Below are 57,671 nucleotides of genomic sequence, written 5' to 3' on the forward strand. Positions count from 1 at the left end.
CTGCTGCTCGACTGGCTGCCCCGGAACCCGGGTTTCGATGCCAAGATCGTCGGCACGGACATCTCGCACAAGATGGTCGAGCGGGCCGGCGCGGGTAAGTACTCGCAGCTGGAGATCAACCGCGGTCTGCGGGTTCCCTACCTGGTCAAGTATTTCGACCAGGTAGGCCGGGACTGGGTACTGAAGAAGGAGGTTCGCGATCTGGCGACCTTCAAGTGGGGAAACCTGGCCCAGCCACCGGTCGGCCATCCGCAGTGCGACATCATCTTCCTGCGGAACGTGCTGATCTACTTCGACCCGCCCACCAAGAAGCGCGTCATCGAGAACTGCCGGTCGGTGCTGCGTCCGGGCGGTTACCTGGTGCTGGGGGGCGCCGAGACCGCTCCGTCGCTGGGTCCCAACTGGAAGCGGGTGGACGTGGACCGAGCGGTCGTGTTCCAGCACCTGGGAAATGGAGCATCATGATCGATCCCGCTGAACTGGCCGCATCCCAGGCTGATCTGGAGATGCTGCTCGTCGAGATGATCGCCTCGGTCCTCGGTGAGCAGGCGGAGCCGACGGCGGAGCCGCTGCCGGCGGCCGTCGGCCTGGCGGTGTCCCGCCTGGTGATCCAGGACCCGCAGGACGGCTCGTTCCTGGGGGTCGACGTGCGCGCCGAGGGCAACCTCATCACGACGCTCGCGGCGACCCTGCTGGGGGTGGCTGAGCCGGCGCCGGACGACATGCTCGACGTGATCGCCGAACTCGGCAACATCGCTGCGGGTAACGTGAAGTCGCTGCTGTGTCACAACGGTCAGCTGTCGCTGCCCGCCCCGCAGCTCGCCTTCGAGCACGAGGGCGACTCACCGGACGCGATCCGGGCCGGCGCGAGCCTGCTCGGCAACGTGATGGAACTCGTGGTGATGCCGTTGCACTCGGCCGATGCGAAGACCCGGTGGCCGTCCGGGTCGGCGCAGCACTCGGCGGAGGTCGGCGTCTGAGCGGCTCTGACGCACGAAACTGGCCGGCACCCTCGGGGCGCCGGCCAGTTCTCGTCATTTCTGGGGGCGTTTGTGCGCGTCGGCGATGCGCTGCAACTGCTCGTCGCTGATCGCCGGGCGACTGCTGGGCGCCGGGTCGATGCGCAGGGCAGCCAGGTGCAGGTCGAGGTGACGCTGCCAGGCATCCGGAGCGCTCTGCCCGGTCACCGCGACGATGCCGCGCAGGGCCCACATCAGGGCCCGGACGTCACCGAACGCGACGCCGGGGCTGATCCGGCCGTGCTCGAAGGCCTGAGCGTGCAGATCGGCGATCAGCGCGTTGAGCTGTTGCTGGTGGGTCTCGTTGCCCGGACTGAAAAGCTTGGCCGAGTAACCGTGATGCCGGGCCAGCGAACGGCCGAAGGCCCGTAGGAAGGTCTCCAGCCCGTTGCCGTGCTCGTCTTCCAGACCGGCCCGGGCGGTGCTGATCAGCTCGTCCAGGATGATCCGGACCAGCTCGTCGACCAGAGCCTGCTTGTTCGGGTAGTGCCGGTACAGCGTGCCGACGCCGACGCCGGCCCGGGAGGCGATCTGCTCCATGCTGGCTTCGACACCGGACTCGGAGATCACGTCCCGGGCCGCGGCCAGCACGGCCTCCGAGTTGCGCGCCGCGTCTCTGCGCATCGGGCGCTCGGTGGCCCCCACTGGAGCGTCAATCCCGTTCATCAACCACGAGCGTACCGCCCGCGACCAGCGCGAGTTCGGGGGTTTCGGTGGTGATCGGGGTCCCCCCAACCCTTCGGGCACGGGAGGTGCCCCCAGAGGTGCGCGCGGTGGTCACGGCCCGCACCTTCGGCCGCAGATCGGGGATCAGCAGCCCGGCCAGCGTGGCCAGTACGAGAGCACCGCTCAGCAGGGCGAAGCCGACCGTGTAGCCGGATTCCTCCGGGAACCCGCCGGTCCCGGTGTGGGCGGTGACCACACTGGCCATCACGGCCGAGCCGATGGCGCCACCGATGGTGCGGATGTTGGCGTTCATGCCGCTCGCCACCCCGGTCTGCTCCTGCGGCACGCCCTGCACGATCAGCCCTGACATCGCCGAGAAGACCCAGCCCATACCGAATCCGAAGAGGGCACAGCCGATCAGGATCTGGCTGATGTGGTCGTGGGCGAAGGCGAACATCATCATCGAGAGGGTGGTGATCGCGCACCCGGCCACGGTGAACCACTTACCGCCATAGCGGGCCGAGAGCTTGCCGGACAGGATGCCGGTGGGCAGCTGGACGAGGCACTGGGGCGCCAGCAGCAGGCCGGAGAGGGTGATGCCGACGCCGAAGCCGTACCCGGCCCCGACCGGCGTCTGCAGCAGCTGCGGCAGGAAGCCGAACACCGCGTACATCGCCACGCCCAGCAGCAGGGCCACCAGGTTCGCCGTCCAGACCGGGCGCCGGCGCATCATCCGCATGTCGATCAGCGGTGTGGTGGCGCGAGTCTCGGCCAGGACCCAGAGGCCGGCGAGCACTGCCGCACCGGCGGTCAGACCGAGCACCGCCGGTGACACCCAGCCCCAGGACGAGGCCTGGCTGAGTGCCAGCAGCAGGCAGACCAGCCAGCCGGACAGCAACAGCGCCGGGCGCCAGGAGATCCGGCCGGGCGATCGCACCGGGGACGCCGGGATCAGGAAGTGGGCGGCCACCGCGGCGCCCGCGGTCATGATCATCGGGATCCAGAACAGCCACCGGTAGCTCAGCGCGTCGACGATCGGGCCGGCGAGAACCAGGCCGATGCCGCTGCCGACCGCGGTCAGGGAGGCCAGGCTGCCGACCGCGCCGGTGACCCGGTGGGCGGGGTACTCGTCGCGGATGATGCCGAAGGCCAGGGGCAGGGCACCGCCTCCCAGGCCCTGGACCACCCGGGCGATGATCATCACGGCCAGGTTCGGGGCCAGGGCCGCGAGCAGCGAGCCGATCGCCAGCGCCATCAGCGTGGCGACGAAAACCCTTTCCTTGCCGACCAGGTCGCCCAGGCGTCCCATGATCGGCGTGGCCACCGAGGCGGACAGCAGGTAGGCGGTCAGGACCCAGGTGACGCCGGCCTGGGTGGTGCCGAGGTCGTGCTGGATGGTCGCCATCACCGGGATGACGAGCGACTGGAGCAGGGTGAAGGTTCCTACTCCGAGGGTCAGGACGGCGAAGGTGATGCCCGGGGGCGTGCGTCGGTGGTGTTCGCCCGGGATTCCGTTCTCGGGGAGGGTGGCCCGCATCATGCTCCTTGTCGTTCGAAACGGAACTGTGATTCCGCTCCAGGTCACCGTACCTGAGAGCGGAATATCGATTCCGGTTCGTGCGCACCCTCGTCCTCAATCGTGATCTACATCACAGCGCGAGGTGGGCATCTATTGCCAACCGGACATGGCGGCGGAACACTCGGCGGGAGGACGAAGCGGGCTGAAGGCGATCAAGAGGGCAGATGGTGAACAAGAAGATCGTGGTCATGACGGCCTCCGCCGCGCTGGTGGCCGCTTCGGCGGTGACCGGCTCGGTGGCGTGGGCCAGGGATTCCGGGAACGGCACGACGAACGCCGCACCTGCTGCGAGCACGGCACCGGTGGTGGCCGCGGCGTCGACGGCTGCCACCCAGGTGGCGTTCGACCCGAAGCCGATCACCTGGGGCAAGTGCGCGAGCGCCAACCTGAAATCGCTCGGTGCCCAGTGCGGCTACCTGACGGTTCCGCTCGACTACGACAAGCCCCGGGGCAAGAAGATCAAGATCGCCGTCTCGCGGGTCAAGCACACCGTGAAGAAGGCCAAGTACCAGGGCGCGATGCTGGTCAACCCGGGTGGCCCGGGCGGTTCCGGCCTGACGCTCTCGTCGCTGGGGCAGTACGTGCCGGACAACGTCGGTGACGCCTACGACTGGATCGGGTTCGACCCGCGGGGCGTCGGCTCCAGCAAGCCCGCGCTCAGCTGTGACGGTAGCTACTTCTCGTACGACCGGCCGCAGTACGTGCCGAAGACGGCCAAGGCCGAACAGGTTTGGCTGAAGCGCTCGAAGGCTTACGCGAAGGCCTGTGCCAAGGCCGGCGGTGCGCTGCTGGACAACCTGAAGACCACGGACAACGTCAAGGACATGGACGTCCTGCGGAAGGCGCTGGGCCAGAAGAAGATCAACTTCTACGGCTTCTCGTACGGCAGCTACCTCGGTCAGGTCTACGCCACGCAGTACCCGACCCGGGTGCGGCGCATGGTGCTCGACGGGGTGGTCGACCCGCGCAAGGTCTGGTATCAGGCGAACCTGGACCAGGACACCGCCTTCGACGCGGCCATGGACGTCTTCTTCACCTGGGTGGCGAAGAACAACGCCACCTACAAGCTGGGTTCGACCGGTGCGGCCGTGAAGAAGCAGTACTACAAGCAGCTGGCCGCCCTGGACAAGAAGGCCGCGGGGGGCAAGATCGGTGGGGACGAGTGGACAGACGTCTTCCTCGGCGCCGGTTACTTCACGCTCAGCTGGGAGGACACGGCGGATGCCTTCGCCGGCTGGGTGCACGACGGTGACGCCAAGACGCTGAAATCGCTCTACGACGACGCGAACCCGCAGGGCAAGGGCCAGGACAACGGCTTCGCGATGTACCTGGCCACCCAGTGCTCCGACGTGAAATGGCCGACGAGCTGGGCGAAGTGGAAGAAGGACGCCAAGACCACGAACGCGCGGGCGCCGTTCATGACCTGGTCCAACGTCTGGTTCAACGCCCCGTGCATCTACTGGGACAGCGAGGTGGGCAAGACACCGGTCGTCGACGGTTCCCAGGCCCCCGCGACGCTGCTGATCTCCGAGACCCTCGATGCGGCAACGCCGTACGAGGGGGCCCTCGAGGTGCGCAGCCGCTTCCCCCGGTCGGCCCTGATCGAGGGGGTCGGTGGTACCACCCACGCCGGCTCGCTGAACGGTGTCGCCTGCACGGACGACGCGGTCGCCGCGTATCTGAAGAACGGCACGCTGCCCACGCGGGTGAAGGGCCGGACGTCGGACAAGAAGTGCGACCCGGTGCCGCAGCCGGTGGTGGGCAAGAACACCTGATCCGCAGCATCCGCAGCATCCGCAGCACGGCCCCGTCGTGATCGGGCCGGCGTTCCCCGGGGGAAATGCCGGCCCGATCACGACAACGACGCCAGAGGCTCTAGTGCTGCTGGTGCTCCTGCTGCTGCTCCAGGCCGTCCTCGCCGGACTCGTCCACCTCGTCGTCCTCGTCCTCGTCGTCCTCCTCGTCGAACTCCACGAGCTCGACCAGGTAGGGCGGCAGGTGCCGCTCGGCGTTGAACGGGGTGAACCAGTGCACGAAGCCCATCGGCGCGGACTCCTCGCCGACCTGGAGATCCTCGTCGTCGACATCGTCGGGGGTCTGCGGGTCGAAGAGGATCTCGTGGTCGGAGTCCTCGAACAGGTTGGCCTCGATCGCCCCGCGCCAGCCCTCGTCGAGCTCCACATCGGCCTGGTCGAGCTCGACCTCGGCGGCGTCGAGGATCAGGCGCAGGGCCAGCTCGTGAGCCACGCAGGCCAGCGGTTCCCAGCCGGCCGTCAGCCGCCGCGTCACGTCGGCCGTGGCGATGATCAGCCGCTGGGCGAACAGGGCGTCGTAGCGGTCGGCGTAGCGCTCCGGCAGGCCGCCCAGCACGAAGAACACGTCGTCCGGGGCCTCGGCCACGGTCTCCGTGGTGCCGTCGCGGGTCAGCGTGTCCAGATCAATGAACAGCTGGTCCACCACGGCCACCGAGGCCTGGAACAGGGCCCCGGCCACGAAGCGCGCCTGGGTCCGGGCCTCCTCCCGGGCGTCCTCGTCCTCGGCCTCGAGGTCCAGGGCGGTCAGCTGGTCGAGCTCCACGCTGGTGAGCAGCTCGGCGCTGGTGAGCAGCTGCTCCTGGGCCGCCTCGGTGTTCCGGACGGTCTCGATGCCGGTCAGGCTCAGCCCGTCCGGCCCGGTGACGATCACCACGACCTCGTCGTCGAGGTCGTCGAGATCCTCGGCGTCGTCGTGGGTGCCCGTCTCCAGCTGCCGGCGCAGGGCCTCGACGGCCTCGACATCGTCGAAGCCACCCAGCACCTGCAGGTCGGTGGCGTCGTCGAGGCCCTCGGTCAGGTCTTCGGACTCACCGGTGACGCTGACCGAGAACGGTCCCCAGCCCGGGTTGGCCGGGTCGTTGATCAGCGCCGCGACACTGTCACCGACCAGGCTGAGCGCCTCGGCCGCGGCCAGGCCGGGCGCCGCGACGGTCAGGCTGATGTCGACTTCGCCGGTGCTGCCGTTGGTCAGGTAGCCCTCGTTGGTGCACTCCGCGACGGCCAGGGTGACCGCTTCCTCCAGCCGCCGCAGCATGCCGTCACGCTCAAGCGCCGTAGATCCCTCCGCGGCGCTCACCAGGATGGTCAGCTCGTCGTCGTCGTCTTCCATGTCGGCAGTCTGCCCGACCCGGGAGGTTCCCGTCAGCGGGGGCGGGCCGGGCAACTGCCGGGCGACTGTCCGGACAGGCTCACGCGCTGCGCGCCTCGAGCTCCTGGTGCGGGTGCAGGCGGCGGTAGACGCCGTTGAAGTAGAGCAACGGGTGCAGACCCGGCGTGGCGTGCAGCGATCGCACCCGGCCCACGGTCAGGTAGTGGTCACCCGTGACGAACTCGGTCTCCAGCTCGCAGTCGATGGACGCCAGCACGCCCTCCAGCCGCGGGCTGCCGGTCACTCCGGGCTCCCAGTTCACACCGCGCCACTTGTCCGACCCGCTGCGGGCGAACTGGTTGCAGAGCGCCTCCTGGCCGGCCTCCAGGATGTTGACGCAGAAGGCACCCGACTCCCGGATCCGCGGATAGCTCGACGATGTGAGCGAGGGGGAGAAGGCGATGAGCGGCGGGTCGAGGGAGAGACTGAAGAACGACTGGCAGGTCATGCCCACCGGCTCGCCGTCGTTGATCGCGGTGACCACCACGATGCCGGAGGCGAAGCCCCCGACGACCTTGCGGAACTGGGCGCCGTCGAAGTCGAGGGTGTTGTCAGCCACGGGTGACCTCCCGGTTGCTCTCGATCCGCCCGTTGATCGCGGGTACCAGGCTGGCGGCGTTGGCCGACCCCCACTCGGCGGCGATCTGGTCGAGGTCGGCGATCTTCGTCATCACCAGGTAGAGGCCCCGGGAGGGCACGGTGGCCCCCAGTTCGACGAGCAGGGGACGCAGGTTGACCTCGGTGGCCATCGAGTGGTCGGCGGAGGCGCCGGTCATCACCGGGACGGCCACGACGCCGGCCAGGCCGTTGCTGGGGTAACGGTCGAGGAAAGCCTTGAGCAGGCCGGTGTAGGTGGCCTTGTAGGTGGGGGAGGCCACGACCAGCACGTCGCTGGCCGCGACCGCGTCGTTCAGCGCGGCGAGCGTCGGTTCGGGCCACTCGAACAGCCGGGACGAGTAGTCGGCCAGATCGATCACCTGACGCTCGGCGCTCTCGCCGGGCAGCAGTTTCTCGATCGCGTCGGCGACGGACTCCGCCACGCGCAGAGTTCGGGAGGCGGGCTTGGGGTTGCCCACGACCACGGCGATCTTCACCGTTCCACATCCTTCACAGCAGCCGGGCGCCGCGCTGGAGGCGCAGCGCTGACGAGATGGTCAGCCCCTGCAGTTCGCAAGCCCGACGGCGCTGTACGGGCAGCCAGAAATGCCTGCGATGCAGGAACATTCACCTGTCGCCTTGTTGTGGGGCGACGGCGGCTGCAACGTCTTACGCTGCTTCCATCGATACTAAGGACTACCTCACTGTTGTCAAGATTCTCGACCGAAACAGTGAGCTTCCCCTCCGGGTCTTCCGTGATCATGCAAGTGTCCCCAGAGTTCTAGAACTGTGCTTGCTGGAGTTCTGGAACGCCGGGGACACTTGCCTGATCACGAAGGGTTCACGTCATTTGACGGAGCCGGCGGTCAGACCTCCCACCAGGTGTTTCTCGATCATGGCGAAGAGGATCACGACCGGGACCACGGCGATCAAGGACGCGGCGAACAGTTCGTCCCAGTGCTGCTGGTAGCCGGTGACGTAGGAGTTGATGCCCACCGTCAGCGGCTTCTTGGCGTCGTCCTGCATCAGGGTCAGGGCCACGACGTACTCGTTCCAGGCCGCGATGAAGGTGAAGATCACGGTGGTGACCAGGCCGGGCAGGGTGAGCGGCAGCATCACGTGCCAGAGCGTGCGCACCCGCCCGCAGCCGTCCAGGTGGGCGGCCTCCTCGACGTCCTTCGGGATCGAGGAGAAGAACCCCTGCAGGATCCAGATGGCGAAGGCCAGGTTGAACGCCGCGTTCGTGATGATGATCGAGGCGTAGGTGTTGACCATGGTGAGGTCGAAGAACTCCCGGTAGAGCCCCACCACCAGCGAGGTCGGCGAGAACATCTGGGTGATCAGCACCACCAGCAGGAAGGCCGTACGGCCGGGGAACCGGAACCGGGCGGTGAAGTAGGCCGCCGGGACCGCCGCCAGCAGCACGATCACGGTGGACGAGACCGCCACGACGACCGACGTCTTCAGCCAGTTCAGGAACCGGGTGTCGGACAGCACCGTGCCGAAGGTGTTCCACTGCCACTCGCGCGGGAGGAACGACGGGGGCGAGGCCAGGACGTCGCCGCTGGGGCGCAGCGCGTCGAGCAGCATCACCGCGTACGGCGACACGAACACCACGGTGATGACCAGACCGATCAGCGAAAGGTAATAGGGCCGCAGTCTTTTCTGGAGAGTCACGCCTGGGTCACCTCCCTCCAGCGGATGATCCGCAGGTAGATCATCACGACCACCAGAATGAGCAGGACGTTGATCACGCCCATCGCGGCAGACATGCCGACGCTGCGCTCGGCCGCCTTGAACGCCAGCTTGTAGCTGTAGGTGATGGACGTGTCGTGGGTGAAGCCGGGATTGCGGTCGTTCAGCGTGTAGACCAGCGGGAACGAGTTGAACACGTAGATCAGGTTCAGCACGCTGGCCACGAGCATGGCCGGCCGCAGCAGCGGCAAGGTGATGTACCGGTAGACCTTCCACGCGGAGGCGCCGTCCATGCGGGCCGCCTCGAGGAGGTCGTGGGGGATGGCGTTCAGCCCGGCCAGCAGCACGTACGCGGTGAAGGGCAGTGAGACGAACACGCCCACGCCGATCATCGACGGCATGACCCAGGAGTCGTTACCGAGGAAGTCGATCGGCTCACCGGTGATGTGCAGGGTGACGAGCAGCTGGTTCAGGATGCCGTGCTCGTAGTCCAGGATCAGCGTGAACAGCCGCGCGGTGATCACCAGCGAGGCGGCCCACGGAATGATGATGGCCCAGCGCATCACCGTGCGCCCGCGGAAGTCCTTGCTCATGAACTGGGCCAGGCCCAGGCCGATCAGGATGGTCAGCGCCACCACCACGACCACCCAGACCAGGGTGTTCCAGAGCACGAGTCCCAGGTCGTCGTGCTGGAAGATGTCGATGTAGTTGTCGAAACCGGCCGATCCACGGCGCAGGCCGGTGATCGAGTAGTCCGAGAGTGAGGCCTGCACCAGGGCGATCGCGGGATAGACCACGACACCGGCGATCAGGACGATCGGGGCGATCAGCCAGGGGATGGCCGAGAGTCCGCTGGCGTAGCCGGATTCGTGCCGCCGACGGCGGAATCGGGGAGAACGCGCGACGGGCGCGGCCGATGGTGCGGCCGCGCCCGCCGAGGCGTCGAGCTGGTCGGTCAACTCAGTTCCCGGACTCGGCCTGCTTCTGCAGGTCGTCGAGGACGGCCTGCGGGTCGCCGTCCTTGCCCACGGCGGCGCCGATCTTCTGCTGCACAGCCAGTTTCACCGTGTCCCACTTCGGGTCGTCGGTGGGCGTGAGCTGCACGCCGGTGAGCGTGTCGAGGTAGACCTTCAGGTCCTTGTTCGAGCTGAACTTCTCCACCCCGGACTGGGTGACGGGCAGGAAGCCCTCGTTCTCGATGAACGTGTTCACCTGGTCGGCCTGGTAGTACAGGTCGTAGAAGGCCTTGACGGCTTCGGCGTTGCCGTCCTTCTTGAACGCCATCAGGTAGTCGGTGACGCCGTACGACTTGGGCTCGTCGCCGTTGTTGGTCGGCATCGGGGCCACGCCGTAGTCGACCTTGTCGTTCTCGTCGAGCGTCGCGGCCAGCGGCGAGAAGCCCACCACCATGCCGGCCTTGCCGGCGGCGAAGTCGGCGAAAGCACCGTCGGTGCGGTTGGTCTTACCCGGGTTGTTCTGGGTGACGCCGTCGTCGGCGAGCTTCTTCAGGAACGACAGGGTCTCGACGTTCTCGGCCGAGTTGATCGTCCACTTGCCGTCGGTCTTCCAGTTGCCGCCGTTGTTGAACATCCAGATCGAGAACTCGGCCTGGGCCTCTTCCGGGCCCAGCGGCTCGGCGTAACCGGCCACCCCGTCGCCCAGGTCGGAGATCTTCTGGGCGTCGGCGGCGAACTCGTCCCAGGTGGTCGGGGCGGCCGTGATGCCGGCGTCCTTGAACAGGTCCTTGTTGTAGAACAGGGCCCGCGCGGAGGACAGGTCGGGCATGCCGTAGAGCTTGCCCTCGTAGGTGCCGCTGGTGACGAAGTTCGGCAGCAGGTCGGACTTCACCTCGGGCGACAGCACGTCATCGGCGCTGTAGAGCAGGTCGTCCTGCGCGTAACTGGCGTAGGCGTTGAGGTTCAGGATGTCCGGCGGGTTGCCGTTCTGAATCATCGTGCTGCTCTGCTGGTCGATGTCGTCCCAGCTGACCACCTGGACGTCCAGCTTGATGCCGGTCTTCTCCTGGTAGGTCTTCGCGAACGCGTCCCAGAAGCCCTGGGTCTTGTCCGAGTACTCCGCCGCGACCAGCTTGATCGAGTCGACCTTGCCCCCGCCGTCACTCTCGCTGTCACCGCCACCGGTGCCACCGCCGCACGCGGAGAGGGTGAGGGCCAGGCCGGTGATACCGACCGCGAAGGCCTGGGTTCGTCTGTTCATCGCAGAAACTCCTGTTGCCTGATGGTGACGGGGGAGGTGTGGCGGACGCGCCGCCGATGAACTGCTGCGAAGGGGTTTATAAAGACGCCTTACGATTTGGCCGTAACACTTGCGCAGGATGCGGACCGCGTCAAGGGGTGCTTGCGCGGTTCTGCCCCCTTGCGCACCCGGGATTTCACTGGGTAACAACGGGCAAACCGGTAGGAAACTCGGGCGAAACTCGCTGTCTGGCGGCGAGAGGCCCGGTGGTCAGGCAAAACGACAGGGGACGAGGAAGAGCGGTGCTCTTCCTCGTCCCCTGTCGGATGACGGGCGTCCTGACGGAACCGTCGCCTAACGGTTTGCCAACAGGTTTGTTACCGGTGCTCGCGCCAGGCCCGCTCGAACGGCAGACGCCAGGCGTGGGGGGCGATCAGCTGGTGGATCGCGTTCGGACCCCAGGTGCCCGGCGCGTACGGCTTGACCGGCGGCGGGTCTTCCAGCAGCGGGATGGACCGCTCCCAGAGCGACTCGATGCCTTCGGCCGTGGTGAACAGCGTGTGATCGCCGCGCATGGCGTCGAGGATCAGCCGCTCGTAGGCCTCCAGCACGTCGCCGGCCCGCTCGGTCTCCTGGGTGGAGAACTGCATGGACAGCTTGTCGAGCTTCATGCCCGGGCCGGGCCGCTTGCCGTAGAACGACAGCGACACCTTGGAGGCGTCGGCGAGGTCGAACGTCAGGTGGTCCGGACCGGCCGCGCCGACCCCGGAGCCGGCCGGGAACATCGACTTCGGCGCCTCCTTGAAGGCGATCGAGATGATCCGGGCGCCTTCGGCCAGCCGCTTGCCGGTGCGCAGGTAGAACGGCACGCCGGCCCAGCGCCAGTTGTCGATGCCGGCGCGCAGCGCGATGAAGGTCTCGGTGTCGGAGTCGCGGGCGACGCCGTCCTCACCGCGGTAGCCGCTGTACTGACCCCGCACCACGTCGCGCGGGTCGATCGGCAGCATCGAGCGGAAGACCTTGTTCTTCTCCTCGCTGATGGCCCGGGGCTCCAGGGCCGTCGGCGGCTCCATCGCGACGAACGCCATCACCTGGAGCAGGTGGGTGACCACCATGTCCTTGTAGGCGCCGGTGCTCTCGTAGAAGTTCGCCCGGCCGCCCAGACCCAGGGTCTCCGGAATGTCGATCTGCACGTGATCGATGAAGTTCCGGTTCCAGATCGGCTCGAAAAGACCGTTGGCGAAACGGAACGCGAGAATGTTCTGGGCCGCTTCCTTACCGAGGAAGTGGTCGATCCGGAAGATCTGGCTCTCCCGGAAGGTCTCGTGCACCTGGTCGTTGAGGATGATGGCCGACGTCAGGTCGGTGCCGAACGGCTTCTCCATCACCACCCGGGACTTCTCCACCAGCTTCGCATCGCGGAGCATGGTGATGACGGCCAGGGCGGCCTTCGGCGGCACGCTCAGGTAGTGCAGACGCCGCGTGTCCGGCCCGAGCTGGGCCTCGGCGTCGGCCACGGCCTGGGCCAGAGCCTCGGGTCCGGCGGACTGGGGTACGTAGCAGAGGTTCTTCGCAAAGGTGTCCCACTGCTCCTCGGTGAGCTTGTGGGTACCGAACTCCTGCATGGCGGCGTGGGCGAACGTGCGGAACGCATCGTCGCTCATGTCCTCGAGGGACGTGCCGACCACCTGGATGTCCGGTGCCAGTGCGGAAGCGGCAAGGTGCGCCATGCCGGGCAGCAACTTGCGGCGGGCGAGGTCACCGGTGGCCCCGAACAGCACGATCACGTGAGGGGCGAGGATCTCCTGCCCACCTCGCGACGGCCGTGACCCGGGGGCCGGGTAGGAAATCGTCTGGGGTGCTAGATCGGACACAGGTTTGATGATTGCACCACCTTCCGTCCGGCGCGAAGGAGCCCGTGTCCTCTTGCCTGCGGGCCTTCCTCTCTGTGGACGTCGATGTGGACGTTGGGTGACCTCATTCACACGTCCCCCTCAGCCTCGGTGGGGATCCTGCCGATACCCGCCCTGAGATGACGATGGGTGACGCGAACGGTGCCCGGATGTCTGGGGAAGAAGCCCCGGCATCCGACGATCGCGCACATCCGGAAGCCTCTGGAGCCGCCTCTGCGGTCGTGCCGCAGCAGTTCACCCCTTCAGCCCCTGGGCAGGGCGGTCAAGCTCGCCAGACGGCGCAGGGAGAGCAGCAGCGCCTGGCCGACCTGCACGCCCTCGACGTCATGGACACCCCTCCCGAACAGGGGTTCGACGACCTGGTGCAGCTGGCGGCGACCCTCACCCGCTGCCCGATCGCCCTGGTCTCCCTGATCGATGCCCAGCGTCAGTGGTTCAAGGCCAAGGTCGGTACCGACCTGTGCTCGACCGCCCGTGGCGTCGCTTTCTGTGAGCATGTGGTGCGGGACCGGGCCGAGCTGGAGGTGTCCGACCTACGGCGTGACTCCCGCTTCGCACACAACCCGTTCGTGATCGGGCCGCCCGTGGCGGTGTTCTACGCGGGGTACCCGGTCACCGCGGCCAGCGGTGCGGTGCTCGGCACGATCTGCGTCATCGACGTGGTCGAACGCACGCTCGCGCCGGAGCAGCGCGAGGGGATGCGGGCGCTGGCCCGGCAGGTCGCGACCCAGCTGGAGCTGCGCCGGCGCACCATCGAGCAGGCGCGGGAGATCGAACTGCGCACGACCGCGCAGCGCCAGCTGGCCCGTTCCCGCAGCGAGTACCGGCTGCTGGCGGAGAACTCCGGTGACGTGGTGGCCCGCTGCACGCTGAACGGGCGGATCACCTACATCAGCCCGTCCGTGAGCCGATCGGTGGGTGTCGACCTGGAGCTGGGCGCCATGCTGCTCACCCGGGTGCACGCGGACGACCGGCCGCCGATGCGGGCGGCGATGGAGGCGGTCGGGAACGGGGCCTCGGAACTGGTCACCGTGCGCCTGGTCGCGCGGGACAAGAGCTGGCACTGGATGGAGTGCACGCTCGCGCCGCTGTATGACCCCGAGCGGGAAAGGCTCGAGATTCATTGCGCGGCGCGAGAAATCACCGATCGAGTGAACGCTGCGGCCCGGATCGCCCGGTCGGAGGAACAGTTCCGCAGCATCTTCGACGGTTCCCCGATGGGCATCACGCTCACGGACACGCAGGGGCGCCTGCTCTCGGCGAACCCGGCCATGTCCCGGCTGCTGGGCGTGCCGCAGGAGGAGCTGATCGGGCGCCTGCGCTCGGAGTTCGTGCATCCGGCCGACAGCAACGCGCATCCGGAGGCGATGCGCCGGCTGAGGAGCAACCCGGGCTCCAGCCTGGAGGTGCTGGTGCGGTTCCGGCGCTACGACGGTGTGCTCGCCTGGGCCTCGGCCTGGCTCAGCTGGATCGACGACGGTGAGCCCGAACCACACCTGCTGGCCCACGTCTTCGACATCACCGACCGGCACCAGGCCGAGACGGAGCTGGCCGACAGCGAGGCCAACCTGGCCGCGATCGCCCGGGTGACACGCCGCATCCTCGCCGGTGACGACGCCCGCACCGCGATCGTCACGGCGCTCGTGGAGATCGCCGGGGCGTCCATCGCCACGGTCTTCGAGCGCGGCGGCCCGGACGAGTTCGTGGTCACCGGGTGTTCGGACTTCACCCTGGTCGGGTCCACGTACCCGGCCTGGAGCGTGCCGGCCACCGCGGCGGTCTGGCGTGAGCAGAAGCCGATGTTCATCGAGCGGGCCGAGGGGAACCCTCTGGTGAGTCAGCGGATGGTTCGGCTGATCAACGCGAAGTCGATTCTCTACCAGCCGATCCGGAAGGGTGGCGAGATGACGGCGCTGCTCGCGATCACCTGGGACTCGGAGCTCGACGAGGTCGGCGACCGGCGGCTGAAGGCGGTCGCGCAGCTCGCCGACGAGGCCGCGCTGGCACTGGAGCACGACGACCTGCTGCGCCGGTACGAGGACCTGGCCGGCACCGACCAGCTGACCGGGCTGCCGAACCGGCGGTCGTGGGACGAGCGGTTGTCGGTACTGCTCGCGCTGGCCCAGCGCACCGGCGACCCGTTCGTCATCGCGGTGGCCGACGTAGACCGGTTCAAGGCCTACAACGACACCTACGGTCACCTGGAGGGTGACGCGTTGCTGCGCGAGGTGGCGGACGCGGCGAGAGGGCAGTTGCGCACCGAGGACACCGTGGCCCGGTGGGGCGGTGAGGAGTTCGCGATCGCCCTGTCCAACTGCGACGAGGCGCTGGCCGGTGAGGTGCTCGACCGGGTGCGCCGGTCGGTGCCCCGGGGCCAGTCCATCTCCATCGGATACTGCTGGTGGAAGGCCGGGGAGACCGCGGAGTCGCTGATGGCCCGGGCCGATTCGGCCCTGTACGAAGCCAAACGGACCGGTCGTGACCGGGTGATCCGGGCGGTCAGCGAAGGCTGACCGCGACCCGTTCCAAGGCGTCCATCGATCCCTGCATGCCCTCTTCCATGCCCGAACCGATGTGGGCGTCGCGGTGGGCGGCCTGGGTATGCTCGATGAGCATCACCAGGCCGGTGCGACCGTCCTGCTCGGAGAAGGTGATCGTGTTCACCGAGTAGGCGTCGGGCATGCCCTCGAAGGTCTCGGTGCAGATGATCTTCTCGAGCTCCACGATCTCGCGGAACTCACCGTGGAACCCGACCTCGAACCCGCCGTCGGCGACCATCACCTGGCGCCAGGTGCCGCCCACCCGCAGGTCCGACTCGACCAGGGTGACCGTGCCCTTCTCGCCGGCCCACCAGCGCCGGATCAGTTCGGGCTCGGTCCACGCCCGCCACAGCAGATCTCGGGGGGCGTTGAAGTCCCGGGTGATGAGGATGGTCGTGTCCCCGGTCAGCGTGACCACGGCCGTACCCGTGCTGGTCTCCGACGTCATCGGACCATCCTTCCCGCTCACCGGGGCTCGCCGCGTCCCCCGTTCTGGCGGTTCGGGCCTCCTCGGGAAGGCCCTCAGGCCGCCGGGAGCTGCCGGCCGCCGGCCTGCTCGACGAGCGGGGAGATCTTGATGCCGCTGTCGGTGAGCTGGTTGCCCCGCACGTCGGTGATGCGGACCTGACCGCCGCAGCCCTCACCGTCGGCGGAGAGGAAGTAGTTGTACATCTGCCGGTCGAGGGTGACCCAGCCGTTCGGCCCCTTGAGTTCGACCGTGCGGATCGGGTTGCGGTGGTTGCGCACCTGGATGCCGCACCACCACTGGGTGGAGCCCTCCTTGTACACGTACTTCACCGGCCCGGAGAGGCTGGGGCTGACCATCTTCCAGCTGATGTCGATGCGGCCGGTGACCGGGGCGGCCAGCTTGGCGAAGGCCTCGGCGGAGAGGTCGATGTGCCCCGGCTGGCACTCCGGGCAGCGGTCGACGATCTTGACCCGGATCGTGTTGCCCTTCGGCCCGGTCACGTCGACGTAGGCGCCACAGGTCTGCGAGCCGTCGTACTGGGTCTGGTTCATCGCGGCCACCATCAGATCGCCGGTGGGGTCGTACGAGCAGTTGCCCGCGCCGGTCGCGCCGTAGAAGGTGGCGATGCCGTCGTAGGTCTTGCCGAACTGCACCTGGTCACCCGAGGAGTTCGCGGCGACCTTGGTCGACGTGGTGCCCGAACTCCGGTGGGAGGACGACGTGGATTTCGAGGTCCCGTTCCCGGAGCTCCCGGCGGCGGACTTCGGGGCGGCCTTCTTGATCTCGGCCTCGGCCGTCGGTGTCACCACCGCCGTCTTCTTCTTCGGCTTCGGTTTCGGCGTGGGGGAGGCGGAGGGCGTGGCCGTCGGGTCGGAACCGGTGTCCGGCGCGTCGTCCGGAGCCTGCGCGTTCTGCTGCGCGATCGCGACGTCCGGGCGCGACAGCACCAGCTGGGCATCGGCCTGGCCGGAGCCGGACTGCGCGTAGAACACGCCTCCGGTCACCGCCACGACGGCGAACGCCACCAGGGCGGCGGCGGCACGGGCATCGATCCTCTGTCGCGACACGTTGAGTGATCTTGGGGGGAGTGGCGTCAGGTAGACCTTCGGCCGAGGTTAAGAAATGCGCAGATCCCGTCCAGCTACTTCTCAGGATTCGCGGGTTACGTTGTCCGGTATGGAAGAGAACCGGGCCCGGCGCGTGGTCGACGCACTGCGGGAACGAGGTATCGACGCGCGGATGGAGAAGGCCGGCGTCTATCAGTTCGGTCTCTGGGTGAAGCTGTCCGGCGGCCGCGAGGCGATCTGGGACACCGACGGATCGGCCGGTCTGGAGGCCCAGGTGATGGCCAACGGCGTGCTGGTCGGGTTCGTGCCGTCGATCCCCGGCTCGGACGACTTCACCGAGGCGGAGGTGGTCGACGCGATCGCGCGCACCGACTACGACAGGCCGATCGCCACGCAGCGCCGCACGGCGCCCGCCCCGGCGGCCCCTCTGCCGGTCCAGGGTGGCGCCTTCCGGCGGTTCCTCGACGGCTTCCGCTACCGGGATTAATCGAGTGGACGATGCCGGTGCGTCGTCCACTCGTATTACATTCAGCTAGTGAGAACGGTGGGGTGGGAAAGGTCAGGCGCTCCGGCGCCGCGCCGGGATCCGGATGTCCGCGATCCGCTGCTCGCCCCACGCCACGTCCTCGCAGACCCAGTCCTCGAGCCGGTCGGCCAGGTAGTAGGCGACCTCGCCCAGGGTCTCCTCCGGATCGGCCTGCGGCCCGAACCAGAAGGCCGCCTGCCAGGTCTTGCCCAGTGCCGTCACCTGGGCCCAGATCTCCTGCGCCGGACCGCGTCCCACATCGATCGCCTGCAGTTCACCCGGTCGGAGCAATGCCTCGACGGTGGGGGCGACGACTCGCTCCCGGACATCGTCCAGATCACTGGGGTCGAAACGGTCGTCGATCCCGGCACCACGCAGGCTCGGCATGCGCACAGGCTGACACTCCGGGGCGGTACCGACAACCGGCTCGGCCTGATTCAACAGGATCGAAACAGGGGATATCCCTCTTGTCCGAATCTTTGTAGGCCATCAGGGTGAATACGGTGAGGACGACGTCCATCGCTCAGACGTCGCAACAACCTCCGGCCCCGGTGTCCTCGAGTCGGCAGTGGTCCCGCACCCTGGCCGTCACCGTCGCCCTCACCCTGCTCGGTGCCGTGATCTTCGGGCCGTTATGGCGCGTATACCCCGGGGTGGCCGCCGGAAGCATCCTCTTCACGGCGATGTTCAGCTGTGCCGGGGCCATTCTCTGGAGCGAGCCCGGTCACCGTCGCACCGCCGTCCTGCTCCTTCTCGGCGGGCAGTTCTGGGCGCTCGGCTGGAGCGAGGAGTGGGCCGTCAGCCCGCTCCCCTTCGTCTCCGGCATCAGCAGCTATGTCGCCCTCTCCCTCGCGGTCTGGGCGATGTTCCGCTACCCCGACCCGGCGCTGATGAACCGGCTGGAGCGGGTCTTCGTCCGGGTGCTCGGCACCGTCGCGGTCGGCGGCATCCTCGCGGAAGACCTCACCATGCGGCCGGAGTGGAAGGGCTACGACCCCGGCACCTTCTGGATCACCGTGTACGCCGATCGGGTCACCCACAACGGCATCGCCGAGGTCGTCCGCACCCTCCAGGTGGTGCTGATCGCGGGTTTCCTGCTGCTCTGGATCATCCGCATCCGCCGCATGCGCGGGCTCGACCGGGAACTGCTCGCCCCGATGGCCCTGGCCGCCCCCGCCGCCGGCCTGGCCGCCGGGGCCGTGCCGGTGGCGAAACTGTTCGGCCTGAGCGGCGACCGGATGGACACGATCTACGCGTTCCAGCCGGCCGTGCTCGCCGTGGTGCCGCTGGCCTTCCTGATCAGCGTGGTGCGGCGCCGTCTGGCCGACAATGCCGTGCTCACCCTGATCCAGCAGGTGCAGCGCCGCCCCACGCCCGAGGCGGTGCAGACCGCCCTGCGCGCGGCCCTGCGAGACCACACGCTGCGGGTGCGGTACTGGGCGCCCGACCTGAACACCCACGTCGACATCACCGGCACACCCTCCGGCCTGCCCTCCGACGATCAGCAGGACCGGCTGGTGCTGCCGGTCACCGCGCCCGGCGGGAGCCCGCTGGCCGTGATCGACGCCGACCCGGTGCTGCGCCGTCACCCGCACGTGGTCTCGAACGCGCTGGCCGCCAGCGGCCTGGCCCTGGAGAACGCACAGCTGCAGGCCGCGGTGCTGGGGCGGCTCAGTCAGGTGCGTCAGGTGCGCATGCAGGCGGTGCAGGCCGGGGTGGCCGAACGCCGCCGGGTCGAGCGCGACCTGCACGATGGGGCCCAGCAGCGGCTGCTGGCCCTGCGGCTGGTGCTGGCGGCCTCGGACTCGCCCGGGATGAGCGAGGTCTCGCGCGAGCGCCTGCGCGCCATGAGTGCCGAGATCGCCCTCGCCCTCAACGAGCTGCGCGACCTGGCCCGGGGCATCCACCCGGCCGTGCTCAGCCAGGCCGGGCTCTCCGCGGCGATCGAGGCGGTGGCCCAGCAACAACCGCTGATCGTCGACTCGGACCTGCCCCGGGGGCGTTTCCCGGCCGCCACCGAGGAGACCGCCTACTACCTGATCTGTGCGGCGCTCAAGGGTGCCGCCCAGGCCGGCCAGGCCGGGCCCACCCCGGCGGCCTCCCGGGTCTGCATCCGCGGGCACCAGACCGAGGGCGTGCTCACCATCGAGGTGGAGGACGACGCCCGGCGCCCGGCCCAGATGCGGCTCGACGCCGAGCTGCCCGGGATGCTCGACCGGGTGCGGGCACTGGGCGGTGACATCATGTTCTCCACGCTCGCCCGCGGCGGCTCACTGATGGTCGCGGCCATTCCCTGCGCCTGACCCGCTCCGGACCGGCTCCCGACCTGTTCCTGGCCCGATTCTGACCCGGCCCTCGATCAGCTCCGGGTCCAGCACAGTCACCACCCTCCGGCGCGACGTATCTCACTCGTCACGCACAGGCTTCACCCCCGTGGGATCCGTCCTGGATGGGGTCATTGCGTGCGCCAGCAGATACTCTCTGGTGTTGTTCGGTAACGCGCGTGTACGAATCAGGCAGATCAGTCAGATTAGGCCAGCCCGGGCAGTTCGCCGGTCGCGGTCGCGGCAACTGAGGGATCGATTGTCAGCCAACGCCATGACCGCCAGGTCGACGGCGCCGGCTCCGCCCGGAGGCGGGGGCGGTTCGCCGGCCGCGCGGTTGCGCCCGGTGCCGTGGCTGGGTGCACTGCTGGCCGGCGTCATGGTCTCCACGGCGGCCTCGATCGCGGTCGCCCCGCTCTGGGAGGCCCTGCCCCAGCTGGCCGCCCCCACCGTCGCTTTCTCCGGCGCCCTGGTGGCCGTCGGCGTCATCCTCTCCCGGGAGCCCGGCCAGGCGATGGCCGGCCGCGCCCTCGTGCTCGCGGGCTGCGTCTGGCCGCTGAGCTGGATCGAGGAGGTCAGCCGGGGGCCGTTGCACCTGCTCTCGTTCCTGGCCGCCCCGCTCACGCTGGTGCTCGCGGCCTGGGCCATCACCGGATACCCCGACCAGACCACGGTCGGCCGGGGTGAACGCCGCTTCCTGATCGGGCTGACCGGCTGGGTGCTGGTCGGCCGCATCGTCGTGGTGCTCAGCTCCGACCTGGGTGTCGACCGGGATTCGGGCGCCGCCTGGTGGCCGATGCTGCACACCGATCCCGGTCTGCACCGCTCGCTGACCCTGATCTCGTCGATCGGTGAGGTGTTGCTGTCCAGCGGGTTCCTGGTGCTCTGGGTGCGCCGCAGCCGCCGTATCCGGGGGCTGGACCGCAAGCTGCTGCTGCCGGTCGCCGGGGCCGCCGCGATCGCCGGCACGGCCAGCATGGCGGCCTCGATCGCGCAGGTTCTGGGGCTGCGCGGCCACACTCTCGACAACGTGCTGGTGATACAGACGTCTCTGCTGCTCACCGTTCCCGTCGCCTTCGTCATCGCCACCGTGCGCCGCCGCCTGGCCAGCGTGGTGATCGCCGACCTGCTGCCGCGCCTGCGGGTCGAACGCACCCCGGAACGGCTGGAAGAGGCCTTCCGCAACGTGCTCGCCGATCCCGGCCTGGAGATCCACTACTGGGCCGCGGAGATCGGGGCCTACGTCGACCGGCACGGCGCCACCTCGGCCGAGCGGGGCGGCGAGACCGGCGATCACGGCCTGCTGCTGCCGATCACCTCGACCAACGGCGCGCGACTGGCCATGATCCGCGCCGACCAGGCCCTCTGGCGGTACCCCGACCTGGTCGAGGCGGTCGTCTCGGCCGCCGGCCTGGCCATCGAGAACGCCCGCCTGCAGGTCGAGGCCCGCGCCCAGCTGGAGCTGGTGCGAGCCTCCCACGCCCGCATCGTCGCCGCCCAGCTGGCCGAGCGGCAGGCGCTGGAGAAAGACCTGGAAGACGGCGCCCTGGCCCGGGTCCAGGGGCTGCTGGCGCAGATCGAGCAACCGCAGCACCCGGAGCTCGAGACCGCCGTCGGTTATGCCGCCGAGCAGCTGAAACTGACCCTGGGCGAGCTGCGGGAGATCGCGGCCGGGCTGCACCCCTCGGTGCTGGATCAGGTCGGTCTCGCCGAAGCGGTGCGCCGCATCGGCGCCGCGCAGCCGCTCACCGTCGAGGTCGACCTGCCCGAGCGTGATCTGCCGATGGCGGCCCAGGTGGCGGGATACTTCGTCGCGGCCGAGGCGATCACGAACGCGGTACGGCACGCGTCGGCGTCGCGGATCGACGTCCGGGGCGCGGACACCGGCAGCGCGCTGCGGCTCACGATCGAGGACGACGGGCGCGGCGGGGCCGATCTGGCCGCGGGCACCGGCCTGAGCGGGCTCGGTGAACGGGTACGGGCCGCCGGGGGAACCTTGCTGCTGGACAGCCCACCGGGGGCCGGCACGACGCTGACGGCGGAGATCCCCTACCGATGAGAGAGCTGAGGGGTGGGTACGTGGTGAACGGCCAGAGACGTCAGGCATTCCGGACGAGGGGGCAGACGTGCGGGTAGCGATTGCGGACGATTCCAGTCTGTTCCGGGGTGGGCTGAAGCTGCTGCTGGGGCAGGTCGGGGTGGAGGTGTGTCTGGAGGCCTCCAACGCCGACGACCTGGTCGACGGCCTGGCGCAGGCCCGGCCGCAGGTGGCCATCCTCGACATCCGGATGCCACCGACCTACACCCGCGAAGGGCTGCACGCCGCCGCCCGGATCCGCGAGACGAATCCCGGTGTGGGAGTGCTTATCCTCTCCACCTACGCGGAGACTACTTACGCGGCGGAACTTTTCGCCAACGGCAGTGCGGGCCGCGGGTACATGCTCAAAGACCGGGTGGACGACGTGGGCACCCTGCGCGACGCCCTGGTGCGGATCGCGGCCGGAGAGTCGCTGGTCGACGCCACCCTCGTCGACAGCCTGATCGGGCACTCCCGGCGGCAGGACGCCCTGGCCGCCCTGACCGTGCGCGAACGCCAGGTGCTGCGCCAGATGGCCGAGGGCCGTTCCAACGCCGGTGTCGCCGCGGTGCTCAACCTCAGCCACAAGACCGTGGAGAACTACGCCGCGAGCATCTTCGGCAAGCTGGACATCCCGGCCGGGTCCGACGACAACCGCCGTGTCCTGGCCGTCCTGTCCTGGTTGCGAGCAGGCACCAACGGTTCCTAAGGAGCGCTGACCAGGCGGTGCAGGGCCAGCCGGGCCATCGGCAGGTAGGGCAGCACCAGCGGCGCCGGGCCACGCAGGGCCAGCCAGGTGCGGCTGCCCCGCGGCCCGGGCTCCACGCCGTGCTGCAGCACCACCGAGAAAGGTCCCCGGCGCACCACCCAGGTCCAGGTGCGGGCGTCCTCGTCGACGTCCTCGATCCAGAAATTCAGCCACAGCCCCAGGGGACCGAACACCCGGCCACCCGTGCCGGGCCGCAGCCGCCCGAACTCGTACTCGACCCGGCGCAGCTGGGGCGACCACGACGTCCACCGTTCCGGCTCCAGATATCGCAACCAGGCCACCTCGACCTCGACCGGACCATCGGCCCGCACCCTCGTCGTGATCATGTCGATCCTCCCCGTACCCCGCCCCAGCTCTGCCACCCCCAGCCTCGCAGGGCACACTGAAACCCGCGCGTGCGCGCGGGAGCAGCAGGAGGAAGCCAGCAGTGACGACCGTGGACACCACAACCACCGCGAATCCGGCAGAAGGTCCGGCCGACGACGTCGCCCGGGCGTTGCGCCAGGCCGGGATCTCCGAGGTGGACAACTCCTCCCGACGGCTGGCCGAGTACTCCACCGACGCGTCCAACTACCGCGTGGTCCCCCAGGTGGTGGTATTCCCCCGGGACGCCGACGAGGTCGAGGCGGCCGTCCGGGTCGCCCGCGGCCACGGCGTGCCCCTCACCGCGCGCGGCGCCGGCACCTCCATCGCCGGCAACGCCATCGGCACCGGCATCGTGCTCGACTACTCCCGGCACATGAACCGCATCATCAGCCTCGACCCCGAGGCCGAGACCGCCGTGGTCGAACCCGGCGTCATCCTCGACTCGCTCCAGGCCGCCGCCCGCCCCCACGGCCTGCGCTTCGGGCCCGACCCCTCCACCCACGCCCGCTGCACGATGGGCGGGATGATCGGCAACAACGCCTGCGGCTCCAGGGCTCTGGCCTACGGGCGCACCGCCGACAACGTCGTGTCGATGGACGTCATCACCTCCGCCGGCATCAAGTTCACCGCCGCCCGCTACGGGCGCGACGGCCTGCCCGGCCAGACGTCGGGCAACTCGGCCGGCGCTCTGCTCGCCCAGCTGTCGAAACTCGTCGACACCAACCGTGCCCTGATCCGCACCGAGTTCGGCCGCTTCGGCCGCCAGGTCTCCGGCTACTCGATGGAGCACCTGCTCAGCGAGAACGGCGTCGACCTGGCCCGCATGCTCTCCGGCACCGAGGGCACGCTCGCCATCATGACCTCGGCGAACGTGCGCCTGGTGCGCGCCCCCAAGGCCACGGCGCTCGCCGTGCTGGGCTACCCCGACATGGCCGCGGCCGCCGACGTGGTGCCCGCACTGCTGTCGCACCCCCTGGTGGCGCTGGAGGGTCTGGATTCGAGAATTGTGGACGTCTTGCGCGCCCGTCGCGGAGAGGCGGCGGTTCCCGAGTTGCCCGCCGGTGCGGGCTGGCTGTTCGCCGAGGTGTTCGGTGAGACCCAGGCCGAGGCCGAGGCGGCCGCGGCGGCCCTGTGCCGGGACGGGGATGCTCTGGGGACGCGGGTGGTCACCGGTTCCACGGCTGCGGCTCTGTGGCGGATCCGGGAGGACGGCGCGGGCCTGGCCGGGCGTTCGCCCGCCGGCGCGCCCGCCTGGCCCGGCTGGGAGGACGCCGCCGTGCCGCCGGAGAAGCTCGGCACCTACCTGCGCGAGTTCTTCTCGCTGCTCGACCACCACGGCCTGGACACACTGGCGTACGGGCACTTCGGCGACGGCTGCGTGCACGCCCGCATTGACTTCCCGTTCGAGACCGAGCCCTCCCGCATGCGTGAGTTCATGCTCGAAGCGGCCGATCTGGTCGCCCGGCACGGCGGTTCGATGTCCGGCGAGCACGGCGACGGCCGGGCCCGGGGTGAGCTGCTCTCGAAGATGTACTCGCCCGAGGCCATCGCCCTGCAGGCCGCGGTGAAGGATCTGTTCGACCCGGCCGACCTGTTCAACCCGGGCATCATCGTGCGCCCCGCACCCCTGGACGCCGACCTGCGGGTGCCGGCCGCCCACCGGCTCCGCACCAACCTGGCCTTCAGCTACCCGCACGACAAGGGCGATTTCAGTACCGCCGTGCACCGCTGCGTGGGCGTCGGCAAGTGCCGGGCCGACACCACCGGCTCGGGCGGCGTGATGTGCCCGTCGTACCTCGCCACCCAGGACGAGAAGGACTCGACCCGCGGCCGCGCCCGGGTACTGCAGGAAATGGCCAACGGCACCCTGGTCTCCGGCGGCTGGAAGTCGCAGGAGGTGCACGACGCGCTCGACCTGTGCCTGTCGTGCAAGGGCTGCTCGGCCGACTGCCCGGCCGGTGTCGACATGGCCACGTACAAGGCCGAGGCGCTGCACCAGAAGTACAAGGGCAAGCTGCGCCCGGCGAATCACTATCTGCTGGGCTGGCTTCCGCGCTGGGCCGACCTTGCCTCGCACGCGCCGCGGGTGGTCAACGCCCTGACCGGGCTGGCCCCGGTGGCCGCGATCACGAAGCGTGTCGGGGGCATCGACCACCGCCGCGAACTGCCCCGTTTCGCCCCGAAGACGTTCCGCCAGTGGTTCTCCCGGCACAAGGCGCCGGCGGGGAAGCGGCAGCGGGTCGTGCTCTGGGCCGACACCTTCACCGACCACTTCTCCCCGGCGGTCGGGCAGGCCGCGGTGGCGGTGCTCGAAGACGCCGGCCTGCGGGTCGAACTGCCGGTCGGCAACGCCTGCTGCGGTCTGACCTGGATCTCCACCGGTCAGCTCGACGGGGCGAAGAAGCAGATGCGCAACACCCTCGACGTGCTCGAGGAGGCTCTCGACGAGGGCCTCACCATTGTCGGCCTGGAGCCCTCGTGCACGGCCGCGCTGCGTTCCGACATCCTCGAGCTGCTGCCCGAAGATCCCCGGGCCCCTCGCCTCGCCGCCTCGCTGAAGACTCTGGCTGAACTGCTGACCTCGCTGCCCGACTGGAAAGCGCCCACGCTGGAAGGTGTTTCCGCTGTCGCACAGCCGCACTGTCACCAGCACGCGGTGATGGGCTGGCAGGCCGACGCCGATCTGCTGGCCGGCGCCGGGGCCCGCGTCACGTCGGTGGGCGGATGCTGCGGTCTGGCCGGGAACTTCGGCGTCGAGAAGGGGCACTACGAGGTCTCGGTGGCGGTGGCCGAGAACGCGCTGCTGCCCGCCGTCCGCGAGGCCGCTGACGACACCGTGGTGCTGGCCGACGGGTTCTCGTGCCGTACCCAGTTGGAGCAGCTGGCCGACAAGCAGGGGCTGCACCTGGCCGAGCTGCTGGCGGCCCACCTGCCCGGCCGGTCGCTGGGCAGTGCGGCCCCGAGCGTGACCCCGACTGTGCCCCCGACTGTCGCCCCCACGCCCGCTCCGGCCCAGACCGCAGCCACGGAGGCCACTCCGGTGGAGAAGCCCGTCGAGTGATCAGAATTGTGTGCATTCGTTGCGGTCAGAGCGCAACGAATGCACACAATGCGCGCGGGGCCGGTGTCGCCTGGGCCACATGGGCGTACCTGCGATTGCGTGCTCCTCCGGGCTTGTGTCACCCTCGAAGGGTTCCGGAGGGGAGTAGTCCGCGAACTCACGGTCGACATACTGAGAGCTTGCTCTCCGGTCGTGAGACCTGCCTGGCGCAGGTGGACGAGACCTTCGGTCCCGAAAGATGAACGCATTCGTGCGTCCGTTTTCGGGATCGAAGCTTCCCCGAAAGCCTCAGATCCCGTCTGCGACGCGGATAAGGCTTGGGGAAATCATCGTGTGGCACTTCGTGTTGCTCATCGCCTGTGCGGTGGCGATCTATCTCTCGTGTGAGTGGTTCGTCAACGCCGTCGAATGGCTCGGCCAGCGACTCAACGTCGGAAAGATGGCTGTCGGCAGCATTCTCGCCGCATTCGGAACCGCTCTGCCGGAATCTGTCGTCACCCTGGTGGCCGTCACGACGGGGGCCACGCAAGACGCCAAGGACATCGGCGTCGGTGCCGCGATGGGTGGCCCGCTCGCCCTGGCCACCGTCGCGTACGGTGTCACCGGCGCAATGTTGCTGTACCGCAAGCGGATTCTGGCGCGTGAGCTGGTCCCGGCCGGAGGGTCCGGAGCCTCCGAGAACCTGGCCGGCCCCGCCGCGCTCGGCGCCCCCGAAGACACCGCCCGCCTGGCCCGTGACCAGAAGTGGTTCCTCGCCGTCTTCGTGTTCAAGGTGACGCTCGGCCTGGTCGCCTTCGCCTTCAAACCCGTTCTGGGACTGCTGTTCTTCGCCGTCTACCTGCTCTACTTCGCCAAGGAGATGAGCCGTCAGGGCGACGACGGCGGCGAGGACGGCGAACTGGAGCCGCTCAAACTCCAGCCGAACGCCGCGTCCCCGGCCACCTGGGCGGTTCTCGCGCAGACCGCGGCCACGCTGGTGGTCATCTTCATCGCCTCACAGCTCTTCGTGCACCAGCTCGACGCGATCGGCCCGATGATCGGTCTCTCCGGCACGGTCACGGCCCTGCTGCTCTCACCGATCGCCACCGAGCTGCCCGAGATCATGAACGCCATCATCTGGGTGCGTCAGGGCAAGGTACGGCTGGCACTGGCCAACATCTCCGGCGCCATGATGATCCAGGCGACCGTGCCCAGCGGTCTCGGCCTGCTCTTCACCGACTGGCATTTCGACGGTGCCCTGACCTGGTCCGGCATCGTCACCATGGTCGCCATCGTCTACCTGCTGGCGACCATGGCCGCACACCGCCTCACCCCCGCGCGCCTGGCCGTCGCCGGACTGTTCTACCTGGTCTTCGCGATCGGCTTGGTCCCGATCCTCAGCTAGACCCCCCTTTCCTCCGTGATCATGCAAAATCTCCCCAGCGTTCTAGAACTCTTCGGCCCACAGTTCTAGAACTTCGGGGAGTGGGGGCACCTCCCGGCCGAAGGCTGGGGTATTTGCATGATCACGGAGGTTTTTTGGGGGGCCCGCAAAAGTGAGGACGCCCACCAGGGGCTGGTGGGCGTCCTCACTTCTGTCTGTCTCAGGACGTGGGGGTTCGCAGGAAGGTCAGGCGGCCCGCCACATCCTCGCGGCCCGTGGCGCGGGCCTCGACGACCGCGCGGTCGAGCACCGGCGGCGGGATCAGGGGTCCGAGAGGGCCCTGCATGGTGTGGATCAGGGCGTCCCAGTCGTGTTCCAGGGCCTGGGTGAGGGCCAGGATGGCGGCGATGTTCGGGTCTCCCGGTCGGCGCTGTGTCTCTTGCTCCAGCAGCGCGTGCCCCTGCGGGGCGTCGCCGGTCAGGCTCAGCACCGCACCGTGCAGCGCCAGGTCGATCGGCACCCCCTCGGGCAGGCTGTGCATCACCTGGCGGGCGCGCTCGGCCTGATTGCGCCAGAGCATGTCGACGATCATCGTCTCCGGGCTCTGACCCGGCGCGGGTCCGGGCTGGCCGTCGGAACTGACCGAGCGGTTCCGGCTCAGGTCGCGCACGGTCAGGAAGTTGTTGACGGCGAAGAAGAGCAGGAAGATCACCAGGAAGATCTGGCCGCTCAGCAACTGGTAGACCGCGAGGGCGGCTAGCACGGAGACGACGATCGAGACCATGGCCGCGCGGCGCAGCCGGGTGATCGGGTCGCCGGGCAGGAATTCCCGCATCGCCTGGCCGCCGTCGAGGGGCAGGATCGGCAGCAGGTTCAGCACGCTCCAGCCGAGCGACGTGAAGATGCCGAAACGCAGGGCGTACCAGCCCCACTCGCTGGTGACCTCGGTCCACACGGTGGCCTCGAGGAACATCAGGGTGATGCCGATGGCCAGGCCCACCGCCGGGCCGGCCAGGGAGATCGCGATCGAGCGGGCCCGGGAGATTTCGTGGGGCGGCGTGAAGCTCGTGACCCCGCCGAAGCCGGCCAGCGCGATCTCCGGCTTGGCACCGGTGGTGCGCGCGACCAGGGCGTGGCCCAGCTCGTGGGCCAGCACCATCACCGGCGTGATCAGGATCCAGACAGCCAGGCCCACCATCGAGCCGGGCGTGGACATGTAGCCCAGGACAGCCATGATGATGATGAACGACCAGTCCAGATGCACCGGGAAACCCAGGATCCGGCCTTTGAACAGGGCTCGGCCGCCTTCGACCGGGCCGCTGGTCGGACCGCTCAGGCTCATGCGCCGGCCTCTTCACGAGGTGCGGCCGGGTCGGTGCAGTCTGTGCGCGTCACCCCTCCATCGTCTCCCGAGCCCCCGGTCGAGCGCGACCCGGCCCAGGGGATTCCCAGACAACAAACAGTATTCAGTAGGCGTAGAAGCCCCGGCCGGTCTTACGACCCAGCAGACCGGCCTCGACCATGCGGTTGAGCAGGGGCGGCGGGGCGAAGAGAGGTTCCTTGAACTCGTCGTAGAGCGACCGGGCGATCGCGGCGGTGGTGTCCAGGCCGATCAGGTCGGCCAGCCGCAGCGGACCCTGCGGGTGGGCGGCGCCTCGCACCAGGCCCTCGTCGATGTCCTCGGCCGTGGCGAAGCCCGACTCCAGCATCCGGATCGCCGAGAGGATGAAAGGCACCAGCAGGGCGTTGACCACGAAGCCGGCCCGGTCCGGGCTCCGGATGGCGTGCTTGCCCAGCACCTCCTGGGCGAAGCTCTCGGCGCGGCGCGTGGTCGCGTCGGAGGTCAGCAGGCTGGGCACGATCTCGACCAGGGAGAGCACCGGCACCGGGTTGAAGAAGTGGATGCCCAGCACGTTCGCCGCCCGGCCGGTGGCCGTGGCGATCTTCATGATCGGGATGGAAGACGTGTTGCTCGCCAGGATCGCGTCGGTCGCCTTCACGATCTGGTCGAGCTGGGCGAACAGCTCGAGCTTGGTCTGCTCGTGCTCGACCACGGCCTCGATGACGAGTTCCCGGTCGGCCAGGGCCGCGAGATCGTCCTCGATACTGATGTTCTCGAGCACCTGAGCAGCCGACTCGATCTTGCCCTTGCTCTGCGCCCGCTCCAGCGAGCTACTGATGCGGGCCCGCCCGGCCTCGACCCGTTCCCGGCCCGACTCGACCACGACGACGTCCAGCCCGGCCCGCGCACAGACCTCGGCGATCCCCGCACCCATCAGCCCGCACCCGACCACACCGACCCGCATCCCGGCCTCCGCCCTGAGTCGCCCGACGTTGCTCAACCTTGCTCAACGTTGTCAGAACGACCCTAGGTGCCCAAGCGCCTGGACGGGAGAACAAACCCCCTTTGTTCGTGATCATGCAAATCCCGCGGCCTTCGGCCGGGAGGTGCCCCCACTCCCCAGCCTTCTAGAACTCTGTCGCGGACAGTTCTAGAACTCCGGGGAGGTTTTGCATGATCACGGAGGAATGGGGTGGGGTCAGGCGGCGAAGAGGATGCCGTGGAAGAGGCGGTCGTGGATGGCTCGCAGATGTGCAGCCTCGGCTGCCGGGAAGGGGCCGCCGGTCAGGTCGCAGGTGTCGCACGACATCATCGTGCCGACCTCGGAGGAGTCGGTGGACAGAGGAATTGCCCCGTCGAGAGGACCTGTCGCGGCGGTTCGCACAACGTCATTGTTCATGGCGAGCTCCCGAATTTCCCGGTGCTGTTTACACGTACTTCACAGTAAACGGGCAATATGGTCAGTGGAAGTTGATCAACATGTGTCTGACATCTCGCGCTGCACCTATGGGCAAAAACCCTGACACGTGCTAGTGCCATTTATGGCGTTTGCGCAGGTCATCCGTTCAATCGTTCGCGCAGGCCCGTCGCCCGGGCGGCCGGGCGCAGAATGGCCGTGCGCAGCGCCTCTTCGGACCCCATGACCCGAACGTGCTGACGGGCCCGGGTCACTGCGGTGTACAACGTCTCGCGCGTGCACAGCGACGACCCGGCGGCCGGCATCAGCACGCTGACCCGGTCGAACTGGCTGCCCTGGCTGCGGTGAACGGTCATGGCGTAGAGCGGGCGCACGGCCCCGAGCCGGGCCAGGGGTACGGGGATCGGGTCACCGCCCCGGCCGAAAACGGCGAGCAGCGTGTTGTCGGGCGTCGCGACCACCACGCCGGTATCGCCGTTGTAGAGCCCACTCTCGTAGTCGTTCGTGGTGATGAGCAGCGGTTCCCCGGCGTAACGGCCGTCGCTGCGGGGCACCACCGGATGGTCTTCGAAGATCCACCCGGCGGCCAGGTCGCTCCACAGCTGCACGCCGCGCGGCCCGCGGCGGTGGGTGCAGAGCAGGCGGTGCTGTTCCAGCCCGGCCAGGGCGGCGACCCGGTCTCCGGACATGGCCGCGGCCATCACCTGGGCGGCGCCGGCCCGGACCTCGGCGCGTACCGGTTCCAGTTGCTCGGGCCCGGCCCGTTCGTCGTCGGCCAGTTCGATGAACTCGACGGCGCCGGAAGAGGAACGCAGCACCTCGACGGCCCGGTCGGCCTCACCGTCGCGAATGGCCGCGGCCAGGGCGGCGATATCGCCCCCGGCCGCGAACCGGCGGGTGGCGAGCAGGGTGCTCACCCCGTTGCGGAACCGGGCCGTGGGGGTGTCCGGGCTGGGCTCGACGCCGGGCACGGTGCTGCCGGGCAGCACCCGCTGCAGGGCGGCGGTGAAGTCGGCGGTGCGGTGGCCCAGGCTGGAGCGGTCGACCAGGTCGCCGAGCACGGCCCCGGCCTCGACCGAGGCCAGCTGGTCGGGGTCGCCGATCAGGATCAGCCGGGTGGCCGGGCGCAGAGCCTCCAGCAGCCGGGCCATCAGGGTGAGCGAGACCATCGAGCTCTCGTCCACGATGACCACCTCGAAGGGCAGCCGGTTGTTGCGGTCGTGGCGGAACCGGCTGCGCGCGTCGGGGCGCCAGCCGAGCAGCCGGTGCAGCGTGGTGGCGGTGAGATCCGAACCCAGCCGGGCCTGATCGGCGGTGGGCAGGTCGGTCGCGGACGAGCGCACCGCCTCGTGCAGCCGGGCCGCGGCCTTGCCGGTGGGGGCGGCCAGGGCGATGCGGTACTCCGGGTGCTGTTCGCGCAGCAGGGCCAGCAGGCGCGAGACCGTGGTGGTCTTGCCGGTGCCCGGACCGCCCGCGAGCACGCCCACCCGGGCCAGGGCGCACACGGCGGCGGCGAGTTGCTGGTCGGCGTACTGCTGCTCGCTGAAGAGCCGTTGCAGGCCCTTCGCGAGGACGCCCTCGTCGAGGTCGGTGGGCCGGTCGGCCGCGCGTAACAGCAGTTCGGCGGCCACGGCCTGTTCCTGCTCCCAGTACCGGGACAGCCACAGCCGGGTCCCGGTCATCCGCACCGGTCCGGTGGTGAGAGGGCTGGCCGCACACTGGGTCACCCAGGCGCTCACGTCCGGCCAGGGCAACGCGGCGACGGGTTCGGCCGGGTCTTCGCCCTCTTCCTCGTCGTCGGGGCTGATGGTCTGCGCGGCCGTGGCCAGATCGAGCACCACCGAGCCGTGGCGCACCGAGCGCACAGTGAGAGCGACCGCCAGCAGCACGCTTTCGTCGCCCTCGCCGCCGAGCGCCCCGAGTCGCCGGGCCACGTGCACGTCGGCGGCGGTCAGGATGCCGGCCCGGTTGAACTCGCCGAGCAGGCCGGTGGCGGAGGAGGCGATGCGGTGCGGGTCGCCGGGTTCGTCGAGTTCCTGCCGATGCTGGACCGTCATGCCAGGCCTGCCAGGAGGTCGGAGGTCGCCGTGATCAGCGAGGTCGGCGGGTTCCAGGTGAAGACGCCCGGGGCGGTGCCGTCCGCACACCGCACGCCGGGGCCGGACATGCCGCGCAGGAACAGGTATCGCACGCCGCCCAGATGCGTGTCCGGGTCGTAGCCGGGCTGGCGCCAGCGCAGGTACCGGTGCAGGGCCACGCCGTAGAGCAGGGCCTGCAACGGGTAGTGCGCTGCGACCATCGCCTCGGTCATCGCTTCCGGCCGGTAGTCCCACGCGCTGACCGGCGCGTCGGGCGTCCCCAGGCGGTTGGTCTTGTAGTCGACCACCACGTACCTCGGGTCGGAAAGACCGGGAACCCTTAGTACGGCGTCGATACTGCCGTTGAGGTACCCGCGCAGCGGGACCGACTCGAGCTCGGCCAGCGCGTCGGCGTAGGTGTGCAGCAGATCGGGCGCCGGGCAGTGCCGGCGCCACAGCGGCACCAGGTCGGACAGCAGCACCTCGCGCGTCACCGGGTCGTCGCCCCCGGCCAGGGGAAGCTCGAAGTTCATCTCCGAGAGCCGGTCGCGGGCCGAGATGTCGCGCAGGGTGAGTTCGTTCAGGCCCAGCGGGGTGGAGACGGCCGGGATCAGCGCCCGCACCAGGGTCTCCACATCGACGGCGGGCCCGGAGCGTGCCACCCGGGCGGCCACGGTGACCCGCAGTTCCTCCTCGTTTCCGGCCTCGGCCGCCAGTTCGAGCACCTCGTGCACCAGGGTGCCGAAGCGAGGGCCGGCCGGGAGGTCGTTCCAGGCCGACGGGATGTCCTGCAGTTCGAGGTCGCCGGTGCCCGCGACCGGAGCCGGTGCGTCCGGCGAGTCCGGCGAATTGTCGTCGTCCTTGAGCTGCACCTCCGGCTCGCTCAGGGGCGCGACGGACAGGTCGTGCGCGGCCGCCGTGAGAGCGCTGTAACTGGTGCGGCGCCAGTCCAGGTCGAGTTCCCGGTCGAGAACGGCCACGCTCAGTGCCGCGGGTTGTGCCGGCGGTGACTGCCAGGATGATGAAGGACGCGGTCGCACCAGTTCCACGGCCAGCCCACCGTCGCTGCCGGTGGCCAGCCGTTCGAACGCGGCCAGGGCCGCGGCGTCGGAGGGCACCGGGATCCGGCGCGGCGCGGGGCGTTCCGGATCGGGGTTGAGCAGAATGCGCTGCAGCGGAGCCAGCGTGGTGTTGAACGTGGGAGCCCACCAGATCACCAGGTGGGACTGGGAACGGGTGAGAGCCACATAGGTGAGCCGCAACTCGTCGTCGGCGTCTTCCTGCAGGCTGGCCGCCAGGTGACCGGCCCAGGCCTGCGAACCCGGGCCGCCCACGTCCCGCAGTCGCCGGTCGCCGTCGTGGAAGGTGACCGTGGAGATGTCCCGTTCCTTCGGCGCCCACTGGTTCCAGGCGAACGGCACCATCACGACCGGGAATTCCAGGCCCTTGCTGGTGTGCACGGTCATCACCTGCACGGCGGCCGCGTCGGACTCCAGGCGGCGGCTGCGTTCGGGAGTCCCCTCGCTGGTGGTCGCCTCGTCCTGGCGGTGCCGCAGCCAGACGAGTAATCCGGTCAGGCCCAGCTGGCCGGTGTCCGAGGCCTCCTGGAGGGTCTGCGTCACGTGCCGCAGATCGGTCAGAAGTCTTTCCCCGCCGGGCGTCCCGAGAATCCGTGGCTGCAGGCGGGTGCTCCGGGCCACGGTCTCGAACAGGGCGCCCACGCCGAACTCGGTCAGGGCCCGGCCCCACTCGCGCAGGTTCAGCGCGAGCTCCTCGTCGATCTGTTCGCCGCGCTCGTCCAGGTCGCGGGCGGTGGCCCCGAAGAAACAGCCCAGAGCCAGCCGGCGGACGCGGGTGGTGCGGTGGGGCTGCTCCATCGCCTCCAGCAGTAGTCGCCACTGGGCCGCGGCCGGGGTACTGAACACGCTGGTGCGGCCGGTCACCACCACCGGCACACCGGCTTCGGCCAGGGCCGTGTTCACCATCTGGGCCTGGTTGTTCGTGCGCACCAGCACGGCGATGTCACCGGGGCGCAGTTCCCGCGCGGGGGAGGAGTCGCGCGGCTGCACCCGTCCGGCGCCGTCCAGCAGGCGCACCACCTCGGCCACCAGGTCGCGCTGCACCGCCAGCCGGGCCTGCGGCGACCGGGCCAGTCCGCCGTCGGTCTGCGGCAGGTCGTCCCGGGAGAGAATCCGCAGCCGCACCGCCGCGTCACCACCGTCGACGTGCACCAGGCGGCCCGTGTGGAAGGCCTCCACCGGTGTCACCCGGATGCGTTCGTCGCCCAGGGCGGCGCCGCGGAACACGGCGTCCAGCCCGCGCAGCAGGCCGGCGTCACTGCGGTAACTCGTGGGCAGGGTGCGCACGGTCTCGGCGGTCTCGAAGGCGTTCAGGTAGGCGTGCACGTCAGCGCCGCGGAACCCGTAGATGGCCTGCTTCGGGTCGCCGATCAGGATCAGGGTGGAGTGCCCGTGGAACGGCCGGCGGATGATGTCCCACTGCACCGGGTCGGTGTCCTGGAACTCGTCCACCAGAACGAACCGGTAGCGGGAGCGCAGTCTTTCGCAGGCAGCCGGCCCGACCTGGGGATCGCTCAGGGTGGCGGAGAGCCGGGTGAGGATGTCGTCGAAGCCGAAGACGCCCAGGCGCCGCTTGCGCCGCTCCACCTCACCGCGCACCGCCCCGGCGATGCGGGCCCGCAGCCCGGGGATGCCGCCGATCGAGGGATCCGGCACCAGCTGCGCCATCTCGGCGACCGCGTCGAGCGCCAGCTGGTGGAACTCGGCAAGGCCCAGGTCGGGTGCGGGTGCCCCGGGGGAACCCCACTTGCGCAGGTACAGGTCGTCGGCCACCTCACGCACCAGGTCGGCCACGTCTTCCATCAGCACGGTCTGCGGGTCGTGGTCGCCGCTGGTGCCCAGGGTGGTGAGCACCTGCTGGCAGAAGCCGTGGATCGTGGTGACGGTGGCCGCGTCGAAACTGGCCAGGGCCCGGTCGAGTCGCTCCAGCCGGCGTCGGCGCCGGGGTTCGTCGGTGTCGGCCAGGTGCACGAGCACGTGGTCGCCGGGATCGATCATCGCCGGGTCGGCCAGGGCCAGGCCGTCGCGGGCGCTGACCAGCCGTTCCCGCACCCGCTCGCGTAGCTCACGGGTGGACTCCCGGCTGAAGCTGACCACGAGCAGGTCGCTCATGTTCTCGGCCAGGCCCTCGGCGAGGTAGCGGGTCACCAGGGCGGCGATGGTGAACGTCTTGCCGGTGCCCGCGCTGGCCTCGAGCATGGTGGTGGTGTCGCGCGGCAGTTCACCGTTCAGGTCGAACGGGATCTGCCGTCGCAGGGTCTGCTGGCCCAGCGTCATCTGCCCTCCAGGCGTTCGGCTGCCAGCAATCGGTCCCACAGGCGCCGGCTGAGCCGCCCGAACCGGTCGGTCTCGTCCGTCACCCAGCCCTCGCCCTGTTCGTCGGGTGCCGGTGGCTGAGCGAGAAGAGCTTCCAGACGGGCCTTCTCGCCCAGAATCAGAGCGTGCTCGGCGTCGGACTGCTCGCCGGGGAAGGTGTCGTCCACCCACGACTTCTCCGCCTCGATCCGGGCGGCCGCCACCCGGGAGCCGCGGAAGCGCCGGGCGGCGTAGGCTGCGCCGGTCTTCAGCGGCATCGGCAGGGGAGAGCACAGGCCGGACCGGTACAGGCCGACGATCTCGGTCAGGGCACCGGTGGCCAGGTGGGGGTCGAGCGGGTCGAAGACACTGCGGGCGGCCCCACCCCGGCCGCGCCCGACGGCGACCGCCGACCAGCCGCCGCCCGGGTCGGTCGCGGTGAGCGCGAGCAGATCGATCCAGGCGGTCAGCCGGTGCCGCGGGCCCAGTCGCGAGAACGTCATACCGAGCGCGATCTTCCCCCGTACCCCGCCGACCGTGCCGGTGACCCGGGATCCGTCGGGCAGCGTCACGTCGACGTCGCGGGAGTCGGCCGCGGCGGTGCGCTCGAGGGTGCTCGCCGTGAGCACCTGCTCCACCTGGCGCCCGACCTGAGCCAGCAGCGTGCGGCCCAGTTCGCCGGGTGGGAGCAGCCCGCGCCGCAGCTCGACGGTGATGCAGTCGGCCGGGGAGAGGCCGGAGAGTCGTTGCCGCAGAAGTCTTTCGCCAACCGCCCACTTCTGCAGGCTGTCCAGCTCGACGGGCAGGCTGTCGTCCGGCTCGTCCTCGGCCAGGGCCGCGCCGACCTGCAGTCGTTGCCGCAGAAATCCGCGGGCCGGGTGCTGCAGCAGGCGGTGCAGGTCGGCCAGCTCGATGTCGGAGGTCCGGACCGGAGCCGGAAGAAGGCCTTCCAGGAAGGGCTTCTCGGGACTCTTCTCGCGGGTCAGGGCCCGGGCGCCGTCCAGGGCCGGCTGGTCGAAGCTGAACGGGCCGGGCCGGCCGAGCGCGCCCGGGGTGAAGTTGCGGGGGTCGAACGGCTGCAGCGGGTGCATGACCGTGATGCGGTCGCGCACTCTCTCGTCGTCGATCCAGGCGGTGCGGTCCACGGCGTCGAGCAGTTCGCCGAGCGGCACGGCCGGGGGGATCGGCACTCCGGTGCGGTCGTCCGCCCCGGAGTAGGTGATGACCAGCTTCTCCTGGGCGGCGCAGACGGCGTCGAGGAAGAGCTGCCGGTCTTCGCTGCGGGGATCACGCTCACCGACCCACGGGTCGCGGGCGAGCACGTCGTCGCCGTCCGGGTCGGCGCGGCGCGGGAAGCTGCCGTCGTCCATGCCGAGCAGGCAGATCACCCGGTGCGGGACCGAGCGCATCGGCACCAGCGTGCACACGGTCAGCGTGCCGGTGCGGAACGACGACCGGGTCGGCCGGCCCGCGAGCAGATCGGCGAGCACCGTGCGCAGGTCGGCCAGGCTGCACGGGGCCGGGCTGTTCGCCGCGGCCTCGGCCGTGTCCCACAGCTCCGAGCGCAGCTGGTTGACCTCCCAGGCGGTGTTGCGGTCGGTGCCGGCCAGCCCCAGCACGGCGGCCTCCAACCCGGTCAGCCACCGCGCCACCGGATGCCGGCCCGACATCAGTTCCTGGGCCGTGGCCAGCCGGTCGACCAGCTCGGCCAGCCGCCCGGCCAGGTCGATGTCGGCACTGTCCACGTCGTCCATACCGACCACACCGCCGAGATGCTCGGTGTCACCCTCCACCGCGACGCCGAGCAGCAGCCGGTCCAGCCCGGCTCGCCACGTGCCCTGGCCGATCGACGAGAGGTGCCAGGCCTGCCGGTGCCCCTCGTCCAGACCCCAGCGAATCCCGGCCCCCACCAGCCAGTCCCGCAGGCGGGCGAGATCGTCGTCATCGAAACCGAACCGCCTGCGCACGGCCTCGCGGCCGGCCAGGTCGAGCACCTGCGGGGCGGTGATGCGGGCCGTGCCCAGTTCGAGCAGCAGGCCGAGCACGTCGAACAGGCCGTTGGTCTGGCGCGGCGACCGGTCGGCGACGCGTACCCGCAGGCGCTGGGCGGGGTGACCCGGCGCGCTGCCGGGCTGGTCGCCGATCGCGAAGGCAGAGGCCACGAGCGGCGCGAAAGCCTCTACGTCGGGGCACATCACGAGAATGTCCCGCGGTTCCAGGGTGGGGTCGTCGGCGAGCAGACCGACGATCGTCTCGCGCAGCACCTCGACCTGGCGCACCCGGCCGTAACAGGCGTGCACCTGCACGCTGGTGTCGGAGGGATGCAGAACCGGGCGTTCGGCCACGTCTTTCGTCTCGCCCCGGAACAGGTCCCGCTGGAGGTTGCCGAGCAGCGTGGCCGGCCGGTCCGCGGAGGGGTGCTCGAGCTCGCGGGCCTGGGGGGCGTAGCGCCGCAGGGTCTGCTGCAGTTCCAGGAGATCCCGGCTCATGGACGCCAGCAGCGGGTTTCGCACCCGGCTGCGGCTGTCGTCGTCGGCCCGCCGGACGGCCGGGGCGGTGCTCGCCGTCGCCTCCCAGAGCGGGGGCGAGGGGTGGTTCAGCCACAGATGCACCTCGCGGTGCTCAGCCAGCGCGGCGAGCACCTGCACCCGGGCCGGGGAGAGGCGGCTGGCGCCGAAGATCGAGATCCGCCCGGGCAGAGAGCTGAGCGCCGGGTTCTCCCGCAGCTTCGTGCAGGCCTCCTCCAGCAGTTCCGCGGGTGCCGGCCGGCCGATGAGATCCCGCAGGTGCCGCCAGAGTTCCGCCTGCCAGATCAGGTCGTCGTGCAGCCGGCGGCCGTCGCCGAACTCGTCGCGGCCCTGGGCCCAGGCGCTGATCATGGCCGGGCGGGCCTGGCCGTACTCGTCGAACAGCCGGGCCAGGCGGGTCGCGACGGCCAGACGGCGGCCGGTGTCGGCGCCGCCCCGCAGATACCGGGCCAGGGCGGCGCACCAGGGCTCACCCAGAGAGACATCAATGACTTCGACCAGTGACCATCGGGCCCGGTCGGGAGTCCAGGCCCGCACCGACGCCGAGATCTCCGGGGAGGCGTCCTGCACGGCCTGTTCGACGACATCAGCCGGTGACGGGAACTCGACGTTCGCGCACACCCCATCGGGTGCAGTTTGAGTTCCTGGTGCAGGGGCGGCGCCCGTACCCAGGACGTGGGCCAGGCGCTGCGTCAGCCACCGTTCCACGCCCTTGGCGGGAACCGCGATCATCTCCACCGCGAAGGAGTCGGGCAGGGGCTCGGCCAGTACCCCGGCCAGCGCGTGCGCCAGGTCGGTGCCGTGCGCGCTGCGGTGCACCGTCAGCACGGTTCAGGGGTGCCCGTCAGCCGTGTCTTCATGGGGATCAGTTCTATCCCACGCGGGGGGTGACCCGTCGCTGAGGGCACGCCACCCGTGGTGATCACCAAGCCGTTCTCCGTGATCTTCCGTGATCATGCAAACTTTCCCCGGGGAAAGTTTGCATGATCACGAAGGAGAAGAGGGGACGAGGCGAGCACCTCAGGCGTTCGAGGTCACCGGCTCCTCGATCCGGTCGGCCTCCTCCTGGGCCTCGGCCTCGGCGATCGCGGCCGCGACATCGGCGTCGATCTCCGCGTCCGTGACCTCGGTGCCGTCCAGGATGTCGGCGTCGGCGTCGATCTTCGCCACCTCGGCCTGGAGCTTGCTGGTGCCGTCGGCGAAGGCCTTCTGCACGTCGGTCGCGGAGCCCGCGGCCAGGGCCGTGACGGCGGCGATCAGGGTGTCCAGCTGGGCCTTCATCGCGGCATCCCGCTTGGCCGAGGCCGTGGCGAACGCCTTGAGGTCGGCCTGGGTCTTCCGCGCCAGGGTGGGGTAGCGGACCATCAGGCCGAACGTGACCTTCTCACCGCTCTTGTAGGGCTTGCCCCAGATCTTGGCGTCTGTGGACGTGAGCTTGACCTGGTCGGTCCACTTCATGTCTTCCTCGTCCTCCAGTCTCTTCTTCAGCACCGCCCGGGCCCGCTTGACCTGTGCCACCGACGCGTTGATCTCGAAATGCATCGCGTCGATCCGGCCGATGTAGTCATGACCCCAGCGGAAGATCTTGTGTCCGCGGCCGTCGGTGATCGACGAGAGGATCTTGTGGACCTTGGCGATCTCGCTCGTGGTGAAGGTGCCTCGCACGCCCAGGGGATGCTGGGTGGCGTTGAGGTCCCAGGCGGTGGCGCTTGCGTGGTTGCTGATGACGGACGTAGACCCGCGCACATTCCGCGGTGCCCACGACCAGTCGTCCAGCACCTTGCCCTTGATCGTCTCGACTTCCTTGTCAAAACGCTCGATCAGGTATTTCGCCAGGAAGGCGACATCGGAATTGGCCGCAGCGAACCGGCCCCCGGCTGCGGAGAACCAGGTCAGCCGGTTGCTCGACAGGACGGTCCATCCGTTCTGCGAATGTTCTGCCATATCGCCCGGAGTCTAGGGCCGCATAGAGTTGGTTGCATCTGAGCGAGGGAGCTTTAACGATGACGTTGCATTCGGACAGTAGTTCTGCTGCGCAATTGTGGCGCCCGGACGCGGATACGGCCCGTCACACTCAGATCGCCGATTTCACGCGGTGGCTGGCCACCCACCGTCAGGTGCAACTCGACGAGCTGGATTACAGCGCGTTACATCGCTGGTCCGTCGAGCATCTCGAGGATTTCTGGTCGGCGGCCGCCGAATATCTCGGCGTGCGCTTCGGTGTTCAGCCCGAACAGGTTCTCGGCGATGCCACGATGCCCGGGGCGCAATGGTTTCCCGGGGCGACGCTGAACTACGCCGAGCACGCCCTCACGCCCGGGCCCGGGCGCCAGGACGGCGACACCGCCCTGATCTTCGTGCGGGAGGACGGGGTGGAGCACACCCTGACGCACGCCCGGCTCCGGGATCTCGTCGGCCGGGCTCGGGTCGGTCTGGTCGCAGCCGGTGTCGGCAAGGGCGACCGGGTGGTGGCCCTGGTGCCGAACGGTATCGGCGCGCTGGTGCTTTTCCTGGCCTCGGCCTCGCTCGGGGCGATCTGGTCGAGCTGCTCGCCGGACTTCGGCGCCCGGGCCGTCACCGACCGGTTCGCCCAGATCGAGCCCACGGTGATGCTGGCCGTCGACGGGTACGTATACAACGGCAAGGGTTACAGCATCCGCGACACCGTCACCACGCTGCGCGAGAGCATGCCATCGCTGAACCTCACGGTGATTCTTCCCTATCTCGACCTGGGGACCGAGCCGGTGCGCGCGGCCGGTGAGGTGACCTGGGACGAGTTCACCTCGCAACCGGGGGAGCTCGCGTTCGAGCCGGTGCCGTTCGACCATCCGCTGTGGGTGCTGTACTCGTCCGGCACCACCGGCCTGCCCAAGGGCATCGTGCAGGGACACGGCGGAATTCTGCTGGAACAGCTGAAAAGCCTTCGACTGCAGCATGATCTGCGACCGGGTGAGGTGTTCTTCTGGTTCACCACCACCGGCTGGATGATGTGGAACTTCCTCGTCGGCGGGCTGCTGGCGGGTTGCACGATCCTGCTCTACGACGGCAGCCCGGCCTATCCCGGCCCGTTCCGGCTGTGGGAGCTGGCGTCGCGGCACCGGGTGAAGCTCTTCGGGGTCTCGGCTCCCTTCATCCAGGGCGCGGCCCGATCGGGCATCGTGCCGCGTGAGCGGTACGACCTCAGTGCCATGGAGTCCATCGGATCGACCGGATCACCGCTCTCGCCGGAGAGTTTCCGCTGGATCGGCTCGGCCGTCGGCCCGCGGGTGCGGATCTGCTCGGTCTCCGGTGGCACGGACGTCTGCACGGCCTTCCTCACCAGCGCCCCCACCGTGCCGATCTGGCTGGGCGAGCTGTCCTGCGCCTCTCTGGGGGCCGACGTGCACGCGTTCGACGAGAAGGGCGAAGACGTCGTGGACGAGGTCGGGGAGTTGGTCATCACCCGGCCGATGCCCTCGATGCCGGTGTCGTTCTGGAACGATCCGGACGGGACCCGGCTACGGGAAGCTTATTTCGAGAACTTTCCCGGCCTCTGGCGGCACGGGGACTGGGTGCGGGCCACCACCCGCGGCTCGTTCGTCATCCACGGGCGCAGCGACTCCACGCTGAACCGTGGGGGCGTGCGGATGGGCACGGCCGAGTTCTACGCCGTGGTGGAGGCGTTCGACGAGGTCAGTGACTCGCTCGTCATCGACAGCACACAGGGCGAACTGCTCTGCTTCCTGGTGATGGCCGACGGCGCCGCCATCGACGACGTGGAAGAACCGCTGCGCAAGGCCCTGCGGGCACAACTGTCGCCGCGGCACGTTCCGGACCGCTTCATCCGCATCCCGGTCGTGCCCCGCACCCTGAACGGTAAGAAGTGCGAGGTACCGGTCAAGAAGATCCTCGCCGGCGTGCCGGTGGACCGCGCCGTCAGCCGCGACGCCCTGGCCGACCCGGATTCCCTGCGCCCGTTCCTGCTACTTCGTCCCGGAAGCTGACCGTCTTTGATCTCCCACTGAACAAAGAATTACCCGCTGCTGTGAATATGTGACACGAAGTGTTGTCAGTCAACGTCCAGCTTGTTACCTTTTGACCGACATCGGCGTCAGTGGCGACCCGGTGCGCGGGCCGGAGGTGCGACCGTGACTGTCGGGTTGTGGCTGATCGGGGCCAGAGGGTCCATCGGAACCACCGTGACCGCGGGCCTGGCCCTGCTGGCGGCCGGTGCGGGTGATCCTGCTACCACCGGAATGGTCAGCGAGCTGGACGAATTCGCTGGCCTCGGGCTGGTTTCGCCGGATGACCTGGTGATCGGCGGGCATGACCTGGCCGGGGTCTCGATGAAGGGTCGCGCCGAGGAGCTCGTGCAGGCCGGGGTGCTGCCCGCCCACGCCCTGCCCCTGGCCCGTCCCGCACTCGAGGCAGTGGACGCCCGGGTGCGCCCGGGGGTGCGGGGCGGTGGGCGCGATGTGATCGGTCAGATCCAGCGCGACCTCAGCTCGTTCAGTGACCAGCACGGCCTGGAAACCGTCGTGGTGGTCAACATTGCGACCACCGAGGCGCTTTCGCCCGTGCTCCCGGTACACGAAGATCTGGGGGTATTGGACCGGGCTCTCGACGACGGGGAGAGCCCGTTGCCCGCCAGCGCCCTGTACGCCTACGCCACCCTCGACATGGGTCTGGCGTTCATCGATTTCACCCCGTCGATGGGTGCCGCGATCCCGGCCCTGCACGAGCTGGCGGTGCAGCGGGGTACGGTCTATGCCGGGCGGGACGGCAAGACCGGCGAGACCCTGGTGAAAACCGCTCTGGCCTCGATGTTCGGTAGCCGGAACCTGACCGTGACCTCGTGGGCGGGGCTGAACCTGCTGGGTGGGGGTGACGGCCGGGCGCTGGCCGATCCGGACCGGGCCGCGGCAAAGCTCGCCTCGAAGGCCCGCTCGGTGCGCCAGGCCTTCGGTCCGGACGTCGCCGCACCCGTGCACATCGACTACGTCGAGGACCTGGGCGAATGGAAAACCGCTTGGAACCACGTGCGTTTCACGGGCTTCCTGGGCACTCCGATGACCATGCAGATCACCTGGCAGGGCTGTGACTCCGCCCTGGCCGCCCCGCTGGTGATCGACCTGGCCCGCTTCACGGCGCGGGCCCGCCTCGCCGGTCAGGTCGGTGCGCTCGACGCCCTCGCATTCTTCTTCAAGGATCCGCTCGGTTCGGACGAACACCGGCTCGACCATCAGTTCCGCCGATTGGTTTCGTGGGCCGGTGGTTTCAGGGACGAGACATGAACGCCTACGCCGATCTGGTGCGGCTACCGGCGGTGCTGAGCGCGCCCGGTGACGCGTTGCTCGGGGCCGCGGCCGGTGGCGACACCGGTGTCCGGGGCACAGTGGCCGCGGCGGTGTCGTCGGCCCTGGCCTACATGGCGGGCATGGCGCTGAACGACTACGCGGATCGGCACGTGGACGCCGCGGAACGACCCGATCGTCCCATCCCCTCCGGTCGCATCTCGCCGGAGAGGGCTCTGGCGCTGGGAGCAGGTCTCCTGGTGGCTGATCTCGTGGTCGCCGGGTGGGGGTCGGGACGACGTGGCGTCGCATTGTCGCTCGCCACCACCGGCGCGGTGCTGGGCTACGACTTCGCGGCCAAGGACACCGTGGCCGGGCCCGGGGTGATGGCCGCCTGCCGGTTCCTGGACGTGCAGCGCGGCAGCCGGAGTTTTCGTGCTGCGCTGCTGCCGGCGGGCCTGGTGGCGGCCCACACCTACATGATCACGGGGGTAAGCCGTCATGAGGTCGACGGCGGGAACCGGAGGGTGGCTCTGAGCTCCGTGGTGGCCACCGCGGCCATCACTGTCGCAGCGCTCGGGCCGGCCCTGAAAGCAGCCGTCCCGACATCAGCTGTGCCGAGACCGGCTGCCCAGGAGTCCTCCGGTGTGAGGGCAGCCGTTCCGACGACGGTCACCGATAGCGAGTCCCGCATCGTCGCGATGGCCGCGGCTGCCCTCTACGTCCTCCCCTCGATCCGAGCCTCCCTCGCAGCGGCCCGCGACCCCTCGTCCTCCCGTCTGCAGCGCGTGGTGAAGACCGGTGTGCTCGGGATGCTGCCTCTGCAAGGAACTCTCACCGCGACACAAGGGCGACCGGCCACCGGTGCCGGGATGATCGTCCTCTGGTACGCCGCTCGAAACCTCGCCGCCCGCCGGCGGGTGACCTGAGATGCCCAGGGAGGAAACACCATGAGCGGCCTGCGCTTCGCCTACGTCACCAACGGCCTCGGGGATCATCGGCTGGACGATGCCCTGCGGATGCTCGCCGACCACGGGTACGCGGGGGTGGGGCTGACGCTGGATCATCACCACCTGGACCCGCTCGGTCCCGACCTTCCCCGCAAGGTCTCGGTGATCGCTGACCGGTTGCGGGATCTCGGGCTGGCCGTGGTGGTCGAGACCGGCGGCCGGTTCGTGCTGGACCCGCGGCGCAAGCACGAGCCCACCCTGCTGAGTGACGACGGGCGCGAGCGGCGCGTGGAGTTTCTGCGCATCGCCGTGCGGGTGGCCGCCGACCTGGGTGCCGAGGCGGTGTCGCTCTGGAGCGGCGCCCGCCGGCCCCCGGTCGGTCAGGGAATCGCCTGGCGGCGTCTGTTGCAGGGCTGCGAGTCCGTGCTTCACACGGCCGAACCACTCGGTGTGAAACTGGCTTTCGAGCCGGAGCCGGGCATGTTCATCTCGTCGGTGAGCGATTGGCAGGCCCTGCACGACGAACTGAATCATCACCTGTTCGGCCTCACTCTCGACATCGGGCACTGCCTGGTCACCGAGAGGCATTCGATTCCGCAGGTGATCGCGTCGGTCCGCGACGACCTGACCTACGTGCAGATCGACGACATGCGCACCGGCGTGCACGAGCACCTGAACTTCGGCGCGGGCGACGTTGATTTTCCGCCCGTGCTGCAGGCTCTCGCGGATTTCGACGGTCTGGTGGCAGTCGAGTTGTCGCGACATTCGCACCGGGCCCACGAGACGGTGCCCGGGTCCATCGACTTCCTCCGGGCCCAGGAGCACGCATGACGACCACGAGCAGTGCCGAGATCTGGGTGCGCAGCGCGCTGGTCCAGGTGCGGGCCGACCCGACCACGATCCGGCGCTGGTTCCCGATGGCCGCCCGCAAGGTCGGGGCCGACCACGAATCGGTCCGTATCCGCCTGCTCCGGGCCCTTCCCGACCGCAGCGAGATACCCGCCCTCTACCGGTACGGCGACGTGCACGAGCGCTGCGCGATCATCCTGTCCGCCGCCCAGCTGGGGGTGGACGACGTGCTGCTGGAACTGGCCCGGGACGCCTTCCGCAGCAACGATCCCCGGCTGGTCACCGCGTCGGCGAGCCCGGCCGTGGTCGAGCGGCTGAGCGACGAGGAGGCCGACCAGGTGCTGATGAAGTGTGTCTTCATGGAGATACCACTCGACCGGGTACCGGCCCTCACCCGGCGGGCCACGGCCCGGACCTCGCAGATGCTGGCCGCTTTCGTGTTGGAGCGGGTCTGTGCCGGGCGATCGGTCACGCCGCAGTTGTGGCCGTTGATCGACCGGTTCCCGCCCTCCGACGAGCTGGCCCGGATCGAGCAGCAGCTCACGGCCGACGACCCGGAACGCCGCCGGGCCGCCTCCGCGGCCCTGGACCGGAGAGGAACCCCGTTGTGAAGATTTTCGAGCCCCACATCCACATGTCCTCGCGTACCACCGACGACTACGAGGCGATGGCGGCGGCCGGGGTGACGGCCCTGGTCGAACCGTCGTTCTGGACGGGGCAGCCCCGCTCGGGTGTGGGGTCGTTCGTCGACTACTTCAACGCCCTGATCGGCTGGGAGCGCTACCGTGCGGCCCAGTTCGGCATCGCCCATCACTGCACGATCGCCCTGAACCCGAAAGAGGCCAACGAACCGTCGTTCCGGGCCGAGGTGATGGAGATCCTGCCGCGGTACCTGGCCAAGGACGGCGTGGTCGGTGTGGGGGAGACCGGCTACGACTCGATCACCCCGGCCGAGGACGAACTGCTGGCCCAGCACCTCGCTCTGGCCGTGGAGTTCGACCTGCCCGTGCTCGTGCACACCCCGCACCGCGACAAGCTGGCCGGGACCCGCCGCACCCTCGACGTGGTGAAGGAGTCGGGGATCGCGCCGGAACGGGTACTCGTCGACCACAACAACGAACTGACGGCTCAGGTGGTGCTGGATGCCGGGGTCTGGGCCGGGTTCTCGATCTACCCCCTGACCAAGATGGACGAGCGCCGGATGGTGCTGCTGGCCCAGGAACTCGGCACGCAGCGGATCATCGTGAACTCGGCCGCGGACTGGGGCCGCAGCGATCCGCTGAAGGTCGCGAAGACCGCGCAGGCCCTGCTGGCCGCCGGATTCGCGCAGGCCGAGGTGGAACGTCTGGTCTGGGACAACCCGGTGACGTTCTATGCCCAGAGCGACCGGCTGGAACTCGTGGTGAAGCCGGACGACACCTTGTCACAGGGCAATTCGATCCAGCGGGGGGAACGAGCCTGATGCGGTTCCGGCATCGTGACGGCAGCGTGATCCATCTGTCCTACTGCACCAACATGCATCCGGCGCAGGACCTCGAAGGAATTCTGGCCCAGCTGCACACCTACGCCGGGCCGGTGCGCCGCCGCCTGGGAGAGCCGGTGCTCGGGGTCGGCCTGTGGTTGCCGGCCCCTGCCGCCCAGCACCTGGTCACCGATGCCCGGGCCCTGCACCGGCTGCGGGAGGCGCTCACGGCCGAAGGACTGGAGGTTGTCACCCTGAACGGCTTCCCGCACCGGTCGTTCCAGGCCAAGGTGGTGAAAGGTGCGGTCTACCGCCCGGACTGGCTGGAACAGCAACGGCTCGACTACACGCTCGACCTGGCGCGGGTCCTGCACCAGATCCTCCCCGAAGACGCGCGGGAGGGCAGCATCTCCACGCTTCCCTTCGGCTGGCGCACCCGGTTCCCCGACGGCACGGCGCCCGCTGACGCCGCGATGCGCGCGGTCGCGGCCGAACTCCGTTCCCTGGCCGGTGAGTACGGACGCCCGGTGCGGCTGGCCGTCGAGCCGGAACCGGGATGCGTGGTCGAGACGATGGACGAGGGGGTCGCGGCGGTCGAGCGGCTCGAGGTTCCGGAGTGGATCGGGTTGTGCGCGGACGCCTGCCACATCGCCACCCAGTTCGAGAGCCTCGGGACGGAAGGGAACATCTACAAGGCCCAGGTGTCCAACGCGCTACGGGTCACCGGCGACGACCGTTCCTGGCTGGCCGAGTTCACCGAGCCCCGGTTCATGCATCAGATCCGTCAGGAGGACGGATTCGGCCAGGACGATCTGGACGAGCACACCCTGACGTCGTTCGACCCGGAACAGGAATGGCGGGTGCATTTCCACCTTCCTCTGAACCACGCCGAACACACCACGCAGCCCGAGCTGAAGCAGGTGCTGAAGAACCTGGTCGGCGGGGAGACATCACGCACCACCCATCTGGACGTCGAGACCTACACGTGGGACGTACTGCCGGGTGACGCGCGTCCTTCCAGCACCGCCGAACTGATGGACGGCATCGCCGGTGAACTCGACTGGACGCGTCAGCAGCTCGTGGAACTGGGACTGGAGCCGATCCGGTGAACCCTGTGCTGGTGGTGAACATCGTCGGTCTCACACCGAGGCTGCTACGGCACATGCCCCGGGTGGCATCGACGGGATTCAGGGCGAACCTCGGTACCGTGCTGCCGGCCCTCACGTGCAGTGCCCAGGCCACCTATCTGACCGGCAAGCTGCCCAGCGAGCACGGGATCGTCGGTAACGGCTGGTATTTCCGTGACCAGGGTGAGGTGTATCTGTGGCGCCAGCACAACCGGCTGATCGAGGCCGAGAAGGTCTGGGAGACAGCGCGGATTCATCGGCCGGGTCTGACGGCGGCGAACGTGTGCTGGTGGTACGCGATGGGTGCGACCACCGACTGGACCGTCACCCCGAGGCCGATCTACTACGCCGACGGGAAGAAGGACGCCGACTGCTACACGCGTCCGGCACAGCTGCACGACGAGCTCACGGGTGAGCTCGGCCCCTTCCCTCTGTTCACCTACTGGGGCCCGACCGCGTCCATCATCAGCTCGACCTGGATCGCCCACGCAACCCGCCGGCTGATGGCGACCCAGCGACCCGGACTCACGCTGTGCTACCTGCCGCATCTGGACTACGACCTGCAGCGGTTCGGCCCCGACGGCCCTGAGGCGATCCGGGCGGCGCAGGAGATCGACGCCGTGGCGGGCGATCTGATCGACTTCGCGCGGGAGAGCGGATACACGGTGGTGGTGCTCTCGGAGTACGGCATCACCGCGGTCGACCGGCCCGTCGACATCAACCGCCTGCTGCGGCGTGAGGGTCTGCTGGAGGTGTATACGCAGGCGGGGATGGAATATCTGGATCCGTGGGTGTCGCGGGCGTTCGCCGTCGCCGATCACCAGCTGGCCCATGTGTACGTGCAGAACGAGAAGGACGTGCCCCGGGTGCGGGAGCTGCTCGAGGCTCTGCCGGGGGTGGGAGAGGTGCTGGGTGAAGACGGCAAGAAGGAGCACGGCCTGGACCATCCGCGCAGCGGTGAGCTGATTGCCGTGGCGCAGAACGACTCCTGGTTCACCTACTACTACTGGCTGGACGACGCGCGGGCTCCCGACTTCGCCCGGGGCGTCGAGATCCATCGCAAACCCGGTTACGACCCGGCCGAGCTGTTCATGGACCCGCACGATCGCCTGGTGAAGGCCCGGGCCGCGCTGACGCTGGCCCGCAAGTTCGCCGGCCTGCGGTACGCGATGAAGGTGGTGCCGCTGGATCCGGCACCGGTGCGGGGCAGCCACGGTCGTTCACCGTCCGACCCGGACGACGGGCCGGTGCTGCTGTGCTCCGACCCGTCCGTCTCCTCGACATTCTTCGAGGCCACGGCCGTGCGTGACCTGATGCTCGAGGTCCTGCTCCGGCCTGCTCGTTGAACTGCGTTCACCTGGAGGTCGAAATCGCCTAACCCGCACTTGAAAGGCTGGGTACGCCCGGCCCTCAACGGATCGGGCGACGAAGACTGAGGAGTGACGTGGGTAAGAGGCGCACCGGGGTACGTACAGCAGCCGTCCTGACCGCAACGGCCCTGGCGGGAGCCGCGCTGGCCACCGCGCAGACAGCCACCGCGCAGACGACCACCGCGCAGACGGCTGGGCACGACAGCCGCGTGTTCAACCGCACCGACACCTTCCCGGTGTACGAGAACCGGCCGGCCGGTGACGCGGCGGCGGACGAGACGGTCGCCGAGATCTCGACCGTCACCCAGGACGGCAAGACGATGATCTACACCGATGCGGTGGGCAAGCGCATCGGTTTCCTCGACATCTCGAACCCGGACCAGGTCAAGGGTCTGGGCACGCTGTCGCTGAAGGAACTGGGCGACGACGAGGACGAGCCCACGTCGGTCACCGTGGTCGGCGACTATGTGCTGGTCGTGGTCAACACCAGCAAGAGCTTCACCGAGCCGTCCGGCCGGGTCGACGTGATCCGGGTCAAGGACCGCAAGCGGGTGCGCAGCATCGACCTCGGTGGCCAGCCCGACTCGATCACCGTGGACAAGACCAGGACGCACGTCGCGATCGCCATCGAGAACGAGCGTGACGAGGAGGCCACCCCGGCGAACGGTGAGGAGGGCGACCTTCCGCAGCTCCCGGCCGGCTTCGTGCAGATCCTCGACCTGACGAAGGCCAAGGACCCCTCGACCTGGACCGCGCACCGGGTCTCGCTGGTCAACCCGGACGGCTCGGCCCTCCCGGCGATGGTGGACGCGGGGATCGACACGCCGATCGACCCGGAGCCCGAGTACGTCTCCTTCAGTGACAGCGGCGTTCTCGCGCTCACGTTGCAGGAGAACAACGGCATCGTGCTGATCGACGCCCAGAAGCACGCGGTGACCAAGGTGTTCAGCGCGGGCAGGGCCACGGTCACCGGGATCGACACGAAGGACGACGGGGTGATCGACCAGACCGGCTCCATCGTGGACACACCGCGGGAGCCGGACGCCGTCGCCTGGCTGGACGACCGCTACCTGGGCACCGCGAACGAGGGTGACTGGAAGGGCGGTACCCGCGGCTGGACCGTCTTCGACACCAGGACCGGCACCGTGCGCTGGGACTCGGGCAACGAGCTGGAGAAGCTGGCCGTCTCCGCCGGGCTGCACGCCGAGTCGCGCGCCGGTAAGAAGGGCGTGGAACCGGAGGGCCTGGCCACCGCGACCTTCAACGGCACGACGTACGCCTTCGTCGGTTCCGAGCGCAGCAACTTCGTCGCGGTCTACGACGTGGACAACGCCGCCAAGCCGAGGTTCGTGCAGCTCCTGCCTACCACGAACGGGCCGGAGGGCATCCTGCCGATCCCGTCGCGGGGTCTGCTGGCGGTCTCCAGCGAGGTCGACGACGCCGGCGCCGGTGTGCGTTCCAGCGTCACGCTCTACCGGATCGGTACGCAGAAGAAGGCCTTCCCGCAGATCGAGTCCGAGAACCAGAAGGGCTCGCCGATCGGCTGGGGCACGCTGGGGGCGCTCTCGGCGGTTCCCGGCCAGCGCGACGAGCTGGTCAGCGTCACCGATGCCGGATACAGCACCACCGGCATCCTGACGATCGACACGTCGAAGAGCCCGGCCCGGATCACCGATCGTCTCGGGGTCACCGATGCCGGTGGCCAGGCGGTGGGTCTGGACGCCGAAGGCATCTACGCCCGGCCGGCGAAGAGCGGTGGCGGTTACTGGCTGGCCGTCGAGGGGGCGACCGGCGCCGGGAACCAGCTCGTGCGGGTGAGCAAGAAGGGCGTCGTGCAGCAGAGCGTCGCACTGCCCGCCGAGGTCGCGGCCGGCCTGAAGTCACAGGGCTTCGAGGGGGTCACGGCCACGTACGACCGCGACGGGGAGCACCTGTACACGGTGATCCAGCGGGCGTCGTCGAACGATCCGGCCAACGTGGCCCGGATCGGCCGGTACGACGTGAAGACCGGCACGTGGACCTGGTTCGGCTACCCGCTGGAGACCACGAGCACGGCCGGTGACTGGATCGGCCTGTCCGAGATCACCGCGCTGGCCGACGGTCGTCTCGCGGTGATCGAGCGGGACAAGCTGAACGGCCCGAACGCGAAGGTCAAGCGCGTCTACACGGTGACCCTGCCGAAGACCGACCCGGCGGGCGCCCTTCCGGTGCTGTCCAAGAAGCTGGCGGTCGACGTGCTGCCGTTCCTGCGCTCCACCCACGGCTGGACGCAGGAGAAGCTCGAGGGACTGACCGTCGGTGGCGACGGCCGGGTCTACATCGCGACCGACAACGACGGGCTCGACGACTCCACCGGCGAGACCGTGTTCATGTCGATCGGCAAGGCGAGCAAGGTGTTCGGCAAGAAATGACCTGACCCGGGGTGACCAGGGGTCCGTGGCCTTGCGGTCACGGGCCCCTTCGCGTTCATGGCAGCCAGAGGACGATGCCGGTCACCTGGGTCAGCACGGCCGCCACTCCCGCGCGGGTGGCGTTGCCGGCCCGGTCGGTGGTGAACGTGGCCGGGTCGTAGGGGCTGGACGCCGCCAGGCCCTCCCCGCGGAACGAGGCGCCGGGCCAGAAGCTCGGTGCCTCAGTAGGCGATCCGGCCCCGGCGGTCGTGGAACTCGCCGGTCGGGCCGTCCGGGCCGATCAGGGCCAGGGCGACCGTGGCGTCGGTGCCCTCGGTGACGGTCTGGTGTCCCAGGTGCTGGGTGAAGTCGGTCTTCGTGTAGCCGGGGTCGGTGGCGTTGATCCGCATCCCGGGCAGATTCTTGGCGTACTGCACGGTCAGCGCGATCACGGCGCCCTTCGAGCTGGGGTAGGCGATCATGGTGACCGGGAAGCAGTCGTCTTCGGGGTCGAGCAGTGCGCGGGGCCAGCCCAGGGCCGACGAGACGTTGACGATCACCGGTGAGGACGAGCGACGCAGCCGGGGCAGGGCCGCCTGGGTGACCCGGACGAGGCCGAAGACATTGGTCTCGAACACCGTGCGCATGGCCTCGACGTCGAGGTCGTCGGTGCTCCACGACGTGCCCGGGATGCCGGCGTTGTTGATCAGCACGTCGAGCTCGGGCAGGGAGGCGATCGCCGCCTCGACGCTGTCCTGGTCGGTCACGTCGAGCTGAACCGGGACGGCGCCGAGCTCGCGGGCGGCGTCGCCGTTGGCGAGGTCACGCATGCCGGCGTAGACGGTGTGTCCGGCATCGATCAGGCGGCGGGTGGTTTCCAGACCGAGGCTCTTGTTGGCCCCGGTCACCAGGGTGGTGGTCATGTCGCCACCCTGCGCCCCCGCGGCGCCGGCCGACAGGCACTGTTCGACGGTGGGAACGGCAGTACCACCCGCGGGGCCCGATCGGGGCGCACCATGGACCCATGGACGAGTTCGCGCAGGTCTTGCGCGCCTGGCGGGACCGGGTGCGCCCGCAGGACGTGGGGCTGGCCCCCGGCCTGGGCCGTCGCACGCCCGGACTGCGGCGTGAGGAGCTGGCGCTGATCGCCGGGGTGAGCGTGGACTACATCGTGCGCCTGGAGCAGGGGCGGGCCCGCAACCCCTCGCCGCAGATGCTCACCTCACTGGCCCGGGCGCTGCGTCTGAACGACGGCGAACGCGACCACCTGTTCCGGGCCGCCGGGGCGGCCCCACCCCCGGCGGGGCTCGTACCGCGGCACATCACCCCGACCGCGCAGCGGCTGGTCGACCGGTTCCGCGACGCCCCGGTGGCCGTGGCCGTGCACACCGCGATCTACGAGCTGGTGGCGTGGAACCCGCTCTGGGCCGTGCTGTTCGGCGATCCGTCGAGCCAGACCCGGCTGGAACGCAACGTCGCCTGGCGGTACTTCACCGGGAACCCGTTCCCGGTCACGCACACTCCCGAGGACGAAGAGGCCTACGCCCGTGACCTCGTCGGCCATCTGCGCACCGCGTCCGGCCGGTACCCGGACGATCCGCAGATCCCGCAGCTGATCCAGCGTCTGGTCAAGGCCTCCCCGGACTTCGCCCGGCGCTGGGAGGAAGGGACGGTCGCGGAACTGCGCACCAGCCGTAAGACGGTGCACAGCGAACTGGTCGGGGACATCGTCCTGGACTGTGACATGGTCACCGGCGGTCCGGGTGACCAGACGATCGTCATCATGACGGCCGCCCCGGGTTCGCCGGACGAGCAGAAGCTCGACCTCCTGCGGGTGATCGGGCTCCAGGAACTTGAGAACCCGACCCCGAGCTGACCCGAGCTGACCCGAGCCGGCCCGCAGGCGGTTCGCCTGCGGGCTCTCGGGCCGGATCAGCCGATCTTCCAGGTTCCGGCGACGACGTCCGCCCGGGGCGACCAGACCAGTGAACCGTCGGCCACGTCCGTGTACTTCACGGTCACGGTCTTGTTGGTCTTCGCCTTCACCGTGACGGCCGTCTTGCCGTTGACCGCCCGGTGGTCACCACCGTCCGCGTCTTCCCAGATGAAGGCGGCGGGCTTGAAGGAGAACTTCTTCACGGCCTCGACCTTCAGCTTCAGCGTGCCGTGGCCGTCCGGGTGTGTGGCCGACGTCGGCGTCACCTTGGCGACGACCTTCCCGGCCTTGTAGACGGTGACAGCACTGTCGCGCTGCACGTAACTGGCGGGCAGGAGTTCGGAGGCCCCCGTGACCGCACGCCCCTTGACGTACCAGGCGCCGGCCACGGTCTTCAGGCCCGGGGCCCAGATCACGTCGCCGTTGCCCACCCCGGTGTAGGTGATGGTCACCTTCTTGGTGGTGTTCGCCGGGACACTGATCTCGCGGTTGGCGTCGTCGGCCTCGTGGTCGCCGCCGCTCGGGTCTTCCCAGAGCCAGTCACCGGCGCTGAACGAGAGGGCCTTCTTCGTCTCGACGGTCAGCACCAGCTTGCCGTCGCCACCGGGGTGCGCGGACGACACGGCGGTCACCTTGGCCTTCACCGCGCCGTCGCGGTACACCGTGACGGTGTCGCCCCGCTGCACGTACGCCGTCTGGTGACCGGTCGCGGGCAACGCGGGGGCCGCCTGAGCGGCGGGGGACATGAGCACAGTCCCGCCGAGAGCCAACGCGACAACCCCTACGGTGGCGATCTTCTTCATCGGTACCTCTCACTCGGACGCTGGCCGGCGCGGCAGCAGTGCCGCGCCGTGTGCTCATCCTGGTGAAACGCGAGGCGCCGGTCGTCAGACCAGGGGCGGGCATTGCACCATCGCCGTGTACGACCACAGACGCATGCCGGGCTGACCCCCCGATCTCACAGGCTCTGGCCGCCCGACAGGTCGATGATCGAGCCGGTGGCCCACTGGAAACCGTCGGACAGCACGGCGGGGACCGCGGCGGTGATGTCGTCCGGTCCGGCGATGCGGCCCTGGGCGATGGTGTGCGCGGCGAGCTCCTGGACCTGGGGCGAACGCATCATGCCCCCGCCGAAATCGGTCAGCACGGCCCCGCCCATCAGGGTGTTGACCCGGATGCCGCGGTCGGCCAGCTCCACGGCCTGGTAGCGGGTCAGCACCTCGATCGCCCCCTTGGTGGCGGCGTACGCGGACATACCAGGGACGACGCCCCGGGTCAGGGCAGTGGTCACGTTGAGCACGCGGCCACCCTTGTTGATCAGGGGCAGCAGGGCCTGGGTGAGGAAGAACGGCGCCCGCAGGTTGACCCCGACCAGCTCGTCGAACTGCTCCGGGGTGGTCCGGTCGTAGGGCGCGTAGGTGCCGATCCCGGCGTTGTTGACCAGGTGGTCGAAGGACTGGGTGCCGAAGCGGTCCTGCAGCGTCTGCCGCACCGTGTCGACGAACTCCGGGTAGGTGTCGGCGCGGGTGACATCGAGCCGGCAGAAGACCAGGTCGTCCGACGCTGCCTCGGCGGCCTCGCGTTCGCTGTGGTGATAGGTACCCACCACCGCCACGCCCGCGCTCGTCAGGTGCCGGGCCATGCTCCGGCCGAGCCCGCGCCCGGCCCCGGTGACCAGGGCGATCTTCCGGTCTGCCATGAAAGTTCCTTCCGTCCGTGGGTGGGTCGCCGCCACGATGGAGGAAGGTCGGCCCCGGCTCCTACGCGTTGTCCGCTGAGCGGACAAGAGCCTGCTCGAGAGCCGCGGCAGCGTGGTGGACGGGTGCCGCGAGACGCTCCGCCGGGTGGTGTGCGGCGGTGGCGACCTGCAAGGACGCCCGCCGCCCCCGGGGCAGGACGACCGGCACCGCGTAGCAGGTGAGCCCCGGCAGCACCGCCTCGTCGTCGACCGCGGCCCCGAACGACCGGCGCCGCGCGGTCGGGATGCGGCCGGGCGTGAGCACCATCGCCGCGGCCGTCGAGGCGGGCATCTGCGCACCGCTCCGGGCGTCGATCGGCAGGGTGTCACGGCCGGGCAGCATCTCCAGCGCCACGAACGAATCTTCCGACGGGACCACAAAGGACACCGCTGCCCCGGTCTGTTCGCGCAACTCGGCCATCACCCTGGAGGCGGTTCCCCGCAGACCGGTCAGGGGCTCCACCTGCTGGGCCAGACCCAGCAGCGACGCGGCCAGGTGCCAGTGCCCGTTCTGCAGCTCCACCGCCCCGGCCTCCCGTAACTGACGCAGAAGCCGGTGCACGGTGGGGCGGGGCAGCCCGGTCGCCCCCGCGATCGTCGCCACCTGATGCTCCCGGCCGCTGCCGGGCAGGGCCCGCAGCACCCGGAACGCACCGTCCACGACGCTTCTCGGTTCCCGTTCCGCCACCGCGCAGACCTCCGTCCAGGGACGCTCGAAGCTCACCACCGTAACGTCGCCCTCCGGGTAGGCCTTCGCCCGGGCCCAGATCCCGTCGCGTATCGCCGCCGCACTGGTAGAGACGAAACTGTACTTCTCGCGAACCCGGTTCGAGGCTATGGTCGGGGCCTCGTCACTCAGCAGTTCGCTGCCGTTTCTCGGGGAGGAGCGCCGGTGCCCGAACCGCTGCCTGAGCAGAATCCCTTCGCCGCGCCGGAAGACTTCGCCTACGACTCGGTGCGGCGCCATTTCCGGGACGGCGAGGCACTGACGTTCGACGAGCGTTACCGATACGCCCAGCTGCCACTCATCGAGCCGGGGCATCCCTTGGCTCTGCGCCGCAGCCCGGATGATGCGTACCTGAACGGTTCCTACCGGGACGCCCGCATCTCGGTGGTTGCCCGGCTCACGGTGAACCCGTCACTCGGCGAGCAGGCCACCCTGACCTCGTTCGGTCACAAGATCGACCACGCGATGACGGAGCGCCGAAAGGATCTGCTGCACGTCACGATCGCGGGTGGTCTCGATCGGGGACCGGCGGAACTGGCGCAGGCGCTGGAGGGTACGGCAGCGTTCTCGATGCGTCTCTACGGCCCGCTGGTCGGGCAGTTCAACTCCGGGCGCCTGTACCTGCCCGCCGTGCCGACCCGCACGGCCCGGGGCGACGCGTTCCGGGATCTGCGCGGGCGCCTGGGTGTCTGCGTCGGCGACTTCTTCGCGTGCGGCCTGCTGCATTTCCGAGACGAGCTGACTCCGTCCGAAACGATGGACCTGGAGTGCTTTCTCCAGGTGTGGCAGCGAGAGATCGTGGCGGAGAACCGGGTCGATGAGTTGTGGGTCATGTCCACCCATGACGACCTCGGAATCGATTCGGCCTTCGTGAGCAGGGTCGAGCTGAGCCAGGGCTGAAGTGTCTATTCCGATTCAACTGACTGTTAAGACTTTTCCCGGTCCAGGGCCGGGGTGGGAACTTTTCTGTGGGTTGGTCATGGCAGGCAACCTTTTCCGCCGCCCCACCGACTAGGTGCCAGTCAGCTCGTCCGGTGATCGTCGTACAAAGGAAAATGACCACCCATGGTTCAGTTTCGTGCTCGTAGGCGCTGGCAGGTCGCAGGTGTGGCCGGTCTGGTCTCACTGATCGGCGCCGGTGTCACTGTTGTCGGCGCCAACGCCGCCGAACCGTCCGGCAGTGCGTTCAGCGCCGACTTCGAGTCCAGCAGCACCAGCGCCTGGTCCAAGTCGGGCGGCACCTGGGCGATTGCCACCGACGGCACGAAGGTGCTGCGCCAGAGCAACGCGAGCAGCGAGAACGCCCGTGAGTTCGCCGGTGACACCTCCTGGACCGACTACACGGTCTCCGGCCGGGTGAAGCCGCTCTCGCTCGGCACCGGCGGTTTCGTCGGCGTGCTCGCCCGCGCCAAGAGCTCGACGACCTTCTACCGGCTCGCGCTGGTTCCGGGCGCCGTCCAGCTCCAGGCCGTGAGCAGCGGCACCGTCACGGTGCTCGCCACCTCGGCGCAGACCGTCTCGAACAACACCTGGTACACCCTCAGCCTGAGCGTCTCCGGCACGACCGTCACCGGCAGCGTCAACGGCAAGGTCGTGGGCACGGCCAAGAGCTCGCTCGCGTCCGCCGGCCGCATCGGTCTGCAGACGGGGAACGCGACCGCGAGCTTCGACGACGTCACCGTGACCACGGGATCGGTCGC

The 57,671-nt window shown here is 69.4% G+C and carries 46 protein-coding genes (2 of these 46 running past the window's edge); 22 read left to right on the top strand and 24 right to left on the bottom strand.

The window, feature by feature from the left end; all coding sequences use genetic code 11:
- Both QSK05_RS22730 and QSK05_RS22735 read left to right on the top strand, forming a co-directional pair.
- Positions 1-465, top strand: the 3' portion of a protein-coding gene (locus QSK05_RS22730) for a CheR family methyltransferase (protein WP_285599311.1). 363 nt of this gene lie to the left of the window's left edge; 465 of the gene's 828 nt are visible here — the last part of the coding sequence; its start codon lies beyond the left edge, outside the window; the stop codon is at positions 463-465.
- The gene (locus tag QSK05_RS22735) at positions 462-980 is read left to right on the top strand and encodes a chemotaxis protein CheX (RefSeq protein WP_285599312.1); all 519 of its coding nucleotides are present in this window, start codon (positions 462-464) and stop codon (positions 978-980) included. Before QSK05_RS22730 ends, QSK05_RS22735 begins: the two co-directional genes overlap by 4 nt.
- 54 nt (positions 981-1,034) lie before the next feature.
- On the opposite strand, the gene QSK05_RS22740 is transcribed toward QSK05_RS22735, so the two are convergent.
- Entirely contained in the window at positions 1,035-1,685 is a 651-nt protein-coding gene (locus tag QSK05_RS22740) for a TetR/AcrR family transcriptional regulator (protein WP_285599313.1), read from the bottom strand.
- Positions 1,672-3,222 carry an MFS transporter gene (locus tag QSK05_RS22745; RefSeq protein WP_285599314.1) on the bottom strand — a complete coding sequence of 517 codons (1,551 nt, stop codon included), beginning with the start codon at positions 3,220-3,222 and terminating at the stop codon, positions 1,672-1,674. The genes QSK05_RS22740 and QSK05_RS22745 overlap by 14 nt, the downstream gene beginning before the upstream one ends.
- Positions 3,223-3,428: 206 nt before the next feature.
- Between QSK05_RS22745 and QSK05_RS22750 the strand changes: the two genes are divergently transcribed.
- Positions 3,429-5,039: an alpha/beta hydrolase gene (locus tag QSK05_RS22750; RefSeq protein WP_285599315.1), complete on the top strand. Its 1,611-nt coding sequence runs from the start codon at positions 3,429-3,431 to the stop codon at positions 5,037-5,039.
- A 100-nt stretch (positions 5,040-5,139) separates the two neighbouring features.
- Here the strand turns inward: QSK05_RS22750 and QSK05_RS22755 are convergent, their stop codons facing one another.
- From QSK05_RS22755 to zwf, 7 genes are all read right to left on the bottom strand, one after another.
- Positions 5,140-6,408, bottom strand: a complete 1,269-nt coding sequence (locus tag QSK05_RS22755) for a hypothetical protein (RefSeq protein WP_285599316.1) — start codon at positions 6,406-6,408, stop codon at positions 5,140-5,142.
- Positions 6,409-6,487: 79 nt separating this feature from the next.
- Entirely contained in the window at positions 6,488-7,006 is a 519-nt protein-coding gene (locus QSK05_RS22760) for a flavin reductase family protein (RefSeq protein ID WP_285599317.1), read from the bottom strand.
- The gene (locus QSK05_RS22765; RefSeq protein WP_285599318.1) at positions 6,999-7,541 is read right to left on the bottom strand and encodes an NADPH-dependent FMN reductase; all 543 of its coding nucleotides are present in this window, start codon (positions 7,539-7,541) and stop codon (positions 6,999-7,001) included. Before QSK05_RS22765 ends, QSK05_RS22760 begins: the two co-directional genes overlap by 8 nt.
- Before the next feature lie 349 nt (positions 7,542-7,890).
- Complete coding sequence (locus QSK05_RS22770) at positions 7,891-8,721, bottom strand: carbohydrate ABC transporter permease (protein ID WP_285599319.1); 831 nt, start codon at positions 8,719-8,721, stop codon at positions 7,891-7,893.
- Positions 8,718-9,698 carry a carbohydrate ABC transporter permease gene (locus QSK05_RS22775; protein ID WP_285599320.1) on the bottom strand — a complete coding sequence of 327 codons (981 nt, stop codon included), beginning with the start codon at positions 9,696-9,698 and terminating at the stop codon, positions 8,718-8,720. The genes QSK05_RS22770 and QSK05_RS22775 overlap by 4 nt, the downstream gene beginning before the upstream one ends.
- A 1-nt stretch (position 9,699) precedes the next feature.
- Positions 9,700-10,956: an extracellular solute-binding protein gene (locus QSK05_RS22780; protein WP_285599321.1), complete on the bottom strand. Its 1,257-nt coding sequence runs from the start codon at positions 10,954-10,956 to the stop codon at positions 9,700-9,702.
- Between the two features lie 356 nt (positions 10,957-11,312).
- Positions 11,313-12,809, bottom strand: coding sequence for a glucose-6-phosphate dehydrogenase (gene zwf / locus QSK05_RS22785; protein WP_231488545.1), 1,497 nt, complete (start codon positions 12,807-12,809; stop codon positions 11,313-11,315).
- Positions 12,810-13,069: 260 nt separating this feature from the next.
- Between zwf and QSK05_RS22790 the strand changes: the two genes are divergently transcribed.
- Positions 13,070-15,361 (top strand): sensor domain-containing diguanylate cyclase, encoded by a 2,292-nt coding sequence (locus tag QSK05_RS22790; RefSeq protein WP_285599322.1) that lies wholly within the window; start codon positions 13,070-13,072, stop codon positions 15,359-15,361.
- On the opposite strand, the gene QSK05_RS22795 is transcribed toward QSK05_RS22790, so the two are convergent.
- Both QSK05_RS22795 and QSK05_RS22800 read right to left on the bottom strand, forming a co-directional pair.
- The gene (locus tag QSK05_RS22795) at positions 15,348-15,836 is read right to left on the bottom strand and encodes an SRPBCC family protein (RefSeq protein ID WP_285599323.1); all 489 of its coding nucleotides are present in this window, start codon (positions 15,834-15,836) and stop codon (positions 15,348-15,350) included. The two genes, QSK05_RS22790 and QSK05_RS22795, sit on opposite strands and share 14 nt — an antisense overlap.
- 74 nt (positions 15,837-15,910) lie before the next feature.
- Positions 15,911-16,924, bottom strand: coding sequence for an expansin EXLX1 family cellulose-binding protein (locus QSK05_RS22800; protein WP_285599324.1), 1,014 nt, complete (start codon positions 16,922-16,924; stop codon positions 15,911-15,913).
- A 109-nt stretch (positions 16,925-17,033) separates the two neighbouring features.
- On the opposite strand from QSK05_RS22800, the gene QSK05_RS22805 reads away from it, so the two are divergent.
- Positions 17,034-17,411, top strand: coding sequence for a hypothetical protein (locus QSK05_RS22805; RefSeq protein ID WP_285599325.1), 378 nt, complete (start codon positions 17,034-17,036; stop codon positions 17,409-17,411).
- A gap of 72 nt (positions 17,412-17,483) precedes the next feature.
- Here QSK05_RS22805 and QSK05_RS22810 read toward each other — a convergent pair whose 3' ends face one another.
- Positions 17,484-17,837 carry a hypothetical protein gene (locus QSK05_RS22810; protein WP_285599326.1) on the bottom strand — a complete coding sequence of 118 codons (354 nt, stop codon included), beginning with the start codon at positions 17,835-17,837 and terminating at the stop codon, positions 17,484-17,486.
- 116 nt (positions 17,838-17,953) lie between these two features.
- Between QSK05_RS22810 and QSK05_RS22815 the strand changes: the two genes are divergently transcribed.
- The 3 genes from QSK05_RS22815 to QSK05_RS22825 all read left to right on the top strand — a co-directional run bounded on the left by QSK05_RS22815 (position 17,954) and on the right by QSK05_RS22825 (position 22,560).
- Positions 17,954-19,753, top strand: coding sequence for a sensor histidine kinase (locus QSK05_RS22815; protein ID WP_285599327.1), 1,800 nt, complete (start codon positions 17,954-17,956; stop codon positions 19,751-19,753).
- A gap of 295 nt (positions 19,754-20,048) precedes the next feature.
- Complete coding sequence (locus QSK05_RS22820; RefSeq protein ID WP_285599328.1) at positions 20,049-21,833, top strand: ATP-binding protein; 1,785 nt, start codon at positions 20,049-20,051, stop codon at positions 21,831-21,833.
- 67 nt (positions 21,834-21,900) lie between these two features.
- Positions 21,901-22,560, top strand: coding sequence for a response regulator transcription factor (locus QSK05_RS22825; RefSeq protein WP_285599329.1), 660 nt, complete (start codon positions 21,901-21,903; stop codon positions 22,558-22,560).
- Here the strand turns inward: QSK05_RS22825 and QSK05_RS22830 are convergent.
- Positions 22,557-22,946: an SRPBCC family protein gene (locus tag QSK05_RS22830; RefSeq protein ID WP_285599330.1), complete on the bottom strand. Its 390-nt coding sequence runs from the start codon at positions 22,944-22,946 to the stop codon at positions 22,557-22,559. The genes QSK05_RS22825 and QSK05_RS22830 overlap by 4 nt on opposite strands.
- Positions 22,947-23,056: 110 nt before the next feature.
- On the opposite strand from QSK05_RS22830, the gene QSK05_RS22835 reads away from it, so the two are divergent.
- Positions 23,057-26,047, top strand: coding sequence for an FAD-binding and (Fe-S)-binding domain-containing protein (locus tag QSK05_RS22835; protein ID WP_502879816.1), 2,991 nt, complete (start codon positions 23,057-23,059; stop codon positions 26,045-26,047).
- 331 nt (positions 26,048-26,378) lie between these two features.
- Positions 26,379-27,431: a sodium:calcium antiporter gene (locus tag QSK05_RS22840; RefSeq protein ID WP_285599332.1), complete on the top strand. Its 1,053-nt coding sequence runs from the start codon at positions 26,379-26,381 to the stop codon at positions 27,429-27,431.
- 199 nt (positions 27,432-27,630) lie between these two features.
- Here QSK05_RS22840 and QSK05_RS22845 read toward each other — a convergent pair whose 3' ends face one another.
- From QSK05_RS22845 to QSK05_RS22875, 7 genes are all read right to left on the bottom strand, one after another.
- Positions 27,631-28,752, bottom strand: a complete 1,122-nt coding sequence (locus QSK05_RS22845; RefSeq protein WP_285599333.1) for a site-2 protease family protein — start codon at positions 28,750-28,752, stop codon at positions 27,631-27,633.
- A gap of 124 nt (positions 28,753-28,876) precedes the next feature.
- Complete coding sequence (locus QSK05_RS22850; protein ID WP_285599334.1) at positions 28,877-29,716, bottom strand: 3-hydroxybutyryl-CoA dehydrogenase; 840 nt, start codon at positions 29,714-29,716, stop codon at positions 28,877-28,879.
- Between the two features lie 234 nt (positions 29,717-29,950).
- Positions 29,951-30,151 (bottom strand): hypothetical protein, encoded by a 201-nt coding sequence (locus QSK05_RS22855; protein WP_285599335.1) that lies wholly within the window; start codon positions 30,149-30,151, stop codon positions 29,951-29,953.
- Positions 30,152-30,309: 158 nt separating this feature from the next.
- Positions 30,310-32,226 carry an exodeoxyribonuclease V subunit alpha gene (gene recD / locus QSK05_RS22860; RefSeq protein ID WP_285599336.1) on the bottom strand — a complete coding sequence of 639 codons (1,917 nt, stop codon included), beginning with the start codon at positions 32,224-32,226 and terminating at the stop codon, positions 30,310-30,312.
- Entirely contained in the window at positions 32,223-35,603 is a 3,381-nt protein-coding gene (locus QSK05_RS22865) for a UvrD-helicase domain-containing protein (RefSeq protein WP_285599337.1), read from the bottom strand. Before QSK05_RS22865 ends, recD begins: the two co-directional genes overlap by 4 nt.
- A complete protein-coding gene (gene recC, locus QSK05_RS22870; protein ID WP_285599338.1) occupies positions 35,600-38,977 on the bottom strand; it encodes an exodeoxyribonuclease V subunit gamma in 3,378 nt (1,125 codons plus the stop codon). Before recC ends, QSK05_RS22865 begins: the two co-directional genes overlap by 4 nt.
- 192 nt (positions 38,978-39,169) lie before the next feature.
- On the bottom strand, positions 39,170-40,093 hold the full coding sequence (locus QSK05_RS22875; RefSeq protein ID WP_285599339.1) for a M15 family metallopeptidase: 924 nt from the start codon (positions 40,091-40,093) through the stop codon (positions 39,170-39,172).
- Between the two features lie 59 nt (positions 40,094-40,152).
- On the opposite strand from QSK05_RS22875, the gene QSK05_RS22880 reads away from it, so the two are divergent.
- The 9 genes from QSK05_RS22880 (at position 40,153) to QSK05_RS22920 (ending at position 51,591) form a co-directional block, all read left to right on the top strand.
- Entirely contained in the window at positions 40,153-42,132 is a 1,980-nt protein-coding gene (locus QSK05_RS22880; protein WP_285599340.1) for an acetoacetate--CoA ligase, read from the top strand.
- Positions 42,133-42,276: 144 nt separating this feature from the next.
- Positions 42,277-43,422, top strand: coding sequence for an inositol-3-phosphate synthase (locus QSK05_RS22885; RefSeq protein WP_285599341.1), 1,146 nt, complete (start codon positions 42,277-42,279; stop codon positions 43,420-43,422).
- Positions 43,419-44,351, top strand: coding sequence for an SCO3242 family prenyltransferase (locus QSK05_RS22890; protein WP_285599342.1), 933 nt, complete (start codon positions 43,419-43,421; stop codon positions 44,349-44,351). The genes QSK05_RS22885 and QSK05_RS22890 overlap by 4 nt, the downstream gene beginning before the upstream one ends.
- A 21-nt stretch (positions 44,352-44,372) precedes the next feature.
- Complete coding sequence (locus tag QSK05_RS22895; RefSeq protein WP_285599343.1) at positions 44,373-45,203, top strand: sugar phosphate isomerase/epimerase family protein; 831 nt, start codon at positions 44,373-44,375, stop codon at positions 45,201-45,203.
- Positions 45,200-45,832 carry an EboA domain-containing protein gene (locus QSK05_RS22900; RefSeq protein WP_285599344.1) on the top strand — a complete coding sequence of 211 codons (633 nt, stop codon included), beginning with the start codon at positions 45,200-45,202 and terminating at the stop codon, positions 45,830-45,832. Before QSK05_RS22895 ends, QSK05_RS22900 begins: the two co-directional genes overlap by 4 nt.
- Complete coding sequence (locus QSK05_RS22905; RefSeq protein WP_285599345.1) at positions 45,829-46,683, top strand: TatD family hydrolase; 855 nt, start codon at positions 45,829-45,831, stop codon at positions 46,681-46,683. Before QSK05_RS22900 ends, QSK05_RS22905 begins: the two co-directional genes overlap by 4 nt.
- A complete protein-coding gene (eboE, locus tag QSK05_RS22910) occupies positions 46,683-47,792 on the top strand; it encodes a metabolite traffic protein EboE (RefSeq protein ID WP_285599346.1) in 1,110 nt (369 codons plus the stop codon). Before QSK05_RS22905 ends, eboE begins: the two co-directional genes overlap by 1 nt.
- Complete coding sequence (locus tag QSK05_RS22915; protein ID WP_285599347.1) at positions 47,789-49,156, top strand: alkaline phosphatase family protein; 1,368 nt, start codon at positions 47,789-47,791, stop codon at positions 49,154-49,156. The genes eboE and QSK05_RS22915 overlap by 4 nt, the downstream gene beginning before the upstream one ends.
- A gap of 98 nt (positions 49,157-49,254) precedes the next feature.
- A complete protein-coding gene (locus QSK05_RS22920) occupies positions 49,255-51,591 on the top strand; it encodes an esterase-like activity of phytase family protein (protein ID WP_285599348.1) in 2,337 nt (778 codons plus the stop codon).
- 221 nt (positions 51,592-51,812) lie between these two features.
- Here QSK05_RS22920 and QSK05_RS22925 read toward each other — a convergent pair whose 3' ends face one another.
- Positions 51,813-52,493, bottom strand: a complete 681-nt coding sequence (locus QSK05_RS22925) for an SDR family NAD(P)-dependent oxidoreductase (RefSeq protein ID WP_285599349.1) — start codon at positions 52,491-52,493, stop codon at positions 51,813-51,815.
- A gap of 101 nt (positions 52,494-52,594) precedes the next feature.
- Here QSK05_RS22925 and QSK05_RS22930 point away from each other — a divergent pair, with 101 nt between their 5' ends.
- Positions 52,595-53,446 (top strand): helix-turn-helix domain-containing protein, encoded by an 852-nt coding sequence (locus tag QSK05_RS22930; RefSeq protein WP_285599351.1) that lies wholly within the window; start codon positions 52,595-52,597, stop codon positions 53,444-53,446.
- 56 nt (positions 53,447-53,502) lie between these two features.
- Here QSK05_RS22930 and QSK05_RS22935 read toward each other — a convergent pair whose 3' ends face one another.
- The 3 genes from QSK05_RS22935 to QSK05_RS22945 form a co-directional block, all read right to left on the bottom strand.
- The gene (locus QSK05_RS22935; RefSeq protein ID WP_285599352.1) at positions 53,503-54,309 is read right to left on the bottom strand and encodes a hypothetical protein; all 807 of its coding nucleotides are present in this window, start codon (positions 54,307-54,309) and stop codon (positions 53,503-53,505) included.
- A gap of 155 nt (positions 54,310-54,464) precedes the next feature.
- Complete coding sequence (locus QSK05_RS22940) at positions 54,465-55,205, bottom strand: SDR family NAD(P)-dependent oxidoreductase (RefSeq protein WP_285599353.1); 741 nt, start codon at positions 55,203-55,205, stop codon at positions 54,465-54,467.
- Between the two features lie 61 nt (positions 55,206-55,266).
- Positions 55,267-55,968: a helix-turn-helix domain-containing protein gene (locus QSK05_RS22945; RefSeq protein WP_285599354.1), complete on the bottom strand. Its 702-nt coding sequence runs from the start codon at positions 55,966-55,968 to the stop codon at positions 55,267-55,269.
- 168 nt (positions 55,969-56,136) lie between these two features.
- Between QSK05_RS22945 and QSK05_RS22950 the strand changes: the two genes are divergently transcribed.
- A complete protein-coding gene (locus QSK05_RS22950; RefSeq protein WP_285599355.1) occupies positions 56,137-56,871 on the top strand; it encodes a hypothetical protein in 735 nt (244 codons plus the stop codon).
- 165 nt (positions 56,872-57,036) lie between these two features.
- Positions 57,037-57,671: the 5' portion of a right-handed parallel beta-helix repeat-containing protein gene (locus QSK05_RS22955; protein WP_285599356.1), read on the top strand. It continues 1,195 nt past the right edge of the window; the window shows 635 of its 1,830 coding nt (coding positions 1-635); the start codon lies at positions 57,037-57,039; its stop codon lies off the right edge, out of view.

Source organism: Kineosporia sp. NBRC 101731, from assembly GCF_030269305.1.
Classification (GTDB): Bacteria; Actinomycetota; Actinomycetes; order Actinomycetales; family Kineosporiaceae; genus Kineosporia.

Excerpts from the sequence above, each read along its gene's own strand:
- QSK05_RS22735 (WP_285599312.1), top strand. The coding sequence starts at position 462 with ATGATCGATCCCGCTGAACTGGCCGCATCCCAGGCTGATCTGGAGATG.
- QSK05_RS22740 (WP_285599313.1), bottom strand. The coding sequence starts at position 1,685 with ATGAACGGGATTGACGCTCCAGTGGGGGCCACCGAGCGCCCGATGCGC.
- QSK05_RS22745 (WP_285599314.1), bottom strand. The coding sequence starts at position 3,222 with ATGCGGGCCACCCTCCCCGAGAACGGAATCCCGGGCGAACACCACCGA.
- QSK05_RS22750 (WP_285599315.1), top strand. The coding sequence starts at position 3,429 with ATGGTGAACAAGAAGATCGTGGTCATGACGGCCTCCGCCGCGCTGGTG.
- QSK05_RS22755 (WP_285599316.1), bottom strand. The coding sequence starts at position 6,408 with ATGGAAGACGACGACGACGAGCTGACCATCCTGGTGAGCGCCGCGGAG.
- QSK05_RS22780 (WP_285599321.1), bottom strand. The coding sequence starts at position 10,956 with ATGAACAGACGAACCCAGGCCTTCGCGGTCGGTATCACCGGCCTGGCC.
- QSK05_RS22795 (WP_285599323.1), bottom strand. The coding sequence starts at position 15,836 with ATGACGTCGGAGACCAGCACGGGTACGGCCGTGGTCACGCTGACCGGG.
- QSK05_RS22805 (WP_285599325.1), top strand. The coding sequence starts at position 17,034 with ATGGAAGAGAACCGGGCCCGGCGCGTGGTCGACGCACTGCGGGAACGA.
- QSK05_RS22810 (WP_285599326.1), bottom strand. The coding sequence starts at position 17,837 with ATGCCGAGCCTGCGTGGTGCCGGGATCGACGACCGTTTCGACCCCAGT.
- QSK05_RS22820 (WP_285599328.1), top strand. The coding sequence starts at position 20,049 with ATGACCGCCAGGTCGACGGCGCCGGCTCCGCCCGGAGGCGGGGGCGGT.
- QSK05_RS22830 (WP_285599330.1), bottom strand. The coding sequence starts at position 22,946 with ATGATCACGACGAGGGTGCGGGCCGATGGTCCGGTCGAGGTCGAGGTG.
- QSK05_RS22845 (WP_285599333.1), bottom strand. The coding sequence starts at position 28,752 with ATGAGCCTGAGCGGTCCGACCAGCGGCCCGGTCGAAGGCGGCCGAGCC.
- QSK05_RS22850 (WP_285599334.1), bottom strand. The coding sequence starts at position 29,716 with ATGCGGGTCGGTGTGGTCGGGTGCGGGCTGATGGGTGCGGGGATCGCC.
- QSK05_RS22855 (WP_285599335.1), bottom strand. The coding sequence starts at position 30,151 with ATGAACAATGACGTTGTGCGAACCGCCGCGACAGGTCCTCTCGACGGG.
- recD (WP_285599336.1), bottom strand. The coding sequence starts at position 32,226 with ATGACGGTCCAGCATCGGCAGGAACTCGACGAACCCGGCGACCCGCAC.
- QSK05_RS22865 (WP_285599337.1), bottom strand. The coding sequence starts at position 35,603 with ATGACGCTGGGCCAGCAGACCCTGCGACGGCAGATCCCGTTCGACCTG.
- QSK05_RS22875 (WP_285599339.1), bottom strand. The coding sequence starts at position 40,093 with ATGGCAGAACATTCGCAGAACGGATGGACCGTCCTGTCGAGCAACCGG.
- QSK05_RS22880 (WP_285599340.1), top strand. The coding sequence starts at position 40,153 with ATGACGTTGCATTCGGACAGTAGTTCTGCTGCGCAATTGTGGCGCCCG.
- QSK05_RS22890 (WP_285599342.1), top strand. The coding sequence starts at position 43,419 with ATGAACGCCTACGCCGATCTGGTGCGGCTACCGGCGGTGCTGAGCGCG.
- QSK05_RS22895 (WP_285599343.1), top strand. The coding sequence starts at position 44,373 with ATGAGCGGCCTGCGCTTCGCCTACGTCACCAACGGCCTCGGGGATCAT.
- QSK05_RS22900 (WP_285599344.1), top strand. The coding sequence starts at position 45,200 with ATGACGACCACGAGCAGTGCCGAGATCTGGGTGCGCAGCGCGCTGGTC.
- eboE (WP_285599346.1), top strand. The coding sequence starts at position 46,683 with ATGCGGTTCCGGCATCGTGACGGCAGCGTGATCCATCTGTCCTACTGC.
- QSK05_RS22925 (WP_285599349.1), bottom strand. The coding sequence starts at position 52,493 with ATGACCACCACCCTGGTGACCGGGGCCAACAAGAGCCTCGGTCTGGAA.
- QSK05_RS22930 (WP_285599351.1), top strand. The coding sequence starts at position 52,595 with ATGGACGAGTTCGCGCAGGTCTTGCGCGCCTGGCGGGACCGGGTGCGC.
- QSK05_RS22935 (WP_285599352.1), bottom strand. The coding sequence starts at position 54,309 with ATGAAGAAGATCGCCACCGTAGGGGTTGTCGCGTTGGCTCTCGGCGGG.
- QSK05_RS22940 (WP_285599353.1), bottom strand. The coding sequence starts at position 55,205 with ATGGCAGACCGGAAGATCGCCCTGGTCACCGGGGCCGGGCGCGGGCTC.